The organism is Streptomyces sp. NPDC060184 (assembly GCF_042728795.1).
GTDB lineage: Bacteria > Actinomycetota > Actinomycetes > Streptomycetales > Streptomycetaceae > Streptomyces.
Genome location: NZ_JBHWYX010000046.1, coordinates 1 through 55,389 on the forward strand (window position 1 = coordinate 1; position 55,389 = coordinate 55,389).

Genomic DNA, 55,389 nt, shown 5'->3' on the forward strand with positions numbered 1-55,389 from the left:
AACGGCGTCGTCGAACAGACCCGCCGCCACGCCGCCGTCGCCGCCCTCCTGCGCGTCCCCCACGTCGTCCTCGCCGTCAACAAGATGGACCTCGTGGGCTACGCGGAGCCGGTGTTCGCCGCGATAGCCGAGGAGTTCACCGCGTACGCGGCCTCCCTCGGCGTCCCGGAGATCACCGCGATCCCCATCTCCGCGCTGGCCGGGGACAACGTCGTGGACCCGTCCGCGCACATGGACTGGTACGGCGGCCCGACGGTCCTGGAGCACCTGGAGACCGTCCCGGTCAGCCACGACCTCACCGAATGCCCGGCGCGCTTCCCGGTGCAGTACGTGATCCGGCCGCAGACCGCCGAGCACCCGGACTACCGGGGCTACGCGGGCCAGATCGCCTCCGGCGTGCTGCGGGTCGGCGAGCCCGTCACCGTCCTGCCCTCGGGCCGTACGTCGACGATCGCGGGCATCGACGCGCTGGGCGTGAGCGTGGACACCGCGTGGGCCCCGCAGTCGGTGACGGTGCGGCTCGCGGACGACGTGGACGTCTCGCGCGGCGACCTGATCGCGCCGAGCGGCAGTCTCCCGGCCTCCACCCAGGACGTCGAGGCGACCGTCTGCCACGTCGCGGACCAGCCGCTCTCGGTCGGCCGGCGGGTGCTGCTGAAGCACACCACGCGCACGGTCAAGGCGATCGTGAAGGACATCCCCTCGCGGCTAACCCTCGACGACCTCTCCCAGCACCCCGCCCCGGGGCAGCTGGTCGCCAACGACATCGGGCGGGTGGTGGTCCGTACCGCCGAACCGCTCGCGCTCGACGCGTACGCCGACTCCCGGCGTACCGGCTCGTTCCTGCTGATCGACCCCGCGGACGGTACGACCCTCTCGGCCGGCATGGCGGGCGCCTCGTTCGCCGAAGCCGCCCGGGGCGCGTCCGTACCCGAAGCGGCCGACGACGACGCCGAATGGGACTTCTGATGAGAACGGATTTCTTCTCCTCCTTCGCGAAGGAGGGCGGTCGGGTGGGCAGCGGTGCCCTCGGCAGCGGCCAGGGCGGAGTGGCGCGATGTGCGCGATGACGTACGCGCACTGCCTGCGCGCCCTCCCGCACCACACGCACCGCCCGTACCGCCGAAGACCTGCCGACCGCCCGGCCGCCTCCCCGGAGACCCGAGGGACGTAGAGCCCGGCCAACGAGAGGAAAGCCTCCCGTGCCAGCCACCCGTACCACCGTCCGCCGCAGCCTCGTCGCTGCCGCCGCACTGCCGCTGCTCGCCGTGGTTCTCACCGCCTGCGGCTACGGCTCCGAGTCGACCGACGACGACTCGAAGAAGACGGACGCCGCCGCCACCACCGGGGCGAAGAAGCTCTCCTCGGACACCGTGAGCATCGGGTACTTCCCGAACCTCACGCACGCCACCGCCCTGGTCGGAGTCCAGGAGGGCACCTTCCAGAAGGAGCTCGGCGGCACGAAGGTCAAGACCTCGACCTTCAACGCGGGCCCGTCCGAGATCGAGGCGCTCAACGCCGGTTCGATCGACATCGGCTTCATCGGCCCCTCGCCGTCCATCAACGGCTTCACCAAGTCCGAGGGCAAGGGCCTGCGGATCATCGGTGGTTCGGCCTCCGGCGGCGTGAAGCTCGTCGTCAACCCGGACAAGATCAAGACGCTGGCGGACCTCAAGGGCAAGAAGATCGCCACCCCGCAGCTCGGCAACACCCAGGACGTGGCATTCCTCAACTGGATATCCGAGCAGGGCTGGAAGGTCGACGCGCAGAGCGGCAAGGGCGACGTCTCCGTCGTCCGCTCGGACAACAAGGTGACGCCGGACGCCTACAAGGCCGGTTCCCTGGACGGCGCCTGGGTTCCCGAGCCGACCGCCTCCAAGCTGGTCTCCGAGGGCGCCAAGGTGCTGCTCGACGAGACGACGCTCTGGCCGGACAACAAGTTCGTCATCACCAACATCATCGTGTCGCAGAAGTTCCTGACCGAGCACCCCGACGTGGTCGAGGCGGTCCTGCGCGGTTCGGTGAAGACGAACAAGTGGATCAACGAGAACCCGGACCTGGCCAAGGCGTCCGCCAACAAGGCGCTGGAGGCGCTGAGCGGCAAGGCGCTCTCCCCCGAGATCCTCGACCCGGCCTGGAAGTCGATCCTGGTCACCAATGACCCGCTGGCCGCGACGCTGAACGCGGAGGCCGACCACGCGGTGAAGGCGGGCCTGCTGGAGAAGCCCGACCTGGACGGCATCTACGACCTGACCCTGCTCAACAAGGTCCTGAAGGCCGAGGGCGAGCCCGCGGTCGACGACGCCGGTCTCGGCGTCGAGTAGGGCGTGTTGTGAAAGTTTCACCTGTCGGGCGTCGCCCGGCACGCACGCTCGCCACGTTGTCGGGATCGCCCCGATACATCCAGTATCGGGGCGACCCTCCGCCTTGCGATCGCACGCACCGGACGACGCCCGACCCGCCCTCCGGGCGGCCGGCGCCACTTTCACAACACGCCCTAGTCCGTCCGCCCACCCGAACCAGGATTCCCAGGAGGTGACGACCATGGCGACCAGTACGCTCACCAAGGCCGAGGACCGCGCGTCGGTCGAGCACGCCGCTCGTATCACCCACGTCTCGAAGTCCTTCGCCGGACCCACCGGTCAGCAGCTCGTCCTGGACGACATCACGCTCGATGTCGCTCCCGGCGAGTTCGTCACCCTCCTGGGAGCCTCCGGGTGCGGCAAGTCGACGCTGCTCAACCTGGTGGCGGGACTCGACCGCCCGTCCGCGGGGTCCATCGAGACCCCCGGCGGGCGGCCGGCCCTGATGTTCCAGGAGCACGCCCTCTTCCCGTGGCTGACCGCGGGCAAGAACATCGAACTCGCCCTGCGGCTGCGCGGGGTGCCCAAGGCCGAGCGCCGCCCCGAGGCGGAGCGGCTGCTCGAACTCGTACGCCTCGGCGGGGCGTACGGCAAGCGGGTGCACGAGCTCTCCGGCGGTATGCGCCAGCGGGTCGCGATGGCCCGCGCGCTCGCCCAGGACAGCCAACTGCTGCTGATGGACGAGCCGTTCGCGGCGCTGGACGCCATCACCCGCGACGTGCTGCACGACGAGCTCACCCGGATCTGGCGGGAGACCAACGCCTCGGTCCTCTTCGTCACCCACAACGTGCGCGAGGCGGTGCGCCTCGCCCAGCGGGTCGTGCTGCTGTCGTCCCGGCCGGGACGGATCGCCCGCGAGTGGACGGTCGGCATCGAACACCCGCGCCGCATCGAGGACTCCGCCGTGGCGGAGCTGTCCGTCGAGATCACCGAAGAACTGCGTGGGGAGATCCGCCGTCATGGCCAGCACTGACATCAAGTCCGCCGAACCGGTGGGCGGGGCCGGCACCGTGAAGCGCGACGACCTCGCAGGGCTGGAGGCCGGACTCGACGCGCTGGACGCCGTACAGGTCCGCCGCACCCCGGTACGGGAGGTCCTCGGCCAGAAGGTCCTGCCGCCGGTCCTCGCGGTGGTCCTGGTCGTCCTGGTCTGGCAGGTGCTGGTCTGGGCGAAGGTCACGGACGACTACAAGCTGCCGCCGCCGTCCGCGGTCTGGGACAGCGCGACCGACATGTGGCTCAAGGGCACGCTGCTGGAGGTCATCTGGACCAGCGTCTCGCGCGGTCTGCTCGGCTTCGTGCTCGCGGTCGTCATCGGCACCCCGCTCGGCCTGCTGGTCGCCCGGGTGCGCGTGGTCCGCGCGGCGCTCGGCCCGATCCTCTCCGGTCTCCAGTCGCTGCCCTCGGTGGCCTGGGTCGCCCCGGCCGTCATCTGGCTCGGACTCGTGGACCGGACGATGTACGCGGTCATCCTGCTCGGCGCCGTACCGTCGATCGCCAACGGCCTGGTCTCCGGCGTCGACCAGGTCCCGCCGCTCTTCCTCCGCGCGGGACGCACCATCGGCGCCACCGGGCTGCGCGGCACCTGGCACATCGTGCTCCCGGCGGCGCTCCCCGGTTACCTCGCGGGGCTGAAGCAGGGCTGGGCCTTCTCCTGGCGCTCCCTGATGGCCGCCGAGATCATCGCCTCCTCCCCCGATCTCGGCCTGGGGCTCGGGCAGTTGCTGGAGAACGGCCGCAACAACTTCGACATGCCCGGCATCTTCCTGTCGATCCTGCTCATCCTGTTCGTCGGCGTCGCGATCGACCTGCTGATCTTCAGTCCGCTGGAGCGGTGGGTGCTGCGCAGCCGCGGTCTTCTCGTCAAGAACTGAGTCACCTCCATGCACGCACCCGTCCTTCTCGTCATCGCCCACGGCAGCCGCGATCCGCGGCACGCGGCGACCGTGCACGCGCTCACCGCGCGGGTACGGTCGCTGCGGCCGGGGCTCCGTGTGGAGACGGGGTTCCTCGACTTCAACGCGCCGTCGGTGCCCAGAGTGCTGGAGCGCCTGCACTCCTCGAACTCCGCGCGTGCGACGGAAGTCGTCGCGCTGCCGCTGCTGCTCACCCGGGCCTTCCACGCCAAGACCGACATCCCGTCGGTGCTGCGCGAGGCCCGGGCCCGGCTGCCCCGGCTGCGCATCCGGCAGGCAGGCGTCCTCGGCCCGTCGCCGCTGCTCCACTCCGCTCTGGAGCAGCGGCTGTACGAGGCCGGGCTCACCGCGGCCGACAAACGCTCGACGGGGCTGGTTCTGGCCTCGGCGGGCTCCACGGACCCGGAGGCGATCGCAGTGATCGCTGAAATCGCGCGGGAGCTGCGGCACACCGGTTGGTGCGCCGTGCGGCCTGCGTTCGCCTCCGCCAATTCGCCCGGCGGGTTCCCCCGCACCGCGGACGCGGTACGCGCGCTGCGCGCCGAGGGGGTGGACCGGGTGGCCGTGGCGCCGTACGTCATCGCGCCCGGCCGGCTTCCGGACCGGATCGTCGCGGGCGCCGTCGAGGCCGGCGCGGACGTGCTCTCCGAGGTGCTCGGGGCCTCCCCGGCCCTGGCCCGGCTGCTGCTGGCGCGGTACGACGAGGCACGGGCCGCCCGGGCGCTTCCCCTGTCGGCCTGAAAGCGCCCCCGGAGGCCGCCCCGGCTCCACGTCCACATCCCGGACCGATATGGTCCACGGGTCGGATGCATGGATGTAAGGAGCAACCATCGTGACCACGGCCCCCGCCGCCAACCCCCTCTCCTTCCCCGCCGAGCCCGCCGCCGAGCCCGTCGTGCCTTTCACCGACGCACCGGTGCCGGTGATCCACGCCGACGAGGTCGCCGTGGTCCGTGACGGCAGGGCGATCCTGGACACCGTCTCGCTCACCGTCCGGCAGGGTGAGCACTGGGCGCTGCTGGGCGCCAACGGCGCCGGGAAGAGCACCCTGCTGGGGCTGCTCGGCGCGGTCACCCACCCCACCCGGGGCACGGTGCAGGTGCTCGGCAGGACGCTGGGCCGGGTGGATCTGCGGGAGCTGCGTACCCTGCTCGGGCACGTCAACCCCCGCCACCCGCTCCAGTCGGCCCTGACTGTGCGTCAGGTCACTCTCACGGGTCTCACCAACTCGGTGGAACCGCTGCCGCGTTGGTCTCCGACCGCCGACGAGCGGGCGCGGGCGGACGAGCTGCTGGCGATGCTCGGGATGGCCGGCAAGGAAGCGTCGCGCTGGCCCGCGCTCTCCCAGGGCGAGCGGGGCAGGACGCTGATCGCGCGCAGCCTGATGCCGAGCCCCCGGCTGCTGCTCCTCGACGAACCGGCCACCGGCCTGGACCTGGCGGCCCGGGAGCAGTTGCTGGACAGTCTGGACGCCCTGCGCGAGGAGCACCCGGAGCTGGCGACGGTGCTGGTCACGCACCATCTGGAGGAGCTGCCCGCCTCCACGACGCACGCGATGCTGCTGCGCGGCGGGAAGTGCGTGGCGTCGGGGCCTGCCGACGAGGTGCTGACCACGGACCGGGTGAGCGACTGTTTCGGTCATCCGGTGCGCATCACGCGCACGGAAGGCCGCTGGAGCGCACGGGCGCAGCGGGTCACCCGCCGCTGATCCGGGGCACGCCCGGATCGTCGGATCAGGCCTCGTTGAACGGGTCCGCGACGAACAAGGTGGCCTGGTGGAAGTAGAGCTGCCAGCCCCCGTCGGTCAGCCGCCACAGGGAACTCCGGTGCGCGCGGCTGCCTTTGTGCTCGGTGTCGAAGGTCAGGTGGACGAGGCCGGGGCCGAGCTCGACGCCTTCCATCCGGGAGGCGGTCAGCGGTACGGGACGGGTGGTCGCCTCGGAGGTGAGTTCCGCGATGATCGCCGCGCGGTCCCAGAGCCGGCCGCTGGTACCGATCTCGCGGAACTCGGGATGCAGCACCTTCGCGAGGAGCGGCGCGGAGCGGCGTACCTCGGGGTCGAGCAGGCGCAGCTCGTTCTCGATGGCCTCGGCCACCGGGTACGGGAGTTCAGTCACGGGTCAGCTCCACGAGCTTGACCACGGTGTTCCAGTTGCGGCTGGTGGCGACGAGCCCCTTGGTGACGGCGGGGCGGGCGAGCGCGACGGCGAGGCCGGAGCGGCCGAGGCCGTCCGGGGCATAGAGGTAGAGGGCGCGGTCGCCGAGCCGGAACTCCTCCGGCAGGTGGGCGGCGGGGTCCACCGGTGCGAAGCGGTCCTCGGTGACCGGCCCGTCGTAGAAGGTGACGTGCAGCTGCTTGCCCTGCAACTCCGCGGCGGGGAAGGGGCACGCGTCGGCGACGGCGCGGAGGTAGGCGCCGGAGCGGACGAGGCAGTCGACGGCGAACCCGAAGCGCTTCTCGACGGCCCGCTCGATCCCGGCCGCGACCTCCTTCTCGTCGTCGCTCGCCGCGGTGAGGACCGCGTTGCCGCTCTGCAGGTACGTGCTCACACCGCTGTGGCCCAGTTCCGTGAGGAGCGCGCGCAGTTCCGGCATGGGCACCTTGCGGTGGCCCCCGACGTTGATGCCGCGCAGCAGGAGTGCGTACGTCGTCGTCATGGGGCTCACCTTAAGGGCTGTAGGTTCCCGGGCCCTGCCGGGACGGCCGCGCGGTGCGAAGGAGGCGGGTGATTCCGCCGGAGCGCGGGCCGGACGGACTCGGGCGGGCCGGACTGGCTCGGGCGGCCGTACGGGCCGGACGGGCTCAGGCGGGTCAGGCGGGTCAGGCGGGTCAGGCGGGTCAGGCGGGTCAGGCGGGTGTCAGGCCGACCCGGACGGATGCCAGGCGGACTCGGGCCCGCGGAACGCGTCGGCGTGACGTGCGCACCAGTCCGCGAAGGTACGCGGTGTGCGGCCGAGCAGCCGTTCGACGGTGTCCGTCCGAAACCCGACGGTGTCGGCGCGCATGAGCATGAAGCCCTCGGTGATGGCGTCGGCGAGCGCCCGGGGCGCCCCGTGCGGGAAGCGGGACCGCACGGCCTCGTCCGGCGTGTTCACCGCGCGTACCTCGACGTCTCGGCCGATGGCGCGGGAGAGGATGCGGACCTGCTCGGTGACGGTGAGCGCCTCGCCGCCGGTGAGGGCGTACTCCTTGCCCCGATGACCGGTCCCGGTGAGGACGAGGGCGGCGACCGCGGCGATGTCCGCGGGGTCGATCGGTGCGAAGCGGCCCGGACCGACCGGGTCGAGGACGTGGTTCTCCTCGTGGAGGGTGGGGAGCCAGTCGAGGGCGTTGGTCATGAAACCGCCGGGCCGGAGGAAGGTGGCGGGTATCGCCGAGGCGCGGACGATCTCCTCGCGTTCGTGGTGCCAGCGGGCCATGGCGGGGAGCGGGTCGATGGTGACGTGGAGGGAGGACAGGTGCACGACATGCCCCACGCCCGCCGCCGCGGCGGCGGCGACGGCTGCGGCGGTGTGGTCGGTGCCGATGCCCTGGGTGAGCAGGAAGAGCGTGTCGACGCCGGCGAAGGCCGGAGTCAGTGTCGAGGGCTCGCCCAGGTCGCCGACGACGCGCTCGGCGCGCTCGGGCAGTGCGGCGGCGCGGGCCGCATCGCGTACGAGAAGACGTAACTCAGCTCCCTTCGCGTCGAGTTCGCGGGTGAGCTCGCGGCCGACGTTCCCCGTCGCTCCGGTGACCAGTATCATCTGAATCCTTCAAGTCATTTGCCAGCTAACGAATTTCCACAGACGTTAGCCGGTGAATGATTAGCCGTCAATCGATTCTCGCGCGGCGGTCCGAGTCGGCCGCCCACGACCGGAAGGCCGCCCGATGCCCGAGTTCCTGGACCTGCACGGCAAGACGTCCAAGGCCCTGCGGGCGCTGGCCGACGCGGCCATGCGGCGCCACGGACTGCACGTGGGGCAGAACCACCTGCTCGCCAGGTTGTGGGAGCGGGACGGCAGCACGCCCGGCGAGGTCGCCGCCGCGCTGAACGTCACGACGCCCACCGTCGTCAAGATGGCCGACCGGATGACCGCGGCGGGGCTGCTCACACGGCGCCGCGACGAGCGGGACAACCGCCTCGTCCGCCTCTGGCTCACCGACGCGGGGCGCGCGCTGCGCGAACCCGTCGAAGCGGACCGGCGCGCGATCGAGGAGAAGGTCACCGCGGAGCTCACCGGGGCCGAGCGCGACATCCTCCTGAGCGCCCTGGCGAAGGTCCACCGGTCGGCCACCGGACTCCTGAAGGAACCCACCGCCGACCGGAAGCCCGCGCCGGACCCGGCCGGGTAATCCGGGACGGGTGGCGCGGCACCGGGTGATCCGGGACGGGTGGCGCGGCACCGGGTGATCCGGGACGGGTGGCGCGGCAACGGGCGATCCGGAGCGGGTGATCCGGAGCGGTCAGGACGTGCGCGCACGTGCCGACCGCCCCGAGCGGAGGGATGATCGGTGCCGGAGGACACCGGAGCAGGCCGACGGGGTCCTCCCTGGAATCCGCGTGAAGCCCGATGCCCCGGCGACAGGAGATCCGCGTGAAGATCGCAGTGGCCGGTGGCACCGGCACCGTCGGGCGGCACGTGGTCGACGTGGTCCGCGAGCGGGGCCACGAGGCGGTGGTGCTGTCCCGCTCGAACGGTGTCGACCTGGTCTCCGGCTCCGGTGCGACCGAGGCGCTCCAGGGGGTCGCGGCGGTGGTGGACGTGGTGTCGAAGCAGACCATGTCCGCCAAGGCGTCCACGGAATTCTTCACCTCGGTGACCCGGCAGCTGCAGGCCTCGGAGCAGGCGGCCGGGGTGGGGCACCACGTCGCGCTGTCGATCGTCGGCATCGACCGGGCTCCGCACGGCTACTACGCCGGCAAGGTGGCCCAGGAACGGCTGGTCGAGAGGGGCGCGGTGCCGTGGACGATCCTGCGGGCGACGCAGTTCCACGAGTTCGCGGGCCAGATCCACGGGCGGATCAAGGTGGGCCCGCTGGTGACCGTACCGAGGATGAAGTCCGAGCCGGTCGCCGCCCGCGAGGTGGCCGAGCGGCTGGTGGAGCTGGCCACCGGCGCCCCGGCGGGGCGCGTCCCGGATCTGGGCGGGCCCCGGGTCGAGTCGATGTCCGCGATGGTCAGGGCGTACGCGCACCACACGGGCAAGCGAGGCCCGGTCGTGGAGATCCCGCTGCCCGGCGGGATGGGCCGGGCCATGCGGGACGGAAGCCTGGTCACCCGGGAGCCCGCCGACCACGGGACGCTCACCTACGCGCAGTGGCTCTGGCTCCAGCGGCCCACCGTGTAGCCACGCTCCGCCCGCGCAGCCGGGGTCCGGCGGGGTCAGCGCTGGTAGCGGGCGAGGACCCGGTTCCCGTCGTCCACCAGCCGGTCCGTCAGTTCACCGAGGCCGATCGTGCCGCTGTAGTACTCCTGGAGCGCGGGGGTGGCCACCTTGTCCTTCCACTCCGGGTAGCCGCGTACGGACTGGGCGGGGGCCGGGCGGAGCCGCTGGGCCAAGGCGGTGCCGGTGGCCCAGCCCTGGTCCTCGGTGTGCAGGGCCGGGTCGGCGAGCGCCTTCGTGCCGGTGGGCAGCATCCAGTCGCCCTTGGCGAGGCGGACCATGTTGGGCGGGTCGAGGAGGAAGTCGATGAACTCCACCGCCTCCTTCTTGTGCGGGCTGTCCTCGGCGACGGAGAGGGTCTGCGGGCTCACCCCCTGGGCGGTGCCGTCGCTGCCGGCGGGCGCGGGCAGCACGCTCCACTCGAAGCCCTCGGGGGCCTGCTCCACGACCTGCTGCCGGTAGGCGAAGCCGAGCGGCACCATGGCGTACTTGCCGCCGAAGAACCCGGGCAGGGTGTCGGAGCCGCCCATGCCGAGGGCGGTCCGGGCGGCGCTGTGGTCGACGGTGACCTGGTCGTGGATGGTGCGGGGCACCACGGCGTCGCCCTCGCCGAAGCGGAGGTCCACCTTCCCGTCCTGGCCCCGGTGGAAGAGCTGCCCTCCGGCCGAGAGCCCGAGGTTGAGGGTGACGGAGACGGGTTCCTTGAGCGGCCAGGCGACCCCGTACCGCCCCTTCCCGGTGAGCTCCTTGGTGACCTGGCGGAACTCCTCCCAGCTCCACGGCCGGTCGGCGGTGGGGATGCGGACGCCCGAGGCCTTGAGGATCTTCGTGTTGGCGATGAGGACCTTGGGTTCCTGGAGGAACGGCACGCCGTAGACACCGCCGTCGAAGGTGGTGGTGGACCAGGAGGCCGCCGGGATGTCCTCGGTCAGCCGGCCGGGGAGGAGGGTACGGAGATCGGCGAGGTAGCCGCCGTACGCGAAGTCGGCGAGGTCGTCGGAGGCGTCGTGGATGATGTCGGGCGCCTCGCCGCCCTCGAACGAGGTGAGCAGCTGGTCGTGGACGCTGTCCCAGCTGCCCTGGACGTAGTCCACCTGGATGCGGGGGTGGGTGGCGTTCCACTCCGCGACGAGTTCCTTGTTGGCCTTCACCGACTCCGTCTGCCAGGCCAGCGACTGGAAGCGCAGGTGCACCGTCCCGTCGGCGTCGGTGCCGTCCGCCCCGCCGCCGGAGCATCCGGCGAGCAGCAGGGTGAGCGCGGTGGCCGCCGCGGCTGCGGCCCTGGTGAGCGCGCGCATCAGCTCTTCACCGCCCCGGCCAGCATGCCGCCGGTGATCCGGCGCTGGATGAAGGCGAAGAGGAGGAGCGAGGGCAGGGTGGCGAGGAACGCGGCGGCGGCGAGCGGACCGAGGTCGGCCGCGCCCTCGGCTCCGATGAAGTGGGTGAGGACGACCGGCAAGGTCTGCTTCTCCGGGGTCTTGAGCAGGACGAGGGCGAAGAAGAACTCGTTCCAGGCGGTGATGAACGCGAAGAGGGCGGTGGCCACGATCCCGGGGGCCAGCAGCGGGGCGGTGACCGAGACGAGGATGCGCAGGCGTCCGGCGCCGTCGACGGAGGCCGCTTCCTCCAGTTCGGCGGGGACGGCCCGGACGTAGCCGACGAGCATCCAGAGCGCGAAGGGCAGCGACCAGACGACGTAGACCATGATCAGGCCGGCCAGGGAGTTGATCAGGTGCAGGTTCTTGAGGATGAGGAAGAGCGGGATGATCAGCAGGACGAAGGGGAACGCCTGGCTGATCACGACCCAGCCGGTGGCGGCGGCCGAGAGCCTGCCGCGGTGGCGGGCCATCACGTAGGCCATCGGGGTGGCGATCAGGACGCAGATCACTCCGGCGCTGACGGCGGCGAGGACCGAGTTCCCGGCTGCCTGGAGCAGCGGCTGTTCGTCGAACGCCTGGCGGAAGTTGTCCAGGGTGGGGTGCTCGGGAATCCAGGTGGGGTGCAGCGAGCCCAGTTCGCGGGCTGGTTTGAAGGCCGTGGAGATCAGCCAGAGGAACGGGAAGGCCAGGAAGACGAGGTAGCCGGTGAGCGCGAGGTACTGCCCCGCGCGGGTGGCGCGTCCGGTGCGCATGCTCAACGGTCGTCCCCTCCCCGGAGCCGGCCGGCGAGGTACACGGCGAGGATCACGGAGATCACCGCGACCATCACGCAGCCCATCGCCGCCGCGTAGCCGAACTGCCCGTAGCGGAAGGCCTCTTCGTACGCGAAGAGCATCGGCAGCCGGGTCCGTCCGCCGGGTCCGCCGCTGGTCAGGACGTAGACCAGGGCGAACGAGTTGAAGTTCCAGATGAAGTTGAGTGCTGTGATGGAGAGCGCGACCGGTTTCAACGCGGGCCAGGTGACCGTACGGAAGCGGCGCCAGGCCCCTGCGCCGTCGAGGGCGGCGGCCTCGTGGAGTTCGTGCGGGGTGTTCTGGAGTCCGGCCAGCAGGGCGACGGTGGACTGGGGCATCCCGGCCCAGACGCCCACGACGATCACGGCGGGCAGTGCGGTGCCGAAGCCGGTGAGCCAGTCGCGGCCGTCGCCGAGGCCGAGATCGCGGATGGTCTGGTTGAGGATGCCCGCGTCGGGGTTGTAGACCAGCCGCCACATGATGCCGACGACGACCTCGGGCATCGCCCAGGGGATGATCGCGAGCGCGCGGGCCAGCCAGCGCATCCGCAGGTTCTCGTTGAGCAGCAGCGCGAGACCGAGGGCGAGCACGAACTGGGGGACGGTGACGCCGACCGCCCAGAGCAGTCCGATCCGGAAGGAGTCCCAGAAAAGCGTGTCGTGCAGCAGGTCCTGGAAGTTCAGCGCGCCGATCCACTGGGTGGAGCGGGTGCGGCCCGACTGGGCGTCGGTGAAGGCGAGCCCGATGCCGTAGAGCAGCGGTCCGACGCTGAGGACGAGGATCGGGAGGAGCGCGGGCAGCACCAGGAACCAGGTGGCCCGGTCGCGGGCGGCACGTTCGGCGCCGTGGCGGCCGTCCGTGCGGCGCTGCCCCGGCCACCGGCCGCCCGGCCACCGGCCGCCCGTCCGCTCCGTCGCGGCCGGAGTCGCCAATGTCACTGTCTGCCCTCTTTGTCTCATCCGATCGGCTTTCTGCCGCTCTGGCCGTTCGTCCGGCCTCCGTCATGGTCCTGACGAGCCGACCGTTCGTCAAGGTGGCCTGCGAGAATGCGAAAATCGGGCCATGAACGAAGAGCGAGCACGCGAGGTACTGACCGCCGCGGGACTGGCCGGAAACGGCCCTTCCGGTCCCGCTTCCGGGGCGGAACTCCTCGCGCTGGGCGAGAACGCGGCCTTCTCCGTGGGCGATCTGGTGGTCAAGGTCGGCCGCGACGCGACGCACCACCCGGAGCTGCGCGAACGTGCCGCGCGCGAGGTCGCCGTGGCCGGCTGGCTCGCGGACGCCCACGTCCCGGCCGTACGGGCGGCCGAGCCCGCACCCCGCATGGTGGAGGGGCACCCGGTGACCCTCTGGCACCGGCTTCCGGACGCGGTCCGGCCGCCCGAACCGCGCGATCTGGCCCCCCTGTTGACCTTGGTGCACGCACTCCCGGCCCCGGAGGGATTCACCCTGCCCCGTCGCGAACTGCTCGGCGGGGTCGAGCGCTGGCTCCAGCTGGCGGGCGACGCGATCGACCCGGCGGACGCCGACTACCTGCGCGCGCGCCGGGACGGCTTCGCGGCTGCCGCCGCCGCCCTCGTACCGCATCTGTCCCCGGGCCCCGTGCACGGCGACGCGCTGCCGCGCAACGTCCACGTCGGCCCGGACGGCCCGGTCCTGGTGGACCTGGAGACCTTCTCCTTCGACCTGCGCGAGCACGACCTCGTGGTGCTCGCGCTCTCCCGCGACCGGTACGGGCTGCCCGCCGACGCGTACGACGCGTTCACCGCCGCCTACGGCTGGGACGTACGGGAGTGGGACGGCTGCGCCGTGCTGCGCGGGGCGCGGGAGACGGCGAGCTGCGCCTGGGTCGCCCAGCACGCTCCGGCCAACCCGAAGGCGCTCGCCGAGTTCCGCCGCCGGGTCGCCTCCCTCCGGGACGGCGACCCCGAGGTGCGGTGGTACCCCTTCTGAGGTGTGGCGGTCGCCCCCGTCGGTTCCTGCCGGACAGAGATTGCAAAGAGTTCTTCGCGAACAACCCTGTGCGAAGAACTCTTTGCAATCTACGGTGTACGCCATGACCGATGCCACGGAGAGAGCCGACGGCTCCACCGAGAAGAACTCAGTCGTTCTGAACGCCAAGGGACTTCGCGCCCTGGCGCATCCGCTGCGCGTGCAGCTGGTCGAGGTGCTGCGGAGCCACGGCCCGTCGACCGCGACCCGCCTCGCGGAGCGGCTGGGGGTGAACTCCGGGACGGCCAGCTATCACCTGCGTCAACTCGGTGCGGCCGGATTCGTCGAGGAGGACGCGGAGCGCGGCAACGCGCGGGAGCGCTGGTGGCGTTCGGTCCACCGGACGACCGAGCTCAGCGACCGGAACCTGGTCGACCAGGAGCCCGAAGCGGCGCTGACGTACCTCCGGTCCGTCGCCGCCACCTACACCCTGCGCACCCAGCGGACGCTGAACGAGGTGCAGACACTCCCCGAGGCGTGGCGGGGGACCTTCGACATGAGCGACTGGTCCCTGTGGCTCACCCCCGACGAAGCCGTCTCCCTGCGGCAGGAGTTGAGGGCCGTCGTCGCCCGCTACCGGGCGGACGGCCCGGACGCCGCCGGTGCTCCTGAGGGGGCGCAGCGGGTCGACCTCATCACGCACATCCTGCCCGAGCCGGGCACACGCGTTCCGCCCGCGCGCACCGGCTCCGGGACCGCGTCGGAGGAGTCGTGACCGGGGCTGCCCCGGCCACCGGCGGCATACCCGGCGGGCGGTCCTTACGGCCGCTGGGCGGAGTGCTGACGGCCATGGCCGTGTCGTTGACCGGTACGCGGATCTCGGCCGTGGCACTCCCCTGGTTCGTGCTCGTCACGACCGGCAGCGCCACCCGGACGGGACTGGTCGCCTTCTGCGAGATGGCCCCCTACGTCCTGGTCAAGGCGCTCGCGGGGCCGGTGGTGGACCGCATCGGCCCGCGGGCCGTCTCCTGGACGACGGACACGGTCAGCGCGGTCGCCGCCCACCGCGCACCGGCTCCGGCGCAGGCCGGTCGTCCTCGGCGGGTTCCTCCTCATCGGTGCCCCGAGGTTTCTGGTACTCGCCTCGGACGCCCCGTTGTGGGCGGTCGTCGCCGTTTTCGCCGTCGGCGGCTTCGGCGGGGGCTTCATCAACCCCGTGCTGGGGGCCGTTCTCGTCGAGCGGGTGCCGCGCCGCATGCTGGGCCGGGTCAATGCGCTCGGCGACTCGCTGGCCTGGGCCGGCATCCCTCTCGGGGGGCTGCTGGCCGGGGCGGCGGTGACCGCTGCCGGGCTCACGCCGGTGCTGCTCGCCTGTGGGGCCCTGTACTTCCTCACCACGAACCTGGCCGGACTGCGGCCGGAGTGGCGCGAGATGGACCGAACGCGTCGGCGGGGCACCCCGGAGCCGTCCGGTGGGAAAGACGCCTCACCGGGCCGCGCGGGTGCGGCACCATGACGCCCGGCCGGTCCCCCCGGGGCGGTCAGCGGCGCCGGGGCAGGAGCGGCCAAGCGGGCTCGACGACGGCCGCCGGGTCGGCGGTGCGCCGCAGATAGGCCTGCAAGGAGACCGACTGTTCGGCCGCCGCGCGCACCTGGAGGTCGTGCAGGTCCGCCAGGGGCATCGCCCCGACCGGCAGGTGCCTCTCCGCCATCCGGCGCACCACCAGGGCGGCTGCCACGGCGTCCGCCTTCGCGTCGTGGGCGGCGTCGAGCGGGACTCCGTAGTGGGCGCACAGGGCGTGGAGAGCCCTCTTCCCCTTCCGGTACTTGTCGACGTGCTTGTCGATCACGAGCGGATCGATGACGGGCGAGGGCGCGCCGCCCAGCCGCTCGCTGACCGACTCGACGCCGTACCGGCGGCACTCGCGGTCGAGCAGGGAGAGGTCGTAGCGCGCGTTCATCACCACCAGGGGCGTCCCCGCGCGCAGCACTTCGGCGACGGTCCGGGTGATCTCCTCGACGGCGGCAGCGGCGGGCACTCCGCGCTCGCGGGCGTGGTCCGTCGAGATGCCGTGGATCGCCGAGGCCTGTTCGGGTATCACCACTCCCGGATCGAGCAGCCAGGTGCGTTCCTCCGCGACCGTCCCGTCGGCGTCGAGCCGCACGACCGCCGCCGTGACGATGCGGTCGGTCTCGACGTCGGTGCCCGTGGTCTCCAGGTCGAAGGCCACCAGCGGCCCACTGATCCAGCTCATCCCGTACCTCCTCCGTGGTGCTTACCCCCAGTGAGGGACACCCTGCCACGCACCACTGACACACCGGTCGGCGGGCGGTCCGGCCCGGTACCGCCGGAAAGACGGACCGGGGCCTCCCGGACGCCGGTGCGGTACGGCCCCGAAGCCGGTGCGGTACGGCCCCCGAGCGCCGGTCCCGGGGCCTCCCCGGAGACCGTCGGCTTCGGGAGACTCAGGAGACCGGGCGGGAGTCGGTCCACACCGACTCGAACTCCTCGCGGTACGTCTCGAACAGCCCGTGCTCGGCCTCCTGCCCCGGACGCACGACCGCACGCCCGCCGCCCCGGAGGACCAGGACGGGTGCCTCCATCCCGCGTGCGCGGCGCAGATAGGGCTGGACGACGCCGACCGCGTCGGAGCCGTCGCCGTCCACCAGATAGGCGGTGAAGCGGGGGGTCTCGTCGAACACCTGGATCTGGAAGGCGCCCGGGTCGCGGAGTCTGGCGCGCACGCGCCGCATGTGGAGGATGTTCATCTCCACCGACCGGCTCAGCTCGCCCTTGCGGAGGTTGAGTTCCCGTTCGCGGCGGCGGACCGCGCTGCTGGCCGGGTTGATGAAGAGCAGCCGGATCCGGCAGCCGGTCTCGGCGAGCCGGACCAGGCGCCGTCCGGAGAAGTTCTGGACGAGCAGGTTGAGCCCTATGCCGATCGCGTCGAGCCGCCGGGAGTTGCCGAACAGGTCCTCGGCGGGCAGCTGGCGCTGGAGCCTGACCCGGTCGGGGTGGACCTGGACGACGTCGGCGTACCGGTCGCCGACCAGGGACTCGACGGCGTCGACCGGCAGCCGGTCGGAGGAGGGGACGGCGGCCCCGCCGCCGAGGATGGTCAGGAGCCGCTGGGAGGCGCGCTCGGCCTGGGCGTGGACGGCCTCGTTGAGGGCGCGGTTGCGGGAGACGACGTTCCGCGCGACCTCCAGCTCGTCCAGGGCCAGCTCCACGTCGCGCCGGTCGTCGAAGTACGGTTCGAAGCACGGCCAGTGCTGGACCATCAGCTCGCGCAGCTGAGGCAAGGTCAGGAAGCTGAGGACGTTGTCGTCCGCCGGGTCGAGCAGGTAGCCCTTCCTGCGGGACACCTCGCGCACCGCGACGGCCCGCTGCACCCACTCCTGCCCGGCGGGCCCCGCGGCGGCCACCACCCAGTCCTCGCCGTTGACCGGCGCGTAGACGGGGCGCAGCACGGCGGCGACGACCGCGCGGAGCCGCTGTTCGACGAGATTCAGCCAGATGTACGCACGCCCGGCGCGCTGGGCGCGTGTCCGCACCTCGCCCCAGTCCTCGGCGCTCCATCCCAGCTCCGCGCCGATCTCCAGGGGCTGCGCCAGGGATACCGTCCCGGGCGGTCCGTCGTTCGGCTCCCCCTCGTGACTCACGTCACCCGGAGGCAGCTCGAACCCTCCCGAGCTCACCCGTGCACCGCCTTCCACTCCCCCACCCAACGATCACGGAAGGGTACTCCGCGAGCACGGACCCGTGCAGCCCCCTGCCGAGGACGCTCCGTCAACTGGTGTACCGAAAACACGGGTTCCCTGGCGGGGGCCCGGACGGAGTGAGCTGATTCATAGTGAGGTGACCAGCGGGGGGGCCGGTGTTCGGGGCGTCGGCAAGGGCCCCGCGGACGTGTCCGGGCCGGAGGGGTGTCCCGCGGTGCGGCGTGTTGACGGCCCCGCGCCGGGGTACACGGCCCGCACGCTCCCGTTCGCGACCGCACCGGCCGACGTACTAGGTGTGCGCGCCTCTTTCGGGGATTATCTGGCTGAAGAACCGCACCACACCCGGATCAGAAGTGGAAGAGTCATATCTATGCAGGTCTGGCCGGGACAGGCGTATCCGCTCGGCGCCACGTACGACGGCGCCGGGACCAACTTCGCGGTCTTCTCGGAGGCCGCCCACCGCATCGAGCTGTGTCTGCTGCACGAGGACGGTTCCGAGACGGCGGTCGAGCTCCGCGAGACCGACGCGTTCGTCCGTCACGCCTACCTGCCCGGCATCATGCCGGGTCAGCGGTACGGCTTCCGCGTGCACGGGCCCTACGAACCCCAGAACGGGCAGCGGTGCAACTCCGCGAAGCTGCTGCTCGACCCCTACGCGCGGGCCGTCGCCGGGAAGATCGAGTGGGGCGAGGCGGTGTACGGCTACCCCTTCGGGCGGCCCGACGCGCGCAACGACCTCGACTCGGCGCCGCACATGATGAGCTCCGTCGTGGTCAACCCGTACTTCGACTGGGGCGACGACCGCAGGCCGCGTACGGACTACCACCGCACGGTGATCTACGAGGCCCATGTGAAGGGCCTGACGATGCTCCACCCGGGTCTCCCGAAGGAGCTGCGGGGCACCTACGCGGGCCTGGCGCATCCGGAGGTGATCGCCCATCTGACGGAGCTGGGGGTCACCGCGATCGAACTGATGCCGGTGCACCAGTTCGTCCAGGACCATCGTCTGGCCGACGCCGGACTCGCCAACTACTGGGGCTACAACACCATCGGCTTCTTCGCCCCGCACAACGCGTACGCCTCCTGGGGCGACCGCGGGGAGCAGGTGCTGGAGTTCAAGCAGGCCGTGCGGGCGCTGCACCAGGCGGGCATCGAGGTGATCCTCGACGTGGTCTACAACCACACCGCCGAGGGCAACCACCTGGGGCCGACGCTCTCCTTCCGGGGGCTGGACAACGCCTCGTACTACCGTCTGACGGACGACCAGCGCTACTACATGGACACCACGGGCACCGGGAATTCGCTGCTCATGCGGTCCCCGCACGTACTCCAGATGATCATGGACTCGCTGCGGTACTGGGTGACCGAGATGCACGTGGACGGGTTCCGCTTCGACCTGGCGGCGACGCTCGCCCGCCAGTTCCACGAGGTGGACCGGCTGTCGTCCTTCTTCGACCTGGTGCAGCAGGACCCGGTGGTGAGCCAGGTCAAGCTGATCGCGGAGCCCTGGGACGTCGGCGAGGGCGGCTACCAGGTCGGCAACTTCCCGCCGCTGTGGACCGAGTGGAACGGCAAGTACCGCGACACCGTGCGCGACCTGTGGCGGGGCGAGCCGAGGACGCTCGCGGAGTTCGCGGGACGGCTGACGGGCTCCTCCGACCTCTACCAGGACGACGGCCGCCGCCCACTCGCCTCGATCAACTTCACCACCTGCCACGACGGTTTCACCCTGCACGACCTCGTCTCGTACAACGACAAGCGCAACGAGGCAAACGGCGAAGGAAATCGCGACGGCGAGAGCCACAACCGCTCGTGGAACTGCGGAGCGGAGGGCGAGACCGACGATCCCGGCGTGCTGGAGCTGCGGGCGCGGCAGATGCGCAACTTCATCGCCACGCTGATGCTCTCGCAGGGCGTGCCGATGCTGAGCCACGGCGACGAGTTCGCCCGCACGCAGAACGGCAACAACAACGCCTACTGCCAGGACAACGAACTCTCCTGGGTTCACTGGCCCGATCCCGGGCGCAAGCCGGGCGAGGCCGACGAGGGCGGGGAGGACGGTGCGCAGCAGGTACGGAAACCGGGCGACGGGCTGCTGGAGTTCACCCGGGCCATGGTCTGGCTGCGCCGGGACCATCCGGTGTTCCGGCGGCGCCGCTTCTTCCACGGACGCCCCGTCGAAGGCACCCACGACGAGCTCTCGGACATCGCCTGGTTCACGCCCGAGGGCAAGGAGATGACCCAGCGGGACTGGCAGGCCGCGCACGCCAAGGCCATGACCGTCTTCCTCAACGGGCACGCCATCTCGGAGCCCGGACCGCGCGGTGAGCGGATCTCCGACGACTCCTTCCTGCTGATGTTCAACGCGGGCGCGGAAACGCTGGACTTCGCGGTGCCCGTCAACCACGGCGCGCAGTGGGAGGTCGTGGTCGACACGGGCCGCCCGGAAGGGGTGCCGCCCGGGAGCGGGCCCAAGGTCGCGGCGGGCGAGCACCTCTCGCTGATCGGCCGGAGCCTCACCGTCCTCAAGCGCCCCGCCTGAGTGGGGACGGTGGGTGCGGGACCGGTGTCCCGCACCCACCGTCCGGGTGAATTCCCCCGGGTGCATCCGTGCGGTCACGGGCAGCCGGGAGCGCGGCGGATGACACGGACGGGCCGCGAGTGGGTACTCAACCGGTCATGACGCCCACCGCCACGTACCGGCTCCAGCTCCAACCGGACTTCACCTTCGCGGACGCCGGGGAGGCGGTCCCGTACCTCGCTTCGCTCGGAATCTCCCATCTCCACCTCTCCCCCGTCCTGGAGGCGGTGCCCGGGTCGCTCCACGGGTACGACGTCACCGATCCCGGCCGGGTCCGCACCGAGCTGGGCGGCGAGGACGGGCTGCGCGGCCTCGCGGCGACGGCCCGCGCGCACGGGATGGGGCTGGTCGTCGACATCGTGCCGAACCACATGGCCGCGTCCCCGCGCCACAACAGGGCGCTGTGGGAGGTGCTCCGCGACGGGCCGTCCTCGCCGTACGCCCGCTGGTTCGACATCGACTGGGAGGGCGGCGGCGGAAAGGTGCTGCTGCCCGTGCTCGCGGGCCCGGTCGGCGACGAGCTGGGAGGGTTCACCGTCGACGGAACGGTGCTGCGCCACGGCGAGCAGGAGTTCCCGCTGCGCCCGGGCACCGAGGGGCTGGCCCTGCCCGGACTGCTGGACGCCCAGCACTACCGGCTCGGCTGGTGGCGACTGGCCCGCACGGAGCTGAACTATCGGCGGTTCTTCACCATCGCGGACCTGATCGCCGTGCGGGTCGAGCACCCCGAGGTCTTCGACGCCACCCACGGCAAGATCCTCGAACTCGTCCGGGACGGTGTCGTCGAGGGGCTGCGCGTCGACCATCCGGACGGCCTCGCCGATCCGGCCGCGTACCTGGAGCGGCTGGCCGAAGGGACCGGCAGCCGGTGGACGGTGGTGGAGAAGATCCTCACCGGCGAGGAGACCCTCCCGGCCGGCTGGGCGGTGGCCGGGACCACCGGATACGACGCGCTGCACCGCGTCGACGGCCTCTTCACCGACCCGCTCGGCTCGTCCGAACTCCTCGGCCATTACCGCGCGTTCGCCGCTCCTTCGGCCGACGGGGGCGGTTCCTGGCCCGAGACCGCGCGGCGGGCCGCCCGGCATGTCGTCGGCCACGACCTGGCCGCCGAGACGGCCTGGCTCACCCGGCTGGCCGCACGGATCTGCGCCCGGGAGCCCCGGCTCCGCGACCACGCCCCGTGGGCGCTGCACACGGCCGTGACCGAACTGCTGGTCCGCGTCCCGGTGTACCGGCCGTACGTCGTGGCGGGCGGCCCGGTCACCGAGTCCGCCGAGGCGGCTCTGCCGGACGCGGCGGTACGGGACGCGAAGGCCGCGTTCTTGGTACCCGAGGAGGCCGGGGCGGTGGACGTGGTACGGGAGCTCGCGCTCGGAAGACTGAGCGACGGCCCGGAACAGGTCTCCTTCTGCGCCCGGTTCGCCCAGACCGCCTCCGCCCTGCACGCCAAGTCCGTGGAGGACACCGCGTTCTACCGGTACGTACCGTTGATCTCGGCGACCGAAGTGGGCGGCCGGCCGGGCGGGCCCGCGGTGGAGCCCGCCGCCTTCCACGCGTTCTGCGCCCGGCTGGCGCGCGACTGGCCGACCACCGGCACGGTACTCACCACGCACGACACGAAGCGCAGCGCCGACGTCCGCGCCCGGATCGCCGTCCTCTCGGAGTGCCCCTCCCGGTGGGCCGAGTTGGTGGGCCAGGTGACGGGGGCGACATCGACGAAGACACCGGACGCCCAGCTCTCCTGGGCGGCCTGGCAGTCGGCCTTCGGCTGCGTGGATCTGCCGGCCTCCGAGACAGCGGGCAGGCTGGAGCCCGCACTGCTCAAGGCCGTGCGCGAGGCGGGCCTCCACACCACCTGGACCGAGCCCGAGGCGCCCTACGAACGCGCGGTCTCCGACTTCGTCGCGGCGGGCCCCGGCACGGCGTCCGGCCCCGCCCGGGACCTCCTCGCGGCCTTCGCCCGCTCGCTCGCCCCCCAGGTGCGGGCCAACGTGCTGGGCGCGGCACTCGTCCACCTGACGATGCCGGGGGTCCCCGACCTCTACCAGGGCACCGAGCGGGAGTACCTCGCCCTGGTGGACCCGGACAACCGGCGGCCCTTCACCGCGCCGGATCCCGGAGCGGGATCCTCGGCGGCGGAAGCATCGGGCACTTCGGCCGAGAAGGCCCGCCTGACCGCCACCGCGCTCCGCCTCCGCGCCGAACTCCCGCACGTGTTCGGCGAGTCGGGGACGTACACCCCCCTCACGGCGCGGGGTGCGGCGGCGGAGCACGTGGTGGCGTTCTGCCGGTCGGGCGAGGTGGTCACGGCGGTGACCCGGCTCTCGCTCCGGCTGGCCGAGGCGGGTGGCTGGGCCGACACGGTCCTGCCACTCCCGGACGCCGGACCGTGGCACGATCTCCTGACCCCGGAGGGGGAGTTCGGCGGCGGCGAGGTGAAGGCCGCCGAGCTGTTCGCCGCCCGCCCGGTCGCGCTGCTCAGGAGGGGGCCGCGGGCTCGGGGGGCGTGATTCCGCCCGGCGCGGAAGGCGCCCCGGCGGGCCGCGTGGCGGTCGGCCGCCACCATCCGGCACGGTGGGAGACCGGACCGGCCGGGCTCAGAGGGGTGGCGGGCCGTCCGGCGGGAGGGCCGTCCGCCGGTCCGGCGGAAGGGGCGGGGGCGCGGTCAGGCGGAAGGTCATGTGGCCGAAGCTCACCTGGTCGCCCTCCCGGACCGGGACCAGGCCGACGACCCGCTGCCCGTTGACGCAGGTGCCGTTGGTCGAGCCGAGGTCGCGGAGCAGCCAGATCCGTCCCCGGGCGGTGAGTTCGGCGTGGTTGCGGGAGACCGTCTCGTGGTTGAGCCGCAGTCCGTTGCCCGGGTCGCGTCCTATGAGCAGCGGGTACGGTCCCGGGGCGGGCAGCAGGAGTTGGGGCAGCTTCCCGGCCCGCCAGGCCATCCGCAGCCGTCCCGGGAAGCCCGAGACTCCGCCGACCGCGCGCAACAGCCCCTGGCTCCAGGCGCGTTCCGTGCGCAGGTCGGCGGTGAGGGCCGCAAGGTCCTCGGGGCGGTGGGCGGCGAGGGCGAGTTCCATCCGGCGCAGGAAGGTGTCGTGGGAGAGGCGCCCCTGTGCGGCGCCCTCTCTGAGCACGCCGAGGACACGGTCGCGCTGGGCGTCGGAGACCCGCGCGGGATACGTGTGGAACTCGGAGGAGGACGTCACAGGCTGATTGTCGGTCCGGGCGGCCCGGGGTGTCCAGAAGGGGCGGCTGCGGACCGGGACGGGGAGCTGCGCCGGGCCCGAGGGCCGGACGTACCGCTCGGCGCGCCGGGGCCTCTCCCGGGCGATGCGGGCCGGGTGCGGGAAATGGCGGTGCGTGCGCGTCGGATGCGCTGCTATCGTCTGCCGCCGCGAGCACCCGGTGATCACCGGGGCCGACGATCCCCTGGAGCAACGTGACATCCGCTGTACCCGACCTGACCTTCCGCCCGCTTTCCGGCCCCGCCGAACTCCCTCTCTTCCAGAGCCTGCCCTACGTCCTCGACCACGAGGTGGCCGACGACCTCACGGCGGGGCGGCGGAGTCCGTCGTGGCTCTGGGTGGCCCTGGACGGCGACCGGGTGGTGGCGAGGGCCGGGTGGTGGAGCGGTTCCGGGGGTGCTCCCGCGCTGCTCGACTTCTTCGACGTGGACGACGCGCTGCCCGCCGCCGAACGGCTCCGGATCGGCGCCGCCCTCGTGGAGGCCGCCACGGCGGCCGTGGTGCCCCCGGGGACACCACGGCCGGAGTACGAGCGTTTCGTGCCGCCCGACTGGCGGGAGGACCCGGCCGCGCGGGCGGTGGTCGAGGCGCGGACCGGAGCCCTGGAGAGGACCGGGGCGCGGATGCTGGTGGAGCGGCTGAGACTGGAGTGGCGGGCCGGCACCCCGGTGCCCCAGGGCTCCGGGCGCCTGCGGTTCCGGCCGGTGCGGGACCGCGAGGATCTGGTCGCCCTCATGACCCCCGTGATGGAGGGCACCCTCGACGCGCACGGACAGCAGGACCTGGCGGCCGGGTTGTCGGCGCGCGAGGCGGCCGAGCGGCACTACGACGAGGAACTCGCGCGCTACTCGACCCCCCGTGACTGGTGGCGCGTCGGCGAGCTCCCGGACGGGGAGCCCGTCGGGTTCGTCGTCCCGGCGCGCAACAACTACAACCCGGTCATCGCGTACATCGGGGTGCTGCCCGGCCGCCGCGGGCAGGGCTACGTCGACGACCTGCTCGCCGAGGGGACCCGGGTGCTCGCCGCGCAGGACGGGGTGGAGCGCGTCCGGGCCGCCACGGACCTCGGCAACCAGCCGATGGCCCGGGCGTTCCGGCGGCTGGGGTACGTCAACTTCGAGCGGGCGCTCAACATGGTCTGGGACTGATCCGGTCCGGGACCGAGCCGGTCCGGGACCGAGCCGGTCCGGGACCGAGCCATCCGCCCGGTGGTCAGCCGGTCGTCTCCGCTTCCGCCGCCCGGTCCTGCGCGAGCCAGTCCAGCCGCAGCAGTTGTTCCTCGGGGATGGCGGCGTCCTCGCCCCGCGGTCCGACGTTGAGCAGCAGGTTGCCTCCGTCGGCCGCGGTGTCCTCGACCAGTGCGGCGAGGGTGTCGCGGTCGAGGAAGGCGTCGGGCGGGGAGTTGCGGTTGTAGCCGAAGCTGTGGTCGATGCCGCGGGTGATCTCGTACGGGTCGGGGCCGGTGTAGCGGGCGAACTCCGGTGTACGGAAGTCGTAATAGGGCGGCTTGCGCGGGACGAACCCCTCGTCCTGGGCGATCGTCCGCCGCTCCCAGCGGTCGTACAGCGCCCCGGCTCCCGGGAGGGCGAAGGTGCGCCAGAGCGGCGAGCGCGGCAGCAGCCGGTCGTTGACCACGCCGTGCGGGACGGTGAAGCGGTAGAAGTCGATCAGGCGCCGGATCTCGGGGACGCCGGACGGCCAGGCGATGTCGTTCCAGAGGATGTCGGGGCGGTAGCGCCGTATGAGTTCCCGCAGTTGGGCGTCGGCGTAGTCGGGGTACGCGCCGCGCGGCACGGAGGCGAGCATGTCGGCGGCGGTGCCGACCGGGCGGCTGTCGAAGGTCCAGTCGAGCCCGCCGGAGTAGTACACCCCGAAGCGCAGCCCCTCGGCCCGGACCGCTTCGGCGAACTCGCCCACCACGTCGCGGGTGGTGTGCCAGCCCGCCCGGTTCGGGTTGCGTACCCCGGAGGGCCAGAGGCAGTAGCCGTCGTGGTGCTTGGTGACCAGGACGGCGTAGCGGGCTCCGGCGGCGCGGAAGGCGCGTGCCCAGGCGGCGGGGTCCCAGCCCGCCAGCCCGTCCTCGAACTCCCGGCCGAAATCGGTGTACGGCTTGGAGCCGTAGGTGGCCCGGTGGTGGGCGGAGACCGGGCTGCCGGGGAAGCGGAGCCCGTTCTCGTACCACTCGGCGTACGAGGTCCAGGCGAGCGGGGCCGTCCGCCCGGCCAGGGGCAGGTCGGCGGGCGCGGTGTAGGGCGGGGCCCAGCCGGGGACCGACGCGGGCGTCCAGTGCACGAATATCCCCAGGCCGGCCTGGGTCCACCATTGAGCAACCATGGCGCGAAGTATCGGTCACCGGGGCCCGGCCGGGAAGCCCCGCCCGCTCCGCGCCCGGGTCAGCCCGGTCGTACGGCGGTCTCGGCGCCGGCCGGTTCCACCGCCCCGGCGGCCTGTTGTCCGATGAACTCCACTCCCGGCGGGCCCTGTTCGGCCGGAACGGATCCGGCCGGCGCGCGCTGGGCCCGGATGACGTCGCGGTACCAGGCGTAGGACTCCTTCGGGGTCCGGCGCAGGGTCTCGTAGTCGATGTGGACGAGACCGAAGCGCTTGCTGGCTCCCTCGGTCCACTCCACGTTGTCGGTGAGCGACCAGGTGAAGTAGCCGCGTACGTCCACGCCTTCACCGATCGCCCGGTGCAGGGCGTCCAAGTGGCCCTCCAGGAAGGCGATGCGGCGGGTGTCGCTGACGGCGTCGTCCACCGCACAGCCGTTCTCGGTGATGTAGAGCGGCGGCAGCCGGTCGCCGTAGCGGTCGCGGAGCTGGACGAGGGTCTCGCGCAGCCCGTCGGGGACGACCGGCCAGCCGAAGTCCGTCTTCTCGTACCCCTCGATCTCCCGGATGCCGAAGGGGAGTTCGGCGGGGATCTCGAACCCGGCGAAGGAGTCGAGCGCTTCGGGGCGGGGGGCCCCGACGAGGGTGGGGTTGTAGTAGTTGACGCCGTACCAGTCGAGCGGGGTGGAGATGGTCTTCAGGTCGTCGGCGACCGGTCCCGGCATCAGCGCGGCGAATCCCTCGTCGGGGTAGCGTCCGGCGAGCAGCGGGTCGGCGAAGAGCCAGTTGGTGAGGGTGTCGTACAGCGAGGCCGCGTCCCGGTCCTCGTCCGAGTCACCGGCCGTCCAGACGGGGCTGTGCGAGACGGCGACGCCGATGTTGGAGGCTCCGGCGGCGCGCAGCGCCCGGACGGCCAGCCCGTGGGCGAGGAGCTGGTGGTGGGCGGCGGGCAGGGCGTCGAAGAGGAGGGCGCGGCCGGGCGCGTGCTGCCCGAGGGCGTAGCCCAGCAGGGTGACCTCGGCGGGCTCGTTGATGGTGATCCACATGGGGACGCGGTCGGCGAGCCGTTCGGCGACGATGCCCGCGTACTCGGCGAAGCGGTAGGCGGTGTCCCGGTTGAGCCAGCCGCCCTCCTCGTCCAGCGGCAGCGGGGTGTCCCAGTGGTAGAGCGTGGGGGCGGGGGTGATGCCCCGGGCGCAGAGTTCGTCGACGAGCCGGTCGTAGAAGTCGAGTCCGGCGGGGTTGACCGCGCCGCTGCCGCCGGGCACCACGCGGGGCCAGCTGATGGAGAAGCGGAAGGCGTCGGCGCCGAGCCCGGCGAGCAGGCCGACGTCCTCGCGCCAGTGCTCGTGGAACCCGGTTCCCCGGGTGGTGTCGGTGCCGTCCTTGATGCGGCCGGGCACGGCGGCGAACGCGTCCCAGCCGGAGAGGCCCTTGCCGTCGGCCTCGACGGCTCCCTCGGTCTGGAACGCGGAGGCGGAGGCTCCCCAGAGGAAACCGGGAGGGAACTTCGGCACGGTCATTTCGGCCTCCATCAGCCGTACGTCGGCGTACGTATGAGCAGGATCGGGCAGGGCAATGATCAGAGCAGACCTTAAGGGGTGATCCGTACTCCTGTGCGCGGATGCGCGGAACACGGGACATCCCCTCGCCCCGGCGGAACCGGTCCAGTATTCCGGGCGGGGCGTGGGACTTCAGCCGATCATGAAAGCTGGTCCGGACTTCCCTCCGGCGCTTCCGGCTTTTCATACGAATCACTGACACATGACGGACGGGGAGTGGCGGATGAGGTTCGAGGTGTGGGCCCCCGGGGCCGGGTCGGTCGGACTCCAGCTGTCCGGCAACCGGCTGGCGATGGGGCGTGACGAGTCCCGTGCGGGCTGGTGGACGGCCGAGGCGGACGCGGCGGACGGCGACCGGTACGGCTTCTCGGTGGACGAGGGGCCGCTGCTCCCCGACCCGCGCTCCCGGCGCCAGCCGGACGGTCCGGACGGCTTGAGCGCGGTGGTCGACCAGGAGGCGTACGCCTGGCGGAACGACTGGCGGGGGCGGGGGCTGCCGGGCGGCGTGCTGTACGAGCTCCACGTCGGTACGTACACCGGTGAGGGCACCTTCGACGCGGCGGCGCGGAGGCTGGGCCATCTGGCGGAACTGGGTGTCACGCACGTGTCGTTGATGCCGGTCTGCCCGTTCCCCGGCACCCACGGCTGGGGGTACGAGGGCGTGTCGCTCTGGGCCGTCCACGAACCGTACGGAGGCCCGGCGGCGCTGAAGCGGTTCGTGGACGCCGCGCACGGGCTGGGTCTCGCGGTGCTGCTGGACGTCGTCCACAACCATCTGGGGCCGTCCGGCAACTACCTCCCTGCCTTCGGCCCGTACTTCACCGAGACGCACCACACCCCGTGGGGCGCGGCGGTCAATCTGGACGCCCCGGGTTCGGACGAGGTACGGGCGTATCTGCTGGGCAGCGCGCTGGCCTGGCTGCGCGACTACCGGCTCGACGGGCTGCGGCTGGACGCGGTGCACGCGCTCGCCGACACCCGGGCTCTGACCTTCCTGGAGGAGCTGGCGGCCGGGGTGGACGCGCTGGCCGCCGAGGTGGGCAGGCCGCTGACGCTGATCGCCGAGTCCGACCTCTGCGACCCCCGGACGACGACCCCGCGCCCGGCGGGCGGGCTGGGGCTGCACGCGCAGTGGAACGACGACTTCCACCACGCCCTGCACACCGCTCTCACGGGCGAGGCGCAGGGCTACTACGCGGACTTCGCCGCCGCGCCGCTGGCCGCGCTGGCCAAGACGGTGACGCGGGCCTTCTTCCACGACGGCACGTACTCCAGCTTCCGGGGCCGGGCCCACGGCCGCCCGGTCGACGTCGCCCGTACCCCCGCCCACCGCTTCGTCGGGTACGCGCAGACCCACGACCAGATCGGCAACCGGGCCCTCGGCGACCGGCTCGCCGCCTCCCTGTCCCCCGGCCTCCAGGCGTGCGCGGCGGCGCTGGTGCTGACCGGCCCGTTCACCCCGATGCTCTTCATGGGCGAGGAGTGGGGGGCGCGGACCCCGTGGCAGTTCTTCACCGACCACACCGACCCGGAGCTGGCCGAGGCGGTGCGCAACGGCAGGCGGCGGGAGTTCGGGGCGCACGGCTGGGCCGAGGAGGACATCCCGGACCCGCAGGACCCCGCGACCCGGGAGCGGTCCTGCCTGGACTGGAGCGAACCGGAGCGCGCACCGCACGACCGGCTGCACGCCTGGTACCGGGAACTGATCGCGCTCCGCCGGGCCGTGCCCGACCTGCACGACCCGGACCTCGCCGCGGTGAAGGCCGCCTTCGACGAGCAGGCCCGGTGGCTGGCGCTGCGCCGGGGCGACGTGCGGATCGTGGTCAACCTGTCCGGCCGGCCCGCCACCGTCCCCCTGGGCGGCGGGCGGAACCGGGCCGGCACCGCACGGGTGCTGGCGGCCTGGGAGCCGGTGGAGGCACCGGGCGCGGACGGACTGCTGCGGCTGCCCGCCGAGTCGTGCGTGGTGCTGGCGGACGGGTGACCGGGGTGTCCGGGGTGTCCGGCGTGTGCGGGGCTTCGTGCCCTATCCGACGATCGCCAGCTCGCGGGCGGTGGAGTTGAGCCGCCTGCCGCCGTCCTCGGTGACGGTCACGATGTCCTCGATCCGCACCCCGAACCGCCCCGGGAGGTAGATCCCCGGCTCCACGGAGAAGCACATCCCCGGCACCAGCGGCTGCTCCTCGCCCTCGATCATGTAGGGCGGTTCGTGGGTGGTGACCCCGATGCCGTGGCCGGTGCGGTGGATGAACCGGTCTCCGTAGCCGAACTCGGTGATGACGGCGCGCGCCGCCCGGTCGACGTCCTGGCAGGCGGCCCCGGGCCGCACGGCGTCACACCCTGCCGCCTGGGCCTCGCGCACCACGTCGTGGACCCGCTGCTCCTCGGCGGTGGGCTCGCCGACGTGCACCGTACGGGAGGTGTCGGAGCCGTAGCCGTACCTCAGGCCGCCGAAGTCGAGGACCACCATGTCGCCGTGCTCGATGACCCGCTCGCCCGCCTCGTGGTGCGGGTTCGCGCCGTTCGGGCCGGACCCGACGATGGCGAAGTCCACCTGGGAGTGGCCGAATCCGATCAGCAGCTCCGTCAGGTCCGCCGACACCTCGGTCTCCCGCCGCCCGGCGAAGGGGACCTTCAGGATCTCCTCGTACGTGGCGTCGGCCGCCGCGCCCGCCGCCGCGAGCCGCTCCAGCTCCGCCGCGTCCTTGACCGCCCGCAGCATCGGCAGCACCTGGGTGAGCGAGGCGTAGGAGGTGCCGGGCAGCAGCTGCTGGAGCCCGAGCAGGTGCATGGCCCAGGCGTTGTCGCTGATCCCGTACCGGCCGGCGGCGTCGAGGAGGGGGGCGGTCACCTCGTACGGGTTCCTGGCGTCGGTCCAGTCGCGCAGCGAGAGGGCGGGGGCGCCGGTCGCCGCCTCGGCGTCGGGCGCCTCCAGCGTCGGTACGACCAGCACCGGCTCCTGGCCGGGGGTCAGTACGAGAAGGGTGAGGCGCTCGGTGCTGACGGGCTGGTAGCCGGTCAGGTGGACGAGGTCGGGGCCGGGCGCCACCAGGACACCGGCGAGCCCGGCCTCGGCGGCGGAGTCGGCCGCACGGGCCATCCGGGCCCGGTAGACATCGGCGGTGAACGGCTCGGGCGGGTTCGGGCTGGTCATGCGGGGGCCTCCAGAGGTGCTGCCGGTACGGATGCCGGTGGCGGCGCACCACTGCGCGCGCCGCACGGAGCATCCTGCCGCCGCCCGCCGCGGGACGCGAGCGCCGGGCGGGCGTGGCGGGGCGCCGGGTGCCGGGTGCGTGTGCGGCGGGCGGAGGCCGACACCCGCGGAATCATGATCCAAAACAGGTTGCCGGGCCGTCCCGCTTCCTGATTCCCTACCGGGGCACGGGCGCGGGTCCGGGCCCGCCCACCAGCACCAGCACCAGCACCAGCACCAGCACCAGAGCGAGGAACCCCCATGCAGCCGGGATACGGGATACGTACGCCCCTCGAATCCGACCTCCCGGCGATCCTCCGCACGGTGAACGCCGCGGGCCGGGCCGGGGACGCCACGGCGGCGGCCCAGACCGTCGACGAGTACGCGCGGATCTGGTCGCGTCTCGACACCGGCCGGGATGCCTGGATCGTGACAGGTCCCGGCGGGGAGATCGCGGGATACGGGCACCTGACGGCCGAGCCCGGCGAGGGCCGCGCCCACGCCGACGCGTACACCCACCCCGGCCACGAGGGCGCGGGCGTCGGCACCCGGTTGCTGGAACTGGCGGAGACCCGGGCGGCCGGGCTGGCGGCCGACGCCGGCCGGACGCTCTCGCTCGTCAACTACGTCTACCTCAAAGGCGCTTCGGAACGGCTTCTGCGCTCGCGCGGCTACCGCCGGACACGGGTCCACCAGCGGATGACGATCGCGCTGGACGGGCCGCTCGACGCACCCGTATGGGCGGACGGGGTCACCCTGCGGGCAAGCACCGGGACCGCCGAGGATCTGCGGGCGGTGCACGCCTGCGCCGAGGGCGCGTTCGGCGACCGCTGGGGTGCCGGGCCCCGCCCGTACGACGTCTGGGCCGACGACCTGCTGTACGACGGCTTCGACCCCTCGCTCTGGCTGCTCGCGGAGCGCGAGGGACGGATCGCGGGGGCGGCGCTCTGCAGGTTCCGCGACGTCCAGGGCGAACCCGCGGGCGAGGTAAGCCAGTTGGCGGTACGACGGGAGGACCGCCGCCTCGGGATCGGGCGGTCCCTGCTGCTCGCCTCCTTCGCCCTCTTCGCCGGGCGCGGCGCCTCCTCGGTCGGGCTGGACGTCGACAGCGAGAGCCTGACCGGCGCCCATCTCCTGTACGCGCGGGCGGGGATGGCGGTCACGGTCTCCATCGGCCGGTTCGAACGCGAGGTGCCGGGCGCGACCGCCGACGGTCCCGGCGCGCGGAGCTGAACGAAGAGGTCCCGCGCGTCATGCGGGAGCGGCCAGGGCGCCGACGGCCCGGCCGAGAAGGCGCTGTTCGTCCTCGGGCAGCCACCGGGCGGCGTGCACCATGTGCAGGGCCGTGGTCAGCCGCACCCGGTCCTCCTCCGTGCCGAGGTCCGCGAGGTGGGCGGGGAGGATCAGCCCCAGGGCCTTGAGGTCCCCGCGCGCGCAGAACCCGGCGAGCAGGGCGGACAGGAGGCCGTCGGCGGCACGCGGTACGGCCGCCCCGGTGGTGCGCAGCCCCTCGGCGATCGCCACCCTGACCCAGTCGGCGTACGGCCCCGGCGGCACCGCGCCGATACGGGCGGCGGCCAGCCGGAAGCTCTCGCGCGCCTCGTCCGGCTCGCCCAGGTCCTGGTGCGCCTTGGCCGTGTTGAGGTACAGGGAGGGGTAGAAAGCCGCCACCCGTTCGTCGCCGACCAGGTCCGCGCGGCGCAGGCACTCCCGGTTCCAGTGCAGGGTCCGCTCGGGCGTGGGCTGGTGGCGGGCCAGGTAGTGGGCGGCGACGCAGGCCTCGTAGTCGTCCGTGGCGCTCTCCCACGCCTGGTGGAAGAGGCGTTCGGCGTCGGCGGGCCTGCCTGCGGCTTCGGCCCGCATGCCCTGGGCGCAGAGCCTGACGACGGGGTTGTCGGGGTCCATGGTCTCGCTTTCGGTGCTGTGCGTCTGGGTGTCAGGTCCCGGTCGGGACGTCGTGGACCGGCATGACCAGCGTGGTGAAGCTGCCCTGGTCGGCGGAGCGGACGACCACGGGCCCGTGCGGGGCGGAGACCTCCAGCAGGACGTCGGGTCCGACGCCCGCGTCGAGCGCCGCCAGGAGGACCGCCGGGTCGAAGGCGACGCGCACGGGCGGCCCGGTGCAGAGCCCGGCCGGAGTGGCGGTGACCGTGCCCCGGAAGGCGACGGCGAGCCGCTGCCCGTCGGTCCGCAGGGTGACGGGCCCGTCGTGCGCGTCGGCGTCGACAGCCGCGCGCAGGGCGGTCCGGTCCGCGATGATCCGGTGGCGCGCGGCGGGCAGGGCGTCCAGCAGCATCCGGTAGTCGGGGAAGGTCCCGTCGACGGTCACCAGGTCGCGCATCTCGCCGGTGGCGCCGTGCAGCCGTACGCCCTCCGCGCCCACCTCGATCCCGAGATCCGGCAGCCGTACGGCCCAGGCTGCGAGGTCCCGCGCCCGCGCCGCTCCCAGCAGGAACCCGCACGCCTCCCCCTCGACGGAGCCGGAGGAGGGCCGCAGGGCGCGGACCGCCAGCCGGTAGCGGTCCGTGGCGACGAGCCGCACTTCCTCGCGCCCGAGTTCGACCAGGACGCAGCCGAGGGCCGGGAACTCCTCGGCCGCGGGCCCCGACGCCACCGCCGGGACGACCTGCCGGACCGCACTGGCCAGCTCCGCCCCTCCGATCCGCGCCGTGGCCCGGGGCGGGCCGCCCGGCAGGTCGCGGAGGATCTCCTCGATCGCCGACCGGGCCGCCTCGGCGGACTCACGGGCCCTCCTCGCGTGGGCCTCGAGTGCGGCGCGGGCTTCCGCGCGGGTCCCGTCGAGCACCACCGAGGCGTCGGTGAGCGGCATCCCGGCTTCGCGCAGCCGCCGCACCAGGACCGCGCGGGCTTCCTGCGCCGGGGCGTAGGAGCGGTAGCCGGTCGCGGCGTCGACGTGCGCGGGAGGCAGCACGCCGCAGTCGTCGTAGAAGCGCAGGGCGCTCGGAGCCAGGCCCACCCGGCGGGCGAAGGCGCCGATGCTCATCAGCGCGTCGGTGTCGTCCATGGGCGCGATTCTCGGCTCTCAAGCGGCTTGAAGGTCAAACGGCTCGAAGCCCGAAGGGAGCGGGGCCGCGCGTCCCGTGGCCGCGCCCACCCGCCGTAAGGGGTGGCGCCTGCCGGCCGATCCGTAGGAGAGTCGCACGGAGGCGCCGGGCACCGCGGGGGTGCGGCGCCGGACGAGGTGGAGGTGCGCGGTGGGGGTTCCGGCGGGAAGACGGATGCGCGGTCCGGTCCGGCTGGCTCTGGTGTCGGCCGTGCTGATGGGGGCGGGATGCGCGGGTGGGGGCGGTGCGGAGCCGGAGGACGGCACCATGGCACCGGAGGCGAGGGCGTATCTCACGTCCGCCCTGGACCTGATGGAGAAGCACTCCCTGGTGAAGGCAGAGGTGGACTGGCCGGAGGTCCGCCGGGACGCGTTCGCCCATGCGGCGAAGGCGCGGACGCCCGCCGAGACGTACGGGCCGATCCGGCAGGCGCTGCGGGACCTGGGCGACGGGCACAGCGCCTTCCTCGATCCGCAGGACGTCGCCCGGACTCTGGACACGTCGGCCGATGACCCGATGCTCCCCGAGGGGCGCCGCCTCCCGGGTGGCATCGGCTATCTGATGCTCCCTCCGGTCGCCTCCGACGAGGCCGCCGCCCCCTACGTCCGCTCGGCGCGGTCCACCGTCGCGGGGATCGACGACGAGGGTGCCTGTGGGTGGATCGTCGATCTGCGGGGCGAGAGCGGCGGGGACATGTGGGGACCGCTCGCCGCCGTGGGACCGGTCCTCGGCGACGGGGAGGCCGGCGCCGCCGTCCACGCGGACGGCCGGAAGGAGACCTGGGCCGTCCAGGACGGTACGCCCAGCGCGTACGCGGACGCCTGGGGGCCGGCCGCACCCCTGGCCCGGCCGCTGCCGCCCGTCGCCGTTCTGACGAGCCGCAGGACCGCGAGCGCCGGAGAGGCCGTGGTCATCTCCTTCCTGGGGCGCCCGGGCACCCGCACGTTCGGGGAGGCGACCATGGGGGTTCCCACGGCGAACTCCCCGTACCGGTTGTCCGACGGCGCGATGGTCGTCCTGACGGTGGCCCGCGAGGCGGACCGCACCGGGCGCGTGCACGACGGGCCTCTCACGCCCGACGTCGAGGTCCCCGAGACACGCGGGGAGGACAAGGCCCTGAAGGCCGCCACGGCCTGGCTCTTGGCCCAGCGGCCCTGCCGCTCCTGAGCCCTCGGCCCTGAACCGGCGGCGGCAGCCCGTGTACCGCCTGCCGCTCAGTCCTGGCGCGGGCGGGGCCGGACGACCAGGTCGGCCCGGTCGCGTCCGGCCTCGACCAGCCGGGCGTTCGCCTCGTCCGAATCCGCCACCCAGCGCTCGGCGTACGGCCTCGGCCTGCCGAACCGTACGTGCCGGTCGACCAGCCTCCGTACGCGTACGTCCGGATCGATGTCCACGTACCAGACCTCGTCGAGCAGCCCGCGCACCGGCGCCCAGGCCCCCTCGTCGTGGAGGAGGTAGTTCCCCTCGGTGACGACGAGCGGGGTGGTGGGCTCCACCGCGACGGATCCGGCGATCGGCTCCTCCAGCGACCGGTCGAACGCGGGGGCGTAGACCGTCTCGCCCCCGGGCGACGCGTACGCCGGGGCGCCGGTGCTGCCCGTGCCCCTGGCACCGGCCGTACTCCCGCCGCTGCCCGCTTCGCGCAGCCGTCGCAGCAGCGCGGCGTATCCGGCGGCGTCGAAGGTGTCCGGCGCGCCCTTGCGGGCGGCCCGGCCGAGCCGTTCCAGTTCGGCGCCCGCGAGGTGGAAGCCGTCCATGGGGACGAGTACGGCGGCGCCCGCGAGCGCCTCGACCAGTGCGCCGGCGAGGGTCGACTTTCCGGCGCCGGGCGGCCCGGCGATCCCCAGGATCCCGCGTCGGCCGGGGACGATGAGGGACCGGGCGCGGGCGGTGAGCGGTGCGAGGTCGTACGTGTCCATGCGGGCATTCTCCGGGCCGCTCGACGCCCTCGTTAGTGTTACGTATAACCGGAACCGTTCCGCACGCACCCGCTTCCGAGGAGCCGAGATGCCGCACATCGCCCTGACCACCCTGGTCGTCCACGACTACGACGAGGCCATCGCCTTCTACCGGGACGCCGTCGGCTTCGAACTGGCCGAGGACACCGACCGGGGCGACGGAACGCGCTGGGTCGTGGTCCGGCCGCGCGGTGCCGGGGCCACGGGCACGGGTCTGCTGCTGGCCCGCGCGAAGGACGGGGAGCAGCGGGCTGCGGTCGGGGCGCAGACGGGCGGTCGGGTCGGATTCTTCCTGCACACCGAGGACTTCGCGGGGGACCACGCGCGCATGACGGCGGCCGGGGTGCGGTTCCTGGAGGAGCCGAGGCACGAGGCGTACGGCTCGGTCGCGGTCTTCGAGGACCTGTACGGCAACCGCTGGGACCTACTCCAGCCCGCGTGAGGAGACGGACGCGCGGGGTCGCGCCCCGCCGCCCGGCCGGTGGGCTTCGGCGCGCGGCGGGGACGGCCCCGGGGGGTCCCGGCGAACCTGGCCGGAGGATCGCTCCGCACGCCCGCCGGAGCTTGATAGCGTCGCCCCCACGCGACTGCGGAACGCTCCCCGCCCCGGTCGCCGGCCGGCCCCGCGCGTCACCGGAACGGGCCTGCGCGCACGCGGGTTCGGGGACGGTCGCCGCAGGACGAAGAGGGCCCCGGGCATGAGCCTCGCGCAGTTGCACTACACCTCGGCCGCTCCGGGGGACGAGGGGACGGTGGGACGGTTCACCGCCGTCGCCCCCCACATACCCACGGCACTGCTCCCGGAGATCGAACCCCTGCTGGGGTACGAGCCTCCGAGGGACGTGCCGTTCCTCCCCACGGACACCGAACTCCGTTCCATGCCGCAGGCGTTCAGTTTCACCCAGCTCTCGGACGGCAGCAGACTGCTGGCCCGGGCGGTGCCGCTGGCCGCACCGGGCGGGTCCGGCGACCTCCGGTTCCACACCCACGCCGTGCTGCTGCCGGCCGGGGCGCGCCTGCCGGGCGACCGGCTGCCGATCGCCGCGTGGCGCTCGCCCCGCTGGGTGTCCGTCACCCCCGGCGGCGCGATACCCGACCCGCTCACCTCGCCGCACGCCCACCCCGGCCTGGAGCGTGAGGCACTGGGCGACTTCGCGGTCTCCCGGGGCCCGTGGCTCGCCGCCGTCTTCGCCGATCTGCGCCGGGTACGGGTGGAGTGCGCGTCGGGCGCCACGGCGCCGGTGGCACTGGTGGAGCGGCAGAGCGAGGACGTGGCCCGCTGGATCGGGCTGGCCTCCGCGGTGCTGCCGCCGGACCACGCGGAGCAGCTGACGTTCACCACGTACTCCCGGCGCCCCTCGCTCGCCCCTCAGCAGGTCGTCGGGGTGCTCCCGGAGGACGCCCATCTGCTCGACGCCGCCGAGATCCGGGTGCATGTGTGCGGCGTCCCGAACGGCCGCCCGTCCCCGGCGTCCGGTGACGCCTGGGCCGAGACGGCCGCCCGCGTCTGGCGCAGCCGGGCACCCGAACTCTTCCACAGGGCACGCGCGTTGCACGGTGAGCCGTTCGCCGCGGGGCCGTTGGCCGTCACCGCACTCTGTGCCGGTATCACCCTCGGACCCGACGAGCGTTCCACGGCCGCCGACTGGGCGGCGGAGCGGCCGTACGCACTGGACGAGGAGCAGACCCGCAAGCTGGTCGACGCGCTGACCGCACCCGGGCTCGACGACCGCACCGGCGGTGAATTCGACGCGGTGGGGCGGCTGTTCGGCGCACTGGACGGGAGGTCCCCGGCCACCACGACCGCTCCGCTCGCCGCGATGCTGGTGACCGAGGCGGTACGCGGCGGCAACGGCTCCCTCGTGCTCCCCGACCGGAGCGCCTTCGCGGGCCCCGGGGGCAAGGCCGTCTCCGACGCCCTCGCACCGGAGATCCTCGCCGAACTGGGCGGCGCGGGGACCGCCTTCGACATCGCGCGGACCGTTCAGCTCCTCAGGGTGGCGCGGCTTCTGGGCGTCGACTGCGCCGAGCTGCTGCCCTCGGTCGTGGAACGGGTCGCCCCCGCGCTGCCGGCCGCCTCCGACTTCTCCTGGGGCCCGGCCCTGCTGGAGCTGCTGGACGAGCAGTTCGACGTACGGACCGCTCTGCTGGTGGCGCTGGACCGGATCGCGCCGGACGATCCCGCCGCCATGGAACGGCTGTTGGGCCGGGTGCCCCTCCCGTTCACCGGGACGCAGTCGCTGCCGCACCTGCGGATGTGCGCCGAGTCGCGGGCGATCAGGGCGAGTTGCGGCGACGACCGGAGTGCCGCGCTCGGCCGGGTACTGCGGACCGCGGGAATCTCGCCGTTCGCCGAGCCGTTGGTGCTGCGCTCCGCCGTGGGACTCGTCTGGGCGGACCGGGGCCCCACGGCCGGGGAGGCCCGGATGCTGCTGGAGGCGGCCACCTCGGACGCGCACCGCAGCGCGGGCACCTGGTCGCACCTGGTCGGCGCGGCACTCGGCGCGGCGGCCGGGGACGCGGACGCGGCCGATCTGGCGCACGATCTGCTGCGCGGCTTCCCGCACCAGATCCTGGGCCGGGAGCGCGGGGCCCTGCTGCTGCTGGACTTCGCCCGCGCGATGCGCGGGGCCGGTGCCGCCCCGGAGGCGGACGGGGCGCGGGTGCCGCCGGACGAGGCCGCCGCCGGGGAGGGGTGGGCGGCGCGGCTGCTCGCCCTGCGTCCGGCCGCGGAGCCCGTGGAGCCGGGCGTCCTGGAGCACGCGTCCGGTGCGCTCGCCCGCCGCCTGCTGGCGCCGGAGCGGCCGGAGGAGGAGCTGTACGCCTTCGTGCACACCGACGACCCTGACCTGCTCGCCGCCTACGACGGGGCCGCGCGGGAGGAGCCCGTACTCGCCCGGCTGCGGTCCGACCCCGCGTTCGCCGCCGACTGCTATCTGACCTGGAGCGCGCATCCGCACGCGGGTGCGCACTGGACGCGTACCAGCGGCGCCCTGCTGGACGAGGTGCTGCGCCCCGCCGTGCGCGAGCTCTCGGCGGCCGGGGTCCAGGCGGTCGAGGAGGCCGTCGGGCGGGCCGGCAGCAGCGGCCGGACGGAGGCGTTCCGCTCCTGGAACCGGCGCCCTGCGGGCCCGCTCGGGCGGATCGGCCGCCGGCTGGCGGGCAAGGTGCGCCGCCCCTGACGGGACCGCCCGACCCCGGACCGGGTTCAGGCGGACGCCGGGGCGGCCCCGGGATCGCGTCCGAGGAAGGCCACGAAACGGTCCAGGGCCGGGGCGTCCTCGGCGACCGGCACGATCTCGCCGAACGCCTTCCCCTCGCCCCGGAATTGCGGCGGGAGCGTGACCCGCGCGCGTTCCAGCACCTGGGCCGCCTCCTCGTCGGTGAAGGGGACCGGCTGCCCGGTGGCGACGGCGAGGTCCCAGCCGTGCCCCAGGTACTCCATCAGCGCCATGTTGAAGACCATCGGGCCGGGCAGCTCGCCCTTCATGACGCGGACCTGGCGGTCGAATCCGTGGTTCCGCCAGCCCGCGACCAGCCCCGCGGCGGCGGCCCGGAACTCACCGGCCGGGTCGCTCCCGCAGACGTGCTCCGCCGGGTCGCCCTCGTACGGGCGGTCCCCGCACCCGGCCTCGAATACCCGGAGCCACCCCACGAGGTGGTTGCGCAGCGCCTCCACGTCGTAGGCCGCGCAGGTGGTCGGCAGGGAGAGCTGGTCGGGCCGGACGCCCTCCACGAGGTCCCCGGTCCTGGACAGAATTCCCGCAAGGAGATCGATGTCGTTCATGGCGGGACTCTACGAGCCCGTGGGGCGGGACCGGCAGCGACGCCACCGGTGAACCGCCCGACGCCCCGTCAACGGAAGGCCGGGGCCCACTTCCAACCCGCATGTGTGAGGTGGCCGGGTGGGGGTAACGGCTGAACACCAGCCCCGCACCCCGCGCGCACGGCTCCGTACGTTTCTTCTCCGGCGCGGGCGAGAAGGCCACTGCGACGAGAGAGGCGACTGCCGAACGATGCAGAACACGACTGACTCCACCCAGTGCGTTCCGGCCATGTCCTACACCCTGATGCTCGAAAAGGTCCGCTACGACGGCGCGTACCCGACCCGGGAACGGGCCGAGGAAGCGGTACGTCTCGTACTGGGCGGGCTCGGCGGGCAGTTGGCCGGGGAGGAGCGGGAGATCCTGGCGTCCCGGCTCCCCGAGGAGGCCGCCGCCGTCTTCCTCGCCGGCAGACCCGAAACGCCGCTCACCGGACGCGACTTCGTCACCTCGCTCGCCCTGGCGACCGGCGCGAGCACCGCGACCACCCGCTGGGACACGGGCTCCGTCCTGACCACGGTGGCCCAGCTCGCCGGCCCCGACCTCCTGGCCCGGGTGCTCCGCGCGCTCCCCCAGGGGTACGCGCTCCTCTTCGGCCGCGCGGAGCTGGCCCGCGCCGCCTGACCCGCGCCCACCCACCACCCGCGCGGCCCGACCCACACACCCACGCCGCCCGACCCGCCCGGCACGGGCCGTCGCACGGCCCCGCTGCCCGTGTGACGGCCGCCACCGAACCCTGCCCCGCCCTCGGGGTAGGGTTTTCGGCGTGGTGAAGGTACGCTCCGCGCGCCCGCGCCACCGCACCGGGGCCGACGCCGCCCCCGGTGGAGGTCCGGTCCCGCGAGGTCCCGTGCCGGGGAGAGGCGGGGCGCGCGAGCCGTGAGCCCGCCGCTGCCCGTCCGTCCCGAGCCTCTCGCGCCCGGCCCGGTCCGCACCGGCCTTCCCCGGGTCCGACCGTTCCCCTCCGCTCACGGTCCCGGCCACGGGTCCGACCGCGAGGTGCCGTCCCGGCGCTCCGCGCCCCGACGCACGCCCTCGGCCCTGCCCGATCCGTGGTGTGCCCGAGCACGACAGGTCCGCACTGCCTTGTCCTTCACCGTCCCCCCTGCCCCCGCCGTCTCCGCCGGTTCCCCGGCCGGGCGGCTGCGCGCCCTGAAGCCCGACTGGCTGGGCGACCCGAAGGTCTGGCGCACCGAGGTGCTGGCCGGTCTCGTGGTCGGCCTCGCGCTGATACCCGAGGCCATCTCGTTCTCGGTCATCGCCGGGGTCGATCCGGCGGTCGGCCTGTTCTCCGCGTTCACCATGGCCGTGGTGATCTCCGTGGTCGGCGGGCGCCGGGCGATGATCTCCGCCGCCACCGGTGCGGTGTCCCTGGTGGTCGCGCCGCTCAACCGTGAGCACGGCTTCGGCTACCTGGTCGCCGCCGTGATCCTCGCCGGGGTCTTCCAGATCGTCCTGGGGGCGCTGGGGGTGGCGCGGCTGATGCGGTTCGTGCCGCGCTCCGTGATGGTCGGCTTCGTGAACGCCCTGGCGATCCTGGTCTTCATGGCGCAGGTCCCGGAGATGCGGGACGTGCCCTGGGCCGTGTACCCGCTGATCGTGGCCGGTCTGGCGCTGCTGGTGTTCTTCCCCAGGGTCACCGCGGTCGTCCCGGCCCCGCTGGTCTCGATCGTGGTCCTCACCGCCTTCACCGTGGCGGCGGGGATCGCGGTGCCGACCGTGGGCGACCGGGGCGAGCTGCCCTCGTCGCTGCCGGTGCCGGGCCTGCCGGACGTACCGTTCACCCTCCATACGCTGACGACCGTCGCACCGTACGCGCTCGCGATGGCGCTGGTCGGCCTGATGGAGTCGCTGATGACGGCGAAGCTGGTCGACGAGATCACGGACACCCGCTCCGACAAGACCCGCGAGTCGGTCGGCCAGGGCATCGCCAACATCGTCACCGGCTTCTTCGGCGGCATGGGCGGCTGCGCGATGATCGGCCAGACGATGATCAACGTGAAGGTGTCCGGGGCGCGCACCCGGCTGTCGACCTTCCTCGCCGGCGCGTTCCTGATGGTGCTCTGCATCGTGTTCGGGCCGGTCGTCTCCGAGATCCCGATGGCCGCCCTGGTCGCGGTGATGGCGATGGTCTCGTTCGCCACCTTCGACTGGCACTCCATCGCCCCGAAGACGCTGCGGCGGATGCCCGCCGGGGAGATCGCCGTCATGGTGGTCACCGTGGTGGTCGTCGTCGCCACCCACAACCTCGCCATCGGCGTGGTCGTGGGCTCGCTGCTCGCGACGGTGGTCTTCGCCAAGCGGGTGGCCCAGGTCGCGGACATCACCGCCGTCACCGACCCGGACGGCACCACCGCGGTCTACCGGGTGACCGGGGCGCTCTTCTTCGCCTCGTCCAACGAGCTCGTGGGCCGCTTCGACTACGCGGGCGACCCGGAGCGGGTGGTGATCGACCTGTCCGCCGCGCACGTCTGGGACGCCTCGTCGGTGGCCGCCCTGGACGCGATCGCCGCCCGCTACGCCCAGCGGGGCAAGACCGTGGAGATCACCGGGCTGAACGAGCCGAGCGCCCGTCTCCACGAGCGGCTCAGCGGGGAACTCGCCGGGGGCCACTGACCCGCACCCGGGTACGCGTCGAGGGCCGGAGCCGCGCGGGCTCCGGCCCTCGACGCGTACGTACCCGGCGACGGGCACACACGCCGGAACCGTCAGGCGTCGGGCGTCAGCTTCAGGGAGATGGAGTTGATGCAGTAGCGCTGGTCGGTCGGGGTCTCGTACCCCTCACCCTCGAAGACGTGGCCGAGGTGGGAGCCGCAGCGGGCGCAGCGCACCTCGGTGCGGACCATGCCGTGGCTGGTGTCCGAGAGGAGCTCGACCGCGTCGGTGTCCTTCGGGTCGTAGAAAGAAGGCCAGCCGCAGTGCGACTCGAACTTCGTGTCGGAGCGGAACAGCTCGGCCCCGCAGGCGCGGCAGGAGTAGACGCCCTCGGTCTTGGTGTCCGTGTACTCGCCCCGGAAGGCGGGTTCGGTACCGGCCTGGCGCAGCACCGCGTACTCGGCCGGGGAGAGCTCTTCCCGCCACTGCTCGTCGGGCTTCTCGATGTCGTACGGCACGGTGGCTCGCTCCCTCACTTCGACAGCTGGTCCAGGATGCGCGGGCCGAGGTCGGTGACGTCGCCCGCTCCCATGGTGAGAACGAGATCACCCGGCTTCGCCATTCCCGCGACGACCCCCGGGACGTCCGCCTTGTCGTGCACGGCGGTGACGTCGGCACCGGCCGCCCGGGCGGCGTCGATGATCAGCTCGCTGGTGACGCCGGGAACCGGGTCCTCGCGGGCCGGGTAGATGTCGAGCACCACGGACGCGTCGGCGAGGGCGAGGGCCTGGCCCATCTCCGTGCCCAGCTCCTGGGTGCGGGAGAAGAGGTGCGGCTGGAAGACGACGAGGATGCGGGCGTCGGCCGCCGCGCCGCGCATGGCCTCCAGGTCGGCGGTCATCTCGGTGGGGTGGTGGGCGTACGAGTCGATGACCTGGACGCCCGCGGCCTCGCCCTTGAGCTGGAGGCGGCGCTTGACCCCGGTGTACGCACCGAGGGCGGAGGCCAGGTTGTGCGCGGGGATGCCGAGGGCGACGCCCGCGGCGAGGGCCGCGACGGCGTTGTGGGCGTAGTGGCGGCCGGGCACGGAGACGGTGAAGGTGAGGAACCTGCCGTTCAGCAGGACCGTGACCTCGCTGGTCAGGCCGCGCGGGGTGACCTTGTGGACGCGCACGTCGGCGGTCTCGGACGCGCCGTAGGTGACGATGTTCAGGTCGGCCCCGGCGTTCTCGCGCAGCCGCCGGGTGAGCTCCACGGCGCCGGGCTGGTCGGCGGCGACGACGAGGGTGCCACCGGGGACGATCTTCCCGGCGAACTTCTCGAAGGACTCGTAGATCTCGTCCATCGAGGCGTAGTTGGCGTGGTGGTCGAGCTCGACGTTGAGGACGATCGCGACCTCGGGGTCGTACTTCTGGAAGCTGCGGTCGCTCTCGTCGGCCTCCGCGACGAAGACGTCGCCGCCGCCGTGGGCGGCGTTGGTGCCCGGTCCCTCCAGGTCGCCGCCGATGGCGTACGAGGGGTCGAGGTTCAGCGTGGAGAGGGCGACGGCCAGCATCGACGTGGTGGTCGTCTTGCCGTGGGTACCGGCCACGGCGATGGCGCGGGTACCGGTCATCAGCGAGGCGAGCGCGTCGGAGCGGTGCACCACGGGGACGGAGAGCTCCGCGGCGCGCACCAGCTCCGGGTTGTCGGCGCGGATGGCGCTGGAGACGACCACGCAGGTCGCGTCCGGGGCCAGGTGGGCCGCGGCGTGACCGATGTGGACGGTCGCCCCCAGCGCGCGCAGCGCCTCGGCGGTGCCGGACTCCTTGGCGTCGCTGCCCGCCACCTCGGCGCCCCGCTGGGCGAGGATCTTCGCGATGCCCGACATTCCGGCGCCGCCGATGCCGATGAAGTGCGGCCGTTCCATGGCGGCAGGAATACCGGGTGCCATGCGTGTTCTCTCCCTGAAGTCGGTCGTGGTGCCGGTCGGCCCGGCGCCGGTGCCCAGCCTATTCGCTGTGCGCGAAGAGCTTGAGCACCGGGACGCCGACCTTGTGGCGGGCGCGGGAGGCCCAGTCGCGGTGGAAGAACTCCTCCACGTAGTGCGGGGCGGTCAGCACGATGACCTCGTCGGCCTCCGCGTCGTCCACCACGGTCTTGAGGACGTCCAGCGGGTGGTCCTCCACGACCTGGCCGACCGCTTCGGAGCCCGCCGCCCGCAGGGCGCGCAGCGAGTGTTCGAGGGCGAGGCTCGCGGGTTCGAGCGCGTCCTTCCCCTCGGGCTCCTCGCCCTCCCGGGCGGCGTCCCGCAGCTCGCCGAGCGCCACGTCGTCGATCGCGCGGAGCAGCACGTCGGCCTGGTCGCCGCGCGGCTGCATGAGCACGATGAACGAGATCCGCTCGTCGCCGTGGAGGGTCGTGACGAAGTCGACGTCCTCGGGGGTGAGCGGCTTCTCGATCATCAAAACGCTTGTGAACACGACGGGCGCCCTTCCGCTTCTTCATCCGGCCGGCCTCGTGGGGGCCGCTGCTGAAACCATCCTTCCCCGTGATCGCACGGAGATTGCAGAGGTAAGTGTGCCCAGCGGAAGCCAAGCGGAACGGTAAATTCCGTTAAAGGTCGACCGGAGTCGCGCCCGTTCCCCGGGCCGTCCGAAGCCCGTGCCCGGACCACCCGGGGACGGCGGCACCGGGCGGCGGCACCGGGCGGCCTCAGGGGCGGCGGTACCGGGTGAAGAGGAACCCGTCCTCCTCCAGCAGCCCCGCCAGGACGAAGCGTTCCGGCACCGGTACGGACGGGCCGCCCGCGATTCGCTGCGCCTCGCCCGCCGTCAGCACCGGTGAGACGGTCAGACAGAGCTCGTCGAGGACGCCCGCGGCGACGAACTGGCCGAGCAGCCGGGGCCCGCCCTCCGTCAGCTGCCGGTTCAGGCCGAGGGCGGCCAGCTCCCGGACGGCTCGCGCGGGGTCGACCCGGGTGCCCTCACCGGCGACCACCACCCGGGCCCCCGCCTTCCGGGCCGCGGCGACCCGGTCGGCCGGTGCGGCCGACCCGGTGAGCAGCAGGGTCGGGACCAGCGGCTCGGTGTAGAGCGGAGCCGAGAAGTCCAGGTCGAGGCTTCCGCTGACCACGGCGACGGCGGGCGCGGACGTCTGGCCCGCCGCCGCCCGCCGCGCGGCGAACACCTCACGGGCGCGGGCGGGCCGGTACCCCTCCGTACGTACCGTCTCGGCGCCGGCGATCACGACGTCGGCGAGGCCCCGCAGGGTGCCGAAGATCCGCATGTCCGAGGGGGACGAGATGGCCTGCGAGCGGCCGTCGTGCTGGGCGGCGCCGTCCAGGGTGGTGACCATGTTGGCGCGCAGCCAGGGCCCCGGACCGGCCGGGTAGGCGTACGCCGCGGCGAGCTCGTCGAAACTCCACTCGCGGTCGTCGGGACCGGCCGGGGCGGGAGCGGCGGTGACTGTCAGGTCCGTCACAGGGAACAGGCTTCGCATGTCAGGCAGTGTGGCACGGCCCTTAAGGTTGACCGTTGTGTCGTCCTCCACCACCGCTCCGGGGGAAAACTCCCTCACCGGCGCGGCTCCGCTGTCCTTGTGCGCCCGCCGGCCGCACGTCCCCGCCGACCGCCTGGTCGCCGAGATGGTGCCGCCGCCGCGCTTCGATTCGGTGCGTTTCGCCACGTACGTCCCCGACCCGACCCAGCCGAGCCAGAGCGAGGCCGTCACGGTGCTCAGCTCCTTCGCCGCCGGTCTCGGCGGGGCGTACGCGTCGGGCGAGGGCAGGCGGCGGTGGTTCGCGAAGAAGCCCGCCGCTCCGGCCGGGCCGCGCGGTGTCTACCTCGACGGCGGGTACGGCGTCGGCAAGACCCACCTGCTCGCCTCCCTCTGGCACGCCACCCCCGCCGAACCGGCCCTGAAGGCGTTCGGCACGTTCGTGGAGCTGACGAACCTCGTCGGCGCGCTGGGTTTCCAGCAGACCGTGAAGACCCTGAGCGGGCACCGCCTGCTCTGCATCGACGAGTTCGAGCTCGACGACCCGGGCGACACCGTGCTGGTCTCCTCGCTGCTCAGCAGGCTGGTGGAGGCGGGCGTCGCGCTGGCGGCGACCTCCAACACGCTGCCGGGCAAGCTCGGTGAGGGCCGGTTCGCCGCCGCCGACTTCCTCCGGGAAATCCAGGGTCTCTCCGCGCACTTCCGTCCGCTGCGGATCGACGGCCAGGACTACCGGCACCGGGGCCTGCCCGAGGCCCCGCCGCCGTTCGACGACGAGCAGGTCACCAGGGCCGCGTACGCCACCGCGGGTGCCTCGCTGGACGACTTCCCCGCGCTCCTCGGCCACCTGGCCGAGGTGCACCCGAGCCGGTACGGCGCCCTGACGGACGACGTGAGCGCGGTCTGCCTCACCGGTGTGGTGCCGGTGCCCGACCAGTCCACGGCGCTGCGCCTGGTGGTGCTCGCCGACCGGCTGTACGACCGTGAGATCCCGGTCCTCGCCTCGGGCATACCCTTCGACCGGCTGTTCAGCGACGACATGCTGAACGGCGGGTACCGGAAGAAGTACTTCCGGGCGATCTCCCGGCTGACGGCACTGGCCCGGGACGCAAAGGGGCTGGTGGCGCAGTAGGTTCGTGGGGGTGACGGCGCGACTCCTCCGGGTGGCCGCGTCGTTCACCGGTTCCACGGCACACGAGGTGCCGCGGAACCACGCGATTCTCGCTCACCTTTTTTGAAGGGATTCACCATGGCTACCACGCGTACGGCGCACACGGTCTGGAACGGCAACCTGGCCGAGGGCAAGGGTGTCGTCTCGCTCGACTCGTCCGGCGTCGGCGAGTTCCCCGTCTCCTGGCCCTCGCGCGCCGAGCAGGCCAATGGCAAGACCAGCCCGGAGGAGCTCATCGCCGCCGCGCACTCCGCCTGCTTCTCGATGGCTCTGTCGCACGGCCTCACCGGTGCGGGCACCGCTCCCACCAGCCTGGAGACCAAGGCCGACGTGACGTTCCAGCCCGGCACCGGGATCACCGGCATCCACCTCACGGTGGTGGGCGAGGTCCCCGGTCTGGACGAGGCCGGCTTCGTCAAGGCCGCCGAGGACGCCAAGGCCAACTGCCCGGTCAGCCAGGCCCTGTCCGGGACGACGATCACCCTGACGGCCACCCTCGCCTGACCGCCCGTCCGGTCCCGGGCCACCGCCGCCCCGTTTTCGCGGGGCGACGGTGGCCCGTTCGGCTTTCCGGGGCGGTGGGCCGTACCGCTCTTCCGGGGCGGTGGGCCGTACGACCGCGGGCGGGGCACCGCCACGACGACGTACGGCTGCCGCACGCCTGCCGCACGGGGCGCCCTCGCGACGACCCGTCAGGGCACCGGCCGCGCACCGGAGACCGGCCCCGCGCCCCCGCCCTCCGTAACACCCGCGTCATCGCACGGCCGCGCGTTCTCAAAGAACGGCTGGCTCAATGCACTCCAACGCAGCGGCCCGCACAGGAGGACATGACATGGACGTATCAGACCCGGACGTATCGGACCCCGCACCGGTTCCGCCGGGGGAACGGGATGTCCATCCGGTCGACCGGCGCCCCTCCCCGGGCAGGCTCGCCGCCTTCGGCTTCCAGCACGTGCTCGTCATGTACACCGGCTGCGTGACCGTGCCGCTGGTCTTCGGCGGCGCCGCCGGGCTCGACGTCTCGACCATCGGACTGCTGATCAACGCGGACCTGCTGGTCGCCGGGTTGATCACGCTGATCCAGTCCCTCGGCATCGGCAAGGTGCTCGGCGTACGGCTGCCGGTCGTCACGGGCGCCACCTTCGCGTCGGTGACACCGATGATCCTGATCCAGGGCGAGTACGGCATGCGGGCCGTGTACGGGTCGATGCTGGCGGCCGGGCTCTTCGGGCTGCTGATGGCCGTGCCGTTCGCGCGGCTGGTCCGCTACTTCCCACCCCTCGTCAGCGGCGTGGTCATCACGGTCATCGGCCTCTCGCTGATCGGCGTGGCCGCCGGGCTGATCACCGGCAACGATCCGAAGGCCGCCGACTACGCGTCGGGGACCCGGCTCGGGCTGGCCGCCGGGGTGATCGTCTTCATCGTGCTCTTCAGCCGCTTCGTCAAAGGGTTCGCCGGGCAGATAGGCATCCTGATCGCCCTGGTCGTCGGCACGGCCGTCGCCGTCCCCCTGGACCTGACCGACTTCTCCGGCGTCTCGGACGCCGACTGGCTGGGGCTGGCGACACCGTTCCACTTCGGCTCCCCGGAGTTCCCGGTGTCCGCCGTGGTCTCGATGTGCGTGGTGATGCTGGTGATCTTCACCGAGTCGACCGCGACCATGCTGGCGGTGGGCGAGGCGACCGGGCGGCCCCTCACGGACAAGGACCTGGCGCGCGGTCTCGCGGCGGACGGGCTGTCGGGCGTGCTCGGCGGCGCGATGAACTCCTTCCCGGACACCCTCTTCTCGCAGAACGTCGGGCTCATCCGCCTCACCCGGGTCTCCAGCCGGTACGTCACGGCGGTCGCGGGCGGCATCCTGGTCGCGCTCGGTCTGGTCCCGAGGCTCGGCGAACTCGTCGCCGCGCTGCCCGGCCCCGTGGTCGGGGCCGCCGCCCTGGTGCTGTTCGCCACGGTGACCATGGTCGGCGTGAACACCCTGCGCCGGGTGGACCTGGACCGGGGCCAGAACCTGACGATCGCGGCGGTGGCGCTGGGGATCGGGCTACTGCCCGAGATGTCCGAGGGCATCTACGCGAAGTTTCCCTCCTGGGTCCAGATCGTGTTCGGCAGCGGCATCACGGCGGCGGCGTTCACCGCGTTCCTGCTGAACCTGCTGTTCCACCACACGCCCTGGGGACGTGAGCCCGGGGCGGACGACGGGGCCCCCTCCCCCGCGACGGAGGGCGAGCCGGTCCCGGCAGAGGCCGCGTCGTCCGATCGGGGCGCCCCGAGCGCCGCGCAGACCAGCTGACCCATATAAATCATATTGTCCGATATTTTCCGTGCGTGAATACCTCCCCGCGGAAAGTCCCAGCACGGAAAATCTCGCCTCTGACCGGTTCTGTGTGTCTCGCCGGTCTGGCTGTTCTGAGTGGGGTGCTCGCCGGATGCGGCAGTCCGGGCGAGCACCCCACCACCACGCGACCGGACCACGGCAGCGCTCCCTCTTCCTCCGCGTCCGCCTCCGCGCACCCGGGCGCGGGACGGCCGGACCCCGGGCCCGCCCCCACCCTCGCGCCGGGCCCCGAGGGCCGCACCCCGGTCTTCGAACGTCGGCCGGAGAAACGGGCCCTGACGGACGAGAAGGTCGTGGCGCTCACCTTCGACGCCGACATGACCGCCGACGAAGGGGACCGGGCGGCGGCGGGCGAACCGTTCGACAACCCGCCACTGATCTCGCTGCTGCGCCGCCTCAAGGTCGAGTCGACCGTCTTCATGACCGGCCGCTGGGCGGAGGAGTACCCGGACCAGGCCCGGGCGATCGGTACCGACCCGACGTTCGAGATCGCCAACCACTCGTACAGCCACTACGCCTTCACCTCCCCCTGCTACGGCCTGCCGACCGTGGAGAAGGACGAGATGAAGGGCGAGGTGGAGCGCGCGTTCGCCGCCTTCCGCAAGGCGGGGGCGCGCAACGTCGTCCCGTACTTCCGCTTTCCCGGCGGCTGTTACGACGACGAGGCGCTGCGCGCGCTGGCACCCGAGAAGGTGACGGCGGTCCAGTGGGACGTGGTCGGCGGCGACGCGTTCGCGACCGACTCGGACGCGGTCGCCCAGCAGGTACTGGACGGTGTGACCCCCGGCTCGCTGGTGGTCCTGCACTGCACCCGCAGCGCCGCCCCGGCCACGGAGGAGGCAGTACGCCGGATCGTCCCCGAACTCCGGGCGCGCGGCTACCGGTTCGTGAAGGTGTCGGAGCTGATGCGGCCGTCGACCGCCCCGGGAAGCTGACGGGTCGGCGGGCGGGCGGCCGGCGGCCGGTCCGGGCGCGCCCCGGGCCGGGTCGCCCGCCGGTCGTCCCGCCTCCCCCGCCCGTCCGGCCTTCCCCGCCCGTCCGGCTCTCTTCCCGCCCGTCCGGCATTCCTCGTCCGTCCGGCCTCCCCCGCCCGTCCGGCCTTCCCCGCTCGTCCGGCTCCCGATCAGCCGGAGCAGGCGGCCCGCCCGGCCTCCTGCCAGGCGCAGACCGGGCAGAGGGTGGCGCCCTTCGTCGACTCCGGGTACTCCGTCGGCTTCTGGCAGAGCACGCACGCGGCGTACGGCCCTTCCGCGTCCGCCGGTACGACGGGTCCGAGAGCGGCGGGTCCGGTGGTCGCGCAGTACGTGTCGTCGTCCATGGTGCCGAGCGTACGACGGTCCCGCGCTCCCCTGCCACGGCCCCCGGAGGCCGTCCCGGTCAGCTGGACGACGCCTTCTCCGGCTTCAGCTCGCTCGGGCGCACGATGACGAAGCCCTCACCGTCCAGGCGGAGCTGGACCGCCTCGCCGGAGCCGCCCCGCACCATCGAGCCGAAGCTCTGGGAACGGTGCAGCGAGGTGGCGAGCTGGGCGCTCCAGCCGACGACGGCGTCCGTGTCGACGCAGACCGGCGCCTGGGGCGTGACGGGTATCACGATCGGGTTGCCGTCGCAGATCAGGCCCAGCTTCCCGTAGCCGCTGAAGACGCTGTTGAAAAGGCCGCCTCCGGTCATCCCGGCGCCCTTCACCGTCTTGATCTCGTACGCGAGCGTGGAGTCGAAGCAGAGGACGTTGCGGCCGTTGATGGTGAGCACGTCGCCGTGCTCGATCTCGACGATGAAACAGTTCTGCGCCTCGTGCGCGAACCACGCCTCGCCCTGCCCCCGGACCGCCATCAGCGGCAGCCCCTCACCGGTGACGGCCCGCTTGAGCATGCCGCCTATCCCCTGCCCCTTCCGCTCGAACTGGAGGTTGCCGCGGAATGCGATCATCGAGCCCTGGCGGGCGTGCATCTCCCCGTTGACGGCGTACTTGATCGATTTGGCGTTCTGCAGCGTCATACCGGGGACGGTGGCCTGCTGCGCCATGTGCTCGCTGGAAAACAGATCGCTCTTCATGCGCCGCATCCTCGCCCGGAGCGGCCCGGGATACCAAGGGGCCCGCCGCCCGGACGGGTACCCGGCCTGTCCGAGGCGCCTGGCAGACTGGTTCCGTGAGCAGCGACGACATCCCCGCGACGGCCCCGACCGCGACCTCCCCGACCCCGGCTGCGGCCTCCCCGGTCGAGTCCGCCGGACCGCTTCCGGCGGACAGCCCGTTCCGGACCGAGCCGACCCCGCGCGACGAGGCGCCGCAGTTCGTGCTGCCGCTGGTGGTGCACATCGAGAAGACCGACCCGCCCGCCCGCACGGACGCGCTCCGCACGGCGGCGCGCGCGGTGCTCACCATCCTGGCCGACGACCGCGCGCTCGGTGAGGGCGAGTGGGCGCAGGCGATGCGGGACTGGCAGGACGCCCGGATACGCAAGGTGGTGCGGCGGGCCCGGGGCGCGGAGTGGCGCAAGGCGTGCACGCTGCCCGGGATCACGGTCACCGGGGACGCAGCCGAGGTGCGCGTCTACCCGCCGGTCCCGCTGGACGGCTGGCCCAAGGAGCTGGCGAAGCTCCAGGTCTCCGGCACGGACCTGGACGACCCGGAACCCCCGGCCGCTCCGGACACCACCGGCCCGGTCCTCTGGCTCAATCCCGAGCTCGGTATGTCCGCGGGCAAGACGATGGCGCAGGTCGGCCACGGCGCGCAGCTCGCCTGGTGGGAGCTGACGGACACGGAGCGCAAGGCGTGGCAGGAGGCGGGCTTCCCGCTCTCGGTGGCCACCCCGGACGCGGACACCTGGCGTCGTCTCACCGTGAGCGGTCTGCCCGTGGTACGGGACGCCGGTTTCACCGAGATCGCTCCGGGCTCCTGCACGGTGATCGCGGACCACCCCGCGCTGCGGGCGCGCGCGGCGGACTGACCGTGGGGGCGGGACGCCGGGGTCATCGGAATCGCACCTCCGCCCGGCTGACCGCCGCAGGCGAAGGACGAAGTGACCTGCGGTTCCAGGGCGACGACGCAGGCGTGTCGCCATCGGATCAGCACTCTGTCCGCACCCAGCGGGAGGCTGACGATGTTTTCACCGGGTACGCCGGTACGCCGGCCCCACTCGCGGCATGATGAACCTCATGGCGCCTATCTCCTCCCGCACCGTCCGGGGTTCCTCGCTCTCCCTGTGGTCGACGGACTCGTTCCTGTCCATCGGCTCCGTCGGGTCCGTGCTGTCCATCGGTTCGGTTGGCAGCGCTCTGTCCGTCGGGTCGATCGGCTCTTCCCTGTCCGTCGGCTCGATCGGCTCTGCCATGTCCCTCGTTTCACTGGGGTCCATTCAGAGCACCGGCAGCGCGCTGTCCATCCAGGCACGACGCTCTGTACTGGCCATCGGCTCTCACCGCGTGATCAGCTCGCGGGGCACGCTCGCACTGCTCGGATCGGGCGCACTCGCCCTTGCCGGCGCACTTGCCCTGCACACACGTACCAGGCGGTGACCCGTCCGAGACCATCAATTTCGGTGCCGAGAGAACTGCCTCGCTGACAACCGTCGCGCTTCGGCTCAGTGATGTGTGACTGATTCCCCATGATTCTTGTCAACCCGGTGAGCCTGTGGTGCGCCCACGGAATCGGCCCCGGGCCTCCCGATCGCACGAAGGACTGGAATCAACCCGCCAACGCGGTCAGGAGTGCGTCAGTTGACGAGTTGAACGCCGAGCACGGGGCTGCGCGGAGGGCGGGCGCCTCCACGCGCACGGAGGGCACCGGGACAAGAACAGTCGGACCGTCCAGCGGCGGGGGCCCGAGGGCCCCCGCTGTATGCCCGCCGGGACGGTGTGTCAGACCACGACGAGCCGGTCCACCAGCAGCTCCACCCTCTGCAGGGCATCCTCCGGCAGCAACCGTCCTGCCCGGGTCAGGGTCGCGAGGCCGTGCAGGGACGCCCAGAACACCTCGGTGAACAGCCCCGGGTGGACACCGTCCCCGGCGACCTCACTCAGGCTCTCCAGTAGCGCCGCGAAGGCGTCCTTCAGCGGCTCCGGGGTGTCCTCCTGCGCGTACGCGAGGCCGCCGTCGAGCTGGAACAAGGCGTCGTAGACCGCCGGGTTGCGTGCGGCGAAGTCGAGGTAGGCGCGGGCGAGCGCGGCGACCTGCTCGCGCGGGCCGTCCGCGGCGGAGGTTGCGGCACGCACCGCCGCGGCCAGCTCGGCAGCGCCCTCCAGGGCGACGGCGCCGATGATCTCCCGCTTGCCGCGGAAGTGGCTGTAGAGGACGGGCTGGCTGTACTCGATGCGCTCGGCGAGCCGACGGGTTGTGACCGCGTCCCAGCCCTGCTGCTCGGCGAGGTCGCGGGCTGTCGCAACGATGAGGCGCTCGCGCTCCGCCCGTTCACGCTGCTTGCGTTCTTGTACCGACATGACTCGAATCCTAGCACCGCTAGACAATCAAGCGGCAGCAGCGCTAGCCTCGCTTCATCATCTAGCAACGCTAGATCCCAGGAGGGGTCATCATGCTCAACGCACTCGAGGTGTTCACCACCGTGATCGTCGGCCTGATGGTGGGGGTGGAGTTCTCCGTCGCTTTCGTCATGAACCGGATCTTCAACGCCCTCCCCGAGGACAGTGGCCAGCTGGCCCGCGCCCACGGGGGCCGGATGCTCGGCGCCCTCATGCCGTTCTGGTACATCGGCTCGCTCGTCCTCAGCGCAGTCTGGGCCATCGCCGGCTGGGACCGCCCAGGCGCCGGACTCGTCGTCATCGCCGCCGCACTGCTGATCGTGAGCGTGGTCATGTCGCTCCTGCTGCTCGTCCCGATCAACAACCGGAGCAAGACGTGGACCCCCGAAAACCGACCCGCGGACTGGAAGGAGCAGATGAACCGCTGGGACCGCTACCACTACGTCCGCGTCGCCGTCATCGTCGCCGCGTTCGCCTTCCTGGTCACCGCCCTCGCCTGAGCTCGGGAGAAGAAGTACCAGAGCCATGACGACGTCGCGGGTTCCCTTGACGATCAGGAAGCCACCGCCGTCGCCGGACGGCCAACTCGGCAGGCCGAAGCCCGGCGCCACCGTCTCCGGGCGCAGGATGAACTCCGAACCGCTGGGCGTCCTGCTGGTCACAGGTCACCGCCGGGCGCTGGGCTGGGCGATGCTGGTGGAGGCCCTCGCCGCGTACGGGGACATGGCCAACGTGCTGGCCCATCACGGCTCCGCGGCTGCCGCGCTCGGCATCCACGGACCTACCGCGACACTGATGGTGGTCAACGGTCTGCTGATAATGCGCGAGACCCGCAAGGTCGCGACTGCTCCGGCAACGTGCGCCCCGCAGCCCTCCCATAGCTAGTTCGGAAGGGTGGGGCACGGGTGAGTTTCCGGTTCACCTCCGCTCGTGCGGAGAGCACGTGTCCGGCTGATGCGGCGCGGACGTCCTCACCGGTTCACCTCCGCTCGCGCGGAGAGCACGAAGGTGTGGTCCGTGCTGTCTGCTGCCATGCCGGTTCACCTCCGCTCGCGCGGAGAGCACCCTTCGCGACCTGCGCCTATCTGACGGCTTTGCAGTTTCTTTGCCGAGCTTCGTCGCCCATATCTCTCGCCTGCCTTGTCGTCGCGCAGCGAGTGTACGACTCACTCCTCACACAGCGGGCCGGTTGGACCATTGGGGGCAGTTGTCGGTGTGAGGGTGTTGTCTCCGTGCGGGCCATACCGGCCCGTACCCCGCACCCCGAACGCCTGACGCCTGACGCCTGAGCATCCTGATCCGCACCGGCACACCGGCACACCGCCGCACCGGAAAGGGCCCGGCCGCGAACTCAAGCGTCGTCCCCCCGCAGCGCGGCATTCAGAAGCCGGATCTGTGCGGGGTCTCCTGGGTTGATCAGGATGTCCAGGTCCGCGGGGACGATGCCGGGCAGCTCGCTGCCCTGTACCGATACCCAGCGAATCCCGTGCAGCCTTCGTTTGTGGACCTCCGCGGTGACGATGGCCACGCATGCCACTCCGTCCGGTGACGGCCCTACCACCAGGCGGTCGGGCTCCTCGACCGCGAGGTCCACCACGGTGTTCCGGAGTGTCGACACGAGCTGATCGCCGATTCGGTCTCCTCGGCCGGACGCGGCCAGGCACAGCAGTTCGTGCAGCGGGTCGGTGGGCGTTGACGGGGCGTCCGGTACGTAGTGGGGATTCGGCTGGAACGGCCCGGGTCGCCCCTCCTCGTCGAGCTGCCAGCCGCCGACCATCGCCTCCACGGGCAGGGGGTCCGTCCGCGTGCGGGGATTCCAGTTCGGCTCGGGAAGCAGGAGCCAGCCGTCCTGCCGGACCGCTCTCGCCATCGGATCTTCCGCGTGCGCCCGGTCTTCTTCGTCGTGGACCGGGTGGTCGGTGCCGGGCCCTTGTGCACGGCGGATCTCGGCGACGAGGCCGTTGACCGCGGCGAGGCTGGAGCGGTGCTCGGCGGGGTCGTCGGCGGGGAAGCGGGTGAGGAGGGCGGCGGATTCCTCCGCGGCGGGCAGAGCCTCGGCCGGCCGGAGCCGATGCAGGTTCCGGGCGACGAGGTAGAGGGCG

General features: G+C 72.8%; 52 protein-coding genes and 3 pseudogenes (1 of these 55 only partly in view). 29 read left to right on the forward strand and 26 right to left on the reverse strand.

Translation table 11 applies throughout. The features are described from left to right. From ACFWEE_RS26010 to ACFWEE_RS26035, 6 genes are all read left to right on the forward strand, one after another. Positions 1–969, forward strand: a 969-nt coding sequence (locus ACFWEE_RS26010) for a sulfate adenylyltransferase subunit 1 (RefSeq protein ID WP_386892602.1), incomplete at its 5' end; no start/stop codon positions are given. A gap of 233 nt (positions 970–1,202) precedes the next feature. Next, positions 1,203–2,324, forward strand: a complete 1,122-nt coding sequence (locus tag ACFWEE_RS26015) for an aliphatic sulfonate ABC transporter substrate-binding protein (protein ID WP_386892604.1) — start codon at positions 1,203–1,205, stop codon at positions 2,322–2,324. A 220-nt stretch (positions 2,325–2,544) separates the two neighbouring features. After that, positions 2,545–3,336, forward strand: a complete 792-nt coding sequence (locus ACFWEE_RS26020; RefSeq protein ID WP_386892606.1) for an ABC transporter ATP-binding protein — start codon at positions 2,545–2,547, stop codon at positions 3,334–3,336. Continuing rightward, positions 3,323–4,237, forward strand: a complete 915-nt coding sequence (locus tag ACFWEE_RS26025; protein ID WP_386892608.1) for an ABC transporter permease — start codon at positions 3,323–3,325, stop codon at positions 4,235–4,237. The genes ACFWEE_RS26020 and ACFWEE_RS26025 overlap by 14 nt, the downstream gene beginning before the upstream one ends. 9 nt (positions 4,238–4,246) lie before the next feature. After that, complete coding sequence (locus ACFWEE_RS26030) at positions 4,247–5,020, forward strand: sirohydrochlorin chelatase (RefSeq protein ID WP_386892610.1); 774 nt, start codon at positions 4,247–4,249, stop codon at positions 5,018–5,020. Positions 5,021–5,174: 154 nt separating this feature from the next. Then, positions 5,175–5,987, forward strand: coding sequence for an ABC transporter ATP-binding protein (locus ACFWEE_RS26035; protein WP_386892701.1), 813 nt, complete (start codon positions 5,175–5,177; stop codon positions 5,985–5,987). Between the two features lie 25 nt (positions 5,988–6,012). Here the strand turns inward: ACFWEE_RS26035 and ACFWEE_RS26040 are convergent, their stop codons facing one another. The 3 genes from ACFWEE_RS26040 to ACFWEE_RS26050 all read right to left on the reverse strand — a co-directional run bounded on the left by ACFWEE_RS26040 (position 6,013) and on the right by ACFWEE_RS26050 (position 8,023). Beyond that, entirely contained in the window at positions 6,013–6,396 is a 384-nt protein-coding gene (locus ACFWEE_RS26040) for a DUF4440 domain-containing protein (protein ID WP_386892612.1), read from the reverse strand. Further along, positions 6,389–6,937, reverse strand: a complete 549-nt coding sequence (locus tag ACFWEE_RS26045) for a DUF1697 domain-containing protein (RefSeq protein WP_386892614.1) — start codon at positions 6,935–6,937, stop codon at positions 6,389–6,391. Before ACFWEE_RS26045 ends, ACFWEE_RS26040 begins: the two co-directional genes overlap by 8 nt. A gap of 201 nt (positions 6,938–7,138) precedes the next feature. Further along, complete coding sequence (locus ACFWEE_RS26050; RefSeq protein WP_386892616.1) at positions 7,139–8,023, reverse strand: NAD(P)H-binding protein; 885 nt, start codon at positions 8,021–8,023, stop codon at positions 7,139–7,141. Positions 8,024–8,147: 124 nt separating this feature from the next. On the opposite strand from ACFWEE_RS26050, the gene ACFWEE_RS26055 reads away from it, so the two are divergent. Together ACFWEE_RS26055 and ACFWEE_RS26060 are read left to right on the forward strand one after the other, a co-directional pair. Further along, positions 8,148–8,612 (forward strand): MarR family winged helix-turn-helix transcriptional regulator, encoded by a 465-nt coding sequence (locus ACFWEE_RS26055; RefSeq protein ID WP_386892618.1) that lies wholly within the window; start codon positions 8,148–8,150, stop codon positions 8,610–8,612. 242 nt (positions 8,613–8,854) lie between these two features. Next, the gene (locus tag ACFWEE_RS26060) at positions 8,855–9,607 is read left to right on the forward strand and encodes an SDR family oxidoreductase (RefSeq protein ID WP_386892620.1); all 753 of its coding nucleotides are present in this window, start codon (positions 8,855–8,857) and stop codon (positions 9,605–9,607) included. 35 nt (positions 9,608–9,642) lie between these two features. Here the strand turns inward: ACFWEE_RS26060 and ACFWEE_RS26065 are convergent, their stop codons facing one another. The 3 genes from ACFWEE_RS26065 to ACFWEE_RS26075 are packed head-to-tail and all read right to left on the reverse strand — an operon-like array spanning position 9,643 to position 12,754. Beyond that, positions 9,643–10,941: an ABC transporter substrate-binding protein gene (locus ACFWEE_RS26065; RefSeq protein ID WP_386892622.1), complete on the reverse strand. Its 1,299-nt coding sequence runs from the start codon at positions 10,939–10,941 to the stop codon at positions 9,643–9,645. After that, entirely contained in the window at positions 10,941–11,780 is an 840-nt protein-coding gene (locus ACFWEE_RS26070; protein WP_386892624.1) for a carbohydrate ABC transporter permease, read from the reverse strand. The genes ACFWEE_RS26065 and ACFWEE_RS26070 overlap by 1 nt, the downstream gene beginning before the upstream one ends. Then, on the reverse strand, positions 11,777–12,754 hold the full coding sequence (locus ACFWEE_RS26075) for a carbohydrate ABC transporter permease (RefSeq protein WP_386892626.1): 978 nt from the start codon (positions 12,752–12,754) through the stop codon (positions 11,777–11,779). Before ACFWEE_RS26075 ends, ACFWEE_RS26070 begins: the two co-directional genes overlap by 4 nt. A 124-nt stretch (positions 12,755–12,878) precedes the next feature. Here ACFWEE_RS26075 and ACFWEE_RS26080 point away from each other — a divergent pair, with 124 nt between their 5' ends. From ACFWEE_RS26080 to ACFWEE_RS26090, 3 genes and pseudogenes are all read left to right on the forward strand, one after another. Beyond that, on the forward strand, positions 12,879–13,769 hold the full coding sequence (locus tag ACFWEE_RS26080; protein WP_386892627.1) for a phosphotransferase enzyme family protein: 891 nt from the start codon (positions 12,879–12,881) through the stop codon (positions 13,767–13,769). A gap of 103 nt (positions 13,770–13,872) precedes the next feature. Then, positions 13,873–14,523 carry an ArsR/SmtB family transcription factor gene (locus ACFWEE_RS26085; protein WP_386892628.1) on the forward strand — a complete coding sequence of 217 codons (651 nt, stop codon included), beginning with the start codon at positions 13,873–13,875 and terminating at the stop codon, positions 14,521–14,523. Continuing rightward, positions 14,520–15,264 (forward strand): annotated as a pseudogene (locus ACFWEE_RS26090) (MFS transporter). Before ACFWEE_RS26085 ends, ACFWEE_RS26090 begins: the two are co-directional and overlap by 4 nt. A 25-nt stretch (positions 15,265–15,289) precedes the next feature. Here ACFWEE_RS26090 and ACFWEE_RS26095 read toward each other — a convergent pair. Then, on the reverse strand, positions 15,290–16,003 hold the full coding sequence (locus tag ACFWEE_RS26095; RefSeq protein ID WP_386892630.1) for a 3'-5' exonuclease: 714 nt from the start codon (positions 16,001–16,003) through the stop codon (positions 15,290–15,292). 211 nt (positions 16,004–16,214) lie between these two features. Then, positions 16,215–17,447 carry an SAV2148 family HEPN domain-containing protein gene (locus ACFWEE_RS26100; RefSeq protein ID WP_386892632.1) on the reverse strand — a complete coding sequence of 411 codons (1,233 nt, stop codon included), beginning with the start codon at positions 17,445–17,447 and terminating at the stop codon, positions 16,215–16,217. A gap of 394 nt (positions 17,448–17,841) precedes the next feature. Between ACFWEE_RS26100 and glgX the strand changes: the two genes are divergently transcribed. Next, the gene (gene glgX, locus ACFWEE_RS26105) at positions 17,842–20,013 is read left to right on the forward strand and encodes a glycogen debranching protein GlgX (RefSeq protein WP_386892634.1); all 2,172 of its coding nucleotides are present in this window, start codon (positions 17,842–17,844) and stop codon (positions 20,011–20,013) included. A 137-nt stretch (positions 20,014–20,150) separates the two neighbouring features. Continuing rightward, positions 20,151–22,565, forward strand: coding sequence for a malto-oligosyltrehalose synthase (treY, locus tag ACFWEE_RS26110; RefSeq protein WP_386892636.1), 2,415 nt, complete (start codon positions 20,151–20,153; stop codon positions 22,563–22,565). A gap of 87 nt (positions 22,566–22,652) precedes the next feature. On the opposite strand, the gene ACFWEE_RS26115 is transcribed toward treY, so the two are convergent. After that, positions 22,653–23,258: an FHA domain-containing protein gene (locus ACFWEE_RS26115; RefSeq protein ID WP_386892638.1), complete on the reverse strand. Its 606-nt coding sequence runs from the start codon at positions 23,256–23,258 to the stop codon at positions 22,653–22,655. A 233-nt stretch (positions 23,259–23,491) separates the two neighbouring features. On the opposite strand from ACFWEE_RS26115, the gene ACFWEE_RS26120 reads away from it, so the two are divergent. Further along, the gene (locus ACFWEE_RS26120; RefSeq protein ID WP_386892640.1) at positions 23,492–24,445 is read left to right on the forward strand and encodes a GNAT family N-acetyltransferase; all 954 of its coding nucleotides are present in this window, start codon (positions 23,492–23,494) and stop codon (positions 24,443–24,445) included. Between the two features lie 64 nt (positions 24,446–24,509). Here the strand turns inward: ACFWEE_RS26120 and ACFWEE_RS26125 are convergent, their stop codons facing one another. After that, positions 24,510–25,631, reverse strand: a complete 1,122-nt coding sequence (locus ACFWEE_RS26125) for an alpha-L-fucosidase (RefSeq protein WP_386892642.1) — start codon at positions 25,629–25,631, stop codon at positions 24,510–24,512. A 59-nt stretch (positions 25,632–25,690) separates the two neighbouring features. After that, positions 25,691–27,148 (reverse strand): GH1 family beta-glucosidase, encoded by a 1,458-nt coding sequence (locus ACFWEE_RS26130; protein ID WP_386892644.1) that lies wholly within the window; start codon positions 27,146–27,148, stop codon positions 25,691–25,693. A gap of 262 nt (positions 27,149–27,410) precedes the next feature. Here ACFWEE_RS26130 and treZ point away from each other — a divergent pair, with 262 nt between their 5' ends. Further along, entirely contained in the window at positions 27,411–29,171 is a 1,761-nt protein-coding gene (gene treZ / locus ACFWEE_RS26135) for a malto-oligosyltrehalose trehalohydrolase (RefSeq protein ID WP_386892646.1), read from the forward strand. Positions 29,172–29,213: 42 nt separating this feature from the next. On the opposite strand, the gene ACFWEE_RS26140 is transcribed toward treZ, so the two are convergent. Next, positions 29,214–30,341 (reverse strand): M24 family metallopeptidase, encoded by a 1,128-nt coding sequence (locus ACFWEE_RS26140; protein ID WP_386892647.1) that lies wholly within the window; start codon positions 30,339–30,341, stop codon positions 29,214–29,216. Between the two features lie 300 nt (positions 30,342–30,641). On the opposite strand from ACFWEE_RS26140, the gene ACFWEE_RS26145 reads away from it, so the two are divergent. After that, entirely contained in the window at positions 30,642–31,613 is a 972-nt protein-coding gene (locus ACFWEE_RS26145; protein ID WP_386892648.1) for a GNAT family N-acetyltransferase, read from the forward strand. An 18-nt stretch (positions 31,614–31,631) separates the two neighbouring features. Here ACFWEE_RS26145 and ACFWEE_RS26150 read toward each other — a convergent pair whose 3' ends face one another. Beyond that, positions 31,632–32,285: a hypothetical protein gene (locus tag ACFWEE_RS26150; RefSeq protein WP_386892650.1), complete on the reverse strand. Its 654-nt coding sequence runs from the start codon at positions 32,283–32,285 to the stop codon at positions 31,632–31,634. Between the two features lie 31 nt (positions 32,286–32,316). Further along, positions 32,317–33,405: a MerR family transcriptional regulator gene (locus ACFWEE_RS26155; protein WP_386892651.1), complete on the reverse strand. Its 1,089-nt coding sequence runs from the start codon at positions 33,403–33,405 to the stop codon at positions 32,317–32,319. 214 nt (positions 33,406–33,619) lie between these two features. Between ACFWEE_RS26155 and ACFWEE_RS26160 the strand changes: the two genes are divergently transcribed. Beyond that, complete coding sequence (locus tag ACFWEE_RS26160; protein ID WP_386892652.1) at positions 33,620–34,612, forward strand: S41 family peptidase; 993 nt, start codon at positions 33,620–33,622, stop codon at positions 34,610–34,612. A 47-nt stretch (positions 34,613–34,659) separates the two neighbouring features. Here the strand turns inward: ACFWEE_RS26160 and ACFWEE_RS26165 are convergent, their stop codons facing one another. Further along, positions 34,660–35,364 (reverse strand): nucleoside triphosphate hydrolase, encoded by a 705-nt coding sequence (locus ACFWEE_RS26165; protein ID WP_386892653.1) that lies wholly within the window; start codon positions 35,362–35,364, stop codon positions 34,660–34,662. An 88-nt stretch (positions 35,365–35,452) separates the two neighbouring features. Here ACFWEE_RS26165 and ACFWEE_RS26170 point away from each other — a divergent pair, with 88 nt between their 5' ends. After that, positions 35,453–35,845, forward strand: a complete 393-nt coding sequence (locus tag ACFWEE_RS26170; protein ID WP_386892655.1) for a VOC family protein — start codon at positions 35,453–35,455, stop codon at positions 35,843–35,845. Between the two features lie 256 nt (positions 35,846–36,101). Beyond that, positions 36,102–38,585 (forward strand): GTPase-associated protein 1-related protein, encoded by a 2,484-nt coding sequence (locus ACFWEE_RS26175; protein ID WP_386892656.1) that lies wholly within the window; start codon positions 36,102–36,104, stop codon positions 38,583–38,585. A gap of 26 nt (positions 38,586–38,611) precedes the next feature. Here ACFWEE_RS26175 and ACFWEE_RS26180 read toward each other — a convergent pair whose 3' ends face one another. Beyond that, positions 38,612–39,190 carry a TIGR03086 family metal-binding protein gene (locus tag ACFWEE_RS26180; protein WP_386892658.1) on the reverse strand — a complete coding sequence of 193 codons (579 nt, stop codon included), beginning with the start codon at positions 39,188–39,190 and terminating at the stop codon, positions 38,612–38,614. A 229-nt stretch (positions 39,191–39,419) separates the two neighbouring features. Here ACFWEE_RS26180 and ACFWEE_RS26185 point away from each other — a divergent pair, with 229 nt between their 5' ends. Continuing rightward, the gene (locus ACFWEE_RS26185; protein ID WP_386892659.1) at positions 39,420–39,851 is read left to right on the forward strand and encodes a DUF2267 domain-containing protein; all 432 of its coding nucleotides are present in this window, start codon (positions 39,420–39,422) and stop codon (positions 39,849–39,851) included. A gap of 462 nt (positions 39,852–40,313) precedes the next feature. Then, on the forward strand, positions 40,314–41,843 hold the full coding sequence (locus tag ACFWEE_RS26190) for a SulP family inorganic anion transporter (RefSeq protein WP_386892661.1): 1,530 nt from the start codon (positions 40,314–40,316) through the stop codon (positions 41,841–41,843). 92 nt (positions 41,844–41,935) lie between these two features. Here the strand turns inward: ACFWEE_RS26190 and msrB are convergent, their stop codons facing one another. From msrB to ACFWEE_RS26210, 4 genes are all read right to left on the reverse strand, one after another. Beyond that, positions 41,936–42,340, reverse strand: coding sequence for a peptide-methionine (R)-S-oxide reductase MsrB (msrB, locus tag ACFWEE_RS26195; RefSeq protein ID WP_386892662.1), 405 nt, complete (start codon positions 42,338–42,340; stop codon positions 41,936–41,938). A 14-nt stretch (positions 42,341–42,354) separates the two neighbouring features. Then, the gene (gene murC, locus ACFWEE_RS26200) at positions 42,355–43,755 is read right to left on the reverse strand and encodes a UDP-N-acetylmuramate--L-alanine ligase (protein WP_386892664.1); all 1,401 of its coding nucleotides are present in this window, start codon (positions 43,753–43,755) and stop codon (positions 42,355–42,357) included. 58 nt (positions 43,756–43,813) lie between these two features. Then, positions 43,814–44,266: an indole-3-glycerol phosphate synthase gene (locus tag ACFWEE_RS26205; RefSeq protein WP_386892666.1), complete on the reverse strand. Its 453-nt coding sequence runs from the start codon at positions 44,264–44,266 to the stop codon at positions 43,814–43,816. A gap of 250 nt (positions 44,267–44,516) precedes the next feature. Continuing rightward, positions 44,517–45,302, reverse strand: a complete 786-nt coding sequence (locus ACFWEE_RS26210; protein ID WP_386892667.1) for a pyrimidine reductase family protein — start codon at positions 45,300–45,302, stop codon at positions 44,517–44,519. Positions 45,303–45,339: 37 nt separating this feature from the next. Between ACFWEE_RS26210 and zapE the strand changes: the two genes are divergently transcribed. From zapE to ACFWEE_RS26230, 4 genes are all read left to right on the forward strand, one after another. After that, positions 45,340–46,431, forward strand: coding sequence for a cell division protein ZapE (gene zapE, locus ACFWEE_RS26215; RefSeq protein WP_386892669.1), 1,092 nt, complete (start codon positions 45,340–45,342; stop codon positions 46,429–46,431). Between the two features lie 117 nt (positions 46,432–46,548). Beyond that, entirely contained in the window at positions 46,549–46,974 is a 426-nt protein-coding gene (locus ACFWEE_RS26220) for an OsmC family protein (protein ID WP_386892671.1), read from the forward strand. Positions 46,975–47,302: 328 nt separating this feature from the next. Then, complete coding sequence (locus tag ACFWEE_RS26225) at positions 47,303–48,763, forward strand: nucleobase:cation symporter-2 family protein (protein WP_386892673.1); 1,461 nt, start codon at positions 47,303–47,305, stop codon at positions 48,761–48,763. 116 nt (positions 48,764–48,879) lie between these two features. After that, positions 48,880–49,743 carry a polysaccharide deacetylase family protein gene (locus ACFWEE_RS26230; protein ID WP_386892703.1) on the forward strand — a complete coding sequence of 288 codons (864 nt, stop codon included), beginning with the start codon at positions 48,880–48,882 and terminating at the stop codon, positions 49,741–49,743. 188 nt (positions 49,744–49,931) lie between these two features. Here the strand turns inward: ACFWEE_RS26230 and ACFWEE_RS26235 are convergent, their stop codons facing one another. Next, on the reverse strand, positions 49,932–50,126 hold the full coding sequence (locus tag ACFWEE_RS26235; protein WP_386892675.1) for a hypothetical protein: 195 nt from the start codon (positions 50,124–50,126) through the stop codon (positions 49,932–49,934). A 59-nt stretch (positions 50,127–50,185) separates the two neighbouring features. Further along, positions 50,186–50,863, reverse strand: a complete 678-nt coding sequence (locus ACFWEE_RS26240; RefSeq protein WP_386892676.1) for an AIM24 family protein — start codon at positions 50,861–50,863, stop codon at positions 50,186–50,188. A 95-nt stretch (positions 50,864–50,958) separates the two neighbouring features. Between ACFWEE_RS26240 and ACFWEE_RS26245 the strand changes: the two genes are divergently transcribed. Next, on the forward strand, positions 50,959–51,759 hold the full coding sequence (locus ACFWEE_RS26245; RefSeq protein WP_386892678.1) for an aminoacyl-tRNA hydrolase: 801 nt from the start codon (positions 50,959–50,961) through the stop codon (positions 51,757–51,759). Positions 51,760–51,918: 159 nt separating this feature from the next. On the opposite strand, the gene ACFWEE_RS26250 is transcribed toward ACFWEE_RS26245, so the two are convergent. Continuing rightward, positions 51,919–52,143: a hypothetical protein gene (locus ACFWEE_RS26250; protein ID WP_386892709.1), complete on the reverse strand. Its 225-nt coding sequence runs from the start codon at positions 52,141–52,143 to the stop codon at positions 51,919–51,921. Between ACFWEE_RS26250 and ACFWEE_RS26255 the strand changes: the two genes are divergently transcribed. Beyond that, on the forward strand, positions 52,058–52,327 hold the full coding sequence (locus ACFWEE_RS26255; protein ID WP_386892705.1) for a hypothetical protein: 270 nt from the start codon (positions 52,058–52,060) through the stop codon (positions 52,325–52,327). The genes ACFWEE_RS26250 and ACFWEE_RS26255 overlap by 86 nt on opposite strands. 342 nt (positions 52,328–52,669) lie before the next feature. Here ACFWEE_RS26255 and ACFWEE_RS26260 read toward each other — a convergent pair whose 3' ends face one another. Then, positions 52,670–53,248 carry a TetR/AcrR family transcriptional regulator gene (locus ACFWEE_RS26260; protein ID WP_386892680.1) on the reverse strand — a complete coding sequence of 193 codons (579 nt, stop codon included), beginning with the start codon at positions 53,246–53,248 and terminating at the stop codon, positions 52,670–52,672. Positions 53,249–53,340: 92 nt separating this feature from the next. Here ACFWEE_RS26260 and ACFWEE_RS26265 point away from each other — a divergent pair, with 92 nt between their 5' ends. Then, positions 53,341–53,787: an anthrone oxygenase family protein gene (locus ACFWEE_RS26265; RefSeq protein ID WP_386892681.1), complete on the forward strand. Its 447-nt coding sequence runs from the start codon at positions 53,341–53,343 to the stop codon at positions 53,785–53,787. Between the two features lie 66 nt (positions 53,788–53,853). Here ACFWEE_RS26265 and ACFWEE_RS26270 read toward each other — a convergent pair. Continuing rightward, positions 53,854–53,949 (reverse strand): annotated as a pseudogene (locus ACFWEE_RS26270) (hypothetical protein); the annotation flags it as partial. Here ACFWEE_RS26270 and ACFWEE_RS26275 point away from each other — a divergent pair. Beyond that, positions 53,930–54,172 (forward strand): annotated as a pseudogene (locus tag ACFWEE_RS26275) (DUF4267 domain-containing protein); the annotation flags it as partial. The pseudogenes ACFWEE_RS26270 and ACFWEE_RS26275 sit on opposite strands and share 20 nt — an antisense overlap. Before the next feature lie 466 nt (positions 54,173–54,638). Here the strand turns inward: ACFWEE_RS26275 and ACFWEE_RS26280 are convergent. Continuing rightward, positions 54,639–55,389: the 3' end of a type VII secretion system-associated protein gene (locus ACFWEE_RS26280; protein WP_386892682.1), read on the reverse strand. The gene runs 3,080 nt beyond the window's last position; the window shows 751 of its 3,831 coding nt (coding positions 3,081–3,831); its start codon lies off the right edge, out of view; its stop codon occupies positions 54,639–54,641.

Coding starts and splice junctions, on each gene's coding strand:
- ACFWEE_RS26020 (WP_386892606.1), top strand. CDS start 2,545: ATGGCGACCAGTACGCTCACCAAGGCCGAGGACCGCGCGTCGGTCGAG.
- ACFWEE_RS26025 (WP_386892608.1), top strand. CDS start 3,323: ATGGCCAGCACTGACATCAAGTCCGCCGAACCGGTGGGCGGGGCCGGC.
- ACFWEE_RS26030 (WP_386892610.1), top strand. CDS start 4,247: ATGCACGCACCCGTCCTTCTCGTCATCGCCCACGGCAGCCGCGATCCG.
- ACFWEE_RS26045 (WP_386892614.1), bottom strand. CDS start 6,937: ATGACGACGACGTACGCACTCCTGCTGCGCGGCATCAACGTCGGGGGC.
- ACFWEE_RS26050 (WP_386892616.1), bottom strand. CDS start 8,023: ATGATACTGGTCACCGGAGCGACGGGGAACGTCGGCCGCGAGCTCACC.
- ACFWEE_RS26055 (WP_386892618.1), top strand. CDS start 8,148: ATGCCCGAGTTCCTGGACCTGCACGGCAAGACGTCCAAGGCCCTGCGG.
- ACFWEE_RS26065 (WP_386892622.1), bottom strand. CDS start 10,941: ATGCGCGCGCTCACCAGGGCCGCAGCCGCGGCGGCCACCGCGCTCACC.
- ACFWEE_RS26080 (WP_386892627.1), top strand. CDS start 12,879: ATGAACGAAGAGCGAGCACGCGAGGTACTGACCGCCGCGGGACTGGCC.
- ACFWEE_RS26085 (WP_386892628.1), top strand. CDS start 13,873: ATGACCGATGCCACGGAGAGAGCCGACGGCTCCACCGAGAAGAACTCA.
- ACFWEE_RS26095 (WP_386892630.1), bottom strand. CDS start 16,003: ATGAGCTGGATCAGTGGGCCGCTGGTGGCCTTCGACCTGGAGACCACG.
- glgX (WP_386892634.1), top strand. CDS start 17,842: ATGCAGGTCTGGCCGGGACAGGCGTATCCGCTCGGCGCCACGTACGAC.
- treY (WP_386892636.1), top strand. CDS start 20,151: ATGACGCCCACCGCCACGTACCGGCTCCAGCTCCAACCGGACTTCACC.
- ACFWEE_RS26125 (WP_386892642.1), bottom strand. CDS start 25,631: ATGGTTGCTCAATGGTGGACCCAGGCCGGCCTGGGGATATTCGTGCAC.
- ACFWEE_RS26130 (WP_386892644.1), bottom strand. CDS start 27,148: ATGACCGTGCCGAAGTTCCCTCCCGGTTTCCTCTGGGGAGCCTCCGCC.
- treZ (WP_386892646.1), top strand. CDS start 27,411: ATGAGGTTCGAGGTGTGGGCCCCCGGGGCCGGGTCGGTCGGACTCCAG.
- ACFWEE_RS26140 (WP_386892647.1), bottom strand. CDS start 30,341: ATGACCAGCCCGAACCCGCCCGAGCCGTTCACCGCCGATGTCTACCGG.
- ACFWEE_RS26145 (WP_386892648.1), top strand. CDS start 30,642: ATGCAGCCGGGATACGGGATACGTACGCCCCTCGAATCCGACCTCCCG.
- ACFWEE_RS26150 (WP_386892650.1), bottom strand. CDS start 32,285: ATGGACCCCGACAACCCCGTCGTCAGGCTCTGCGCCCAGGGCATGCGG.
- ACFWEE_RS26155 (WP_386892651.1), bottom strand. CDS start 33,405: ATGGACGACACCGACGCGCTGATGAGCATCGGCGCCTTCGCCCGCCGG.
- ACFWEE_RS26160 (WP_386892652.1), top strand. CDS start 33,620: ATGCGCGGTCCGGTCCGGCTGGCTCTGGTGTCGGCCGTGCTGATGGGG.
- ACFWEE_RS26165 (WP_386892653.1), bottom strand. CDS start 35,364: ATGGACACGTACGACCTCGCACCGCTCACCGCCCGCGCCCGGTCCCTC.
- ACFWEE_RS26170 (WP_386892655.1), top strand. CDS start 35,453: ATGCCGCACATCGCCCTGACCACCCTGGTCGTCCACGACTACGACGAG.
- ACFWEE_RS26175 (WP_386892656.1), top strand. CDS start 36,102: ATGAGCCTCGCGCAGTTGCACTACACCTCGGCCGCTCCGGGGGACGAG.
- ACFWEE_RS26180 (WP_386892658.1), bottom strand. CDS start 39,190: ATGAACGACATCGATCTCCTTGCGGGAATTCTGTCCAGGACCGGGGAC.
- ACFWEE_RS26185 (WP_386892659.1), top strand. CDS start 39,420: ATGCAGAACACGACTGACTCCACCCAGTGCGTTCCGGCCATGTCCTAC.
- murC (WP_386892664.1), bottom strand. CDS start 43,755: ATGGCACCCGGTATTCCTGCCGCCATGGAACGGCCGCACTTCATCGGC.
- ACFWEE_RS26205 (WP_386892666.1), bottom strand. CDS start 44,266: ATGATCGAGAAGCCGCTCACCCCCGAGGACGTCGACTTCGTCACGACC.
- ACFWEE_RS26210 (WP_386892667.1), bottom strand. CDS start 45,302: ATGCGAAGCCTGTTCCCTGTGACGGACCTGACAGTCACCGCCGCTCCC.
- ACFWEE_RS26220 (WP_386892671.1), top strand. CDS start 46,549: ATGGCTACCACGCGTACGGCGCACACGGTCTGGAACGGCAACCTGGCC.
- ACFWEE_RS26225 (WP_386892673.1), top strand. CDS start 47,303: ATGGACGTATCAGACCCGGACGTATCGGACCCCGCACCGGTTCCGCCG.
- ACFWEE_RS26235 (WP_386892675.1), bottom strand. CDS start 50,126: ATGGACGACGACACGTACTGCGCGACCACCGGACCCGCCGCTCTCGGA.
- ACFWEE_RS26240 (WP_386892676.1), bottom strand. CDS start 50,863: ATGAAGAGCGATCTGTTTTCCAGCGAGCACATGGCGCAGCAGGCCACC.
- ACFWEE_RS26250 (WP_386892709.1), bottom strand. CDS start 52,143: ATGGCAGAGCCGATCGAGCCGACGGACAGGGAAGAGCCGATCGACCCG.
- ACFWEE_RS26260 (WP_386892680.1), bottom strand. CDS start 53,248: ATGTCGGTACAAGAACGCAAGCAGCGTGAACGGGCGGAGCGCGAGCGC.
- ACFWEE_RS26265 (WP_386892681.1), top strand. CDS start 53,341: ATGCTCAACGCACTCGAGGTGTTCACCACCGTGATCGTCGGCCTGATG.